Annotated in this window: 55 protein-coding genes (1 of these 55 only partly in view); 25 read left to right on the forward strand and 30 right to left on the reverse strand. The window is 44.2% G+C overall.

Annotated features, from left to right (window positions below):
• The 3 genes from D0T92_RS07475 to dld all read right to left on the reverse strand — a co-directional run.
• Positions 1 to 158, reverse strand: the 5' end (the start) of a protein-coding gene (locus D0T92_RS07475) for an IS3 family transposase (protein ID WP_151050639.1). Its footprint begins 703 nt before the window's first position; the window shows 158 of its 861 coding nt (coding positions 1-158); the start codon lies at positions 156 to 158; its stop codon lies beyond the left edge, outside the window.
• Positions 98 to 445, reverse strand: a complete 348-nt coding sequence (locus tag D0T92_RS07480; RefSeq protein ID WP_151049971.1) for a helix-turn-helix domain-containing protein — start codon at positions 443 to 445, stop codon at positions 98 to 100. The genes D0T92_RS07475 and D0T92_RS07480 overlap by 61 nt, the downstream gene beginning before the upstream one ends.
• A 92-nt stretch (positions 446 to 537) precedes the next feature.
• Positions 538 to 2,226, reverse strand: coding sequence for a D-lactate dehydrogenase (gene dld / locus D0T92_RS07485; RefSeq protein WP_151051640.1), 1,689 nt, complete (start codon positions 2,224 to 2,226; stop codon positions 538 to 540).
• Positions 2,227 to 2,649: 423 nt separating this feature from the next.
• On the opposite strand from dld, the gene pnp reads away from it, so the two are divergent.
• The 3 genes from pnp to D0T92_RS07500 all read left to right on the forward strand — a co-directional run bounded on the left by pnp (position 2,650) and on the right by D0T92_RS07500 (position 6,565).
• On the forward strand, positions 2,650 to 4,785 hold the full coding sequence (pnp, locus tag D0T92_RS07490) for a polyribonucleotide nucleotidyltransferase (RefSeq protein WP_151051642.1): 2,136 nt from the start codon (positions 2,650 to 2,652) through the stop codon (positions 4,783 to 4,785).
• A 121-nt stretch (positions 4,786 to 4,906) separates the two neighbouring features.
• Positions 4,907 to 5,824 carry an oxygen-dependent coproporphyrinogen oxidase gene (hemF, locus tag D0T92_RS07495; RefSeq protein WP_151051644.1) on the forward strand — a complete coding sequence of 306 codons (918 nt, stop codon included), beginning with the start codon at positions 4,907 to 4,909 and terminating at the stop codon, positions 5,822 to 5,824.
• 114 nt (positions 5,825 to 5,938) lie between these two features.
• Positions 5,939 to 6,565 carry a LysE/ArgO family amino acid transporter gene (locus tag D0T92_RS07500; RefSeq protein WP_151051646.1) on the forward strand — a complete coding sequence of 209 codons (627 nt, stop codon included), beginning with the start codon at positions 5,939 to 5,941 and terminating at the stop codon, positions 6,563 to 6,565.
• A gap of 33 nt (positions 6,566 to 6,598) precedes the next feature.
• Here D0T92_RS07500 and D0T92_RS07505 read toward each other — a convergent pair whose 3' ends face one another.
• Positions 6,599 to 7,159, reverse strand: a complete 561-nt coding sequence (locus D0T92_RS07505) for a pseudouridine synthase (protein ID WP_151051648.1) — start codon at positions 7,157 to 7,159, stop codon at positions 6,599 to 6,601.
• Positions 7,160 to 7,318: 159 nt separating this feature from the next.
• Here D0T92_RS07505 and D0T92_RS07510 point away from each other — a divergent pair, with 159 nt between their 5' ends.
• From D0T92_RS07510 to D0T92_RS07520, 3 genes are all read left to right on the forward strand, one after another.
• On the forward strand, positions 7,319 to 8,161 hold the full coding sequence (locus tag D0T92_RS07510; protein ID WP_151051650.1) for a 23S rRNA (adenine(2030)-N(6))-methyltransferase RlmJ: 843 nt from the start codon (positions 7,319 to 7,321) through the stop codon (positions 8,159 to 8,161).
• 105 nt (positions 8,162 to 8,266) lie between these two features.
• The gene (locus D0T92_RS07515) at positions 8,267 to 9,415 is read left to right on the forward strand and encodes a UbiH/UbiF family hydroxylase (RefSeq protein ID WP_151051652.1); all 1,149 of its coding nucleotides are present in this window, start codon (positions 8,267 to 8,269) and stop codon (positions 9,413 to 9,415) included.
• 373 nt (positions 9,416 to 9,788) lie between these two features.
• Positions 9,789 to 10,202, forward strand: coding sequence for an organic hydroperoxide resistance protein (locus D0T92_RS07520; protein ID WP_151051654.1), 414 nt, complete (start codon positions 9,789 to 9,791; stop codon positions 10,200 to 10,202).
• 87 nt (positions 10,203 to 10,289) lie between these two features.
• Here D0T92_RS07520 and D0T92_RS07525 read toward each other — a convergent pair whose 3' ends face one another.
• Positions 10,290 to 11,918 carry an ABC-F family ATPase gene (locus tag D0T92_RS07525; protein WP_151051656.1) on the reverse strand — a complete coding sequence of 543 codons (1,629 nt, stop codon included), beginning with the start codon at positions 11,916 to 11,918 and terminating at the stop codon, positions 10,290 to 10,292.
• Between the two features lie 153 nt (positions 11,919 to 12,071).
• Complete coding sequence (locus D0T92_RS07530; protein ID WP_151051658.1) at positions 12,072 to 12,647, reverse strand: adenine phosphoribosyltransferase; 576 nt, start codon at positions 12,645 to 12,647, stop codon at positions 12,072 to 12,074.
• 129 nt (positions 12,648 to 12,776) lie between these two features.
• Here D0T92_RS07530 and gmk point away from each other — a divergent pair, with 129 nt between their 5' ends.
• The 3 genes from gmk (at position 12,777) to D0T92_RS07545 (ending at position 15,870) form a co-directional block, all read left to right on the forward strand.
• Positions 12,777 to 13,394: a guanylate kinase gene (gene gmk / locus D0T92_RS07535; RefSeq protein ID WP_151051660.1), complete on the forward strand. Its 618-nt coding sequence runs from the start codon at positions 12,777 to 12,779 to the stop codon at positions 13,392 to 13,394.
• Positions 13,395 to 13,492: 98 nt separating this feature from the next.
• Positions 13,493 to 13,699 carry a DNA-directed RNA polymerase subunit omega gene (gene rpoZ, locus D0T92_RS07540; RefSeq protein ID WP_151051662.1) on the forward strand — a complete coding sequence of 69 codons (207 nt, stop codon included), beginning with the start codon at positions 13,493 to 13,495 and terminating at the stop codon, positions 13,697 to 13,699.
• 17 nt (positions 13,700 to 13,716) lie between these two features.
• A complete protein-coding gene (locus D0T92_RS07545) occupies positions 13,717 to 15,870 on the forward strand; it encodes a RelA/SpoT family protein (RefSeq protein WP_151051664.1) in 2,154 nt (717 codons plus the stop codon).
• 188 nt (positions 15,871 to 16,058) lie between these two features.
• On the opposite strand, the gene D0T92_RS07550 is transcribed toward D0T92_RS07545, so the two are convergent.
• A complete protein-coding gene (locus D0T92_RS07550) occupies positions 16,059 to 16,934 on the reverse strand; it encodes a YicC/YloC family endoribonuclease (RefSeq protein WP_191963619.1) in 876 nt (291 codons plus the stop codon).
• A 100-nt stretch (positions 16,935 to 17,034) separates the two neighbouring features.
• Here D0T92_RS07550 and rph point away from each other — a divergent pair, with 100 nt between their 5' ends.
• Both rph and coaBC read left to right on the forward strand, forming a co-directional pair.
• Positions 17,035 to 17,778 (forward strand): ribonuclease PH, encoded by a 744-nt coding sequence (gene rph, locus D0T92_RS07555; RefSeq protein ID WP_151051666.1) that lies wholly within the window; start codon positions 17,035 to 17,037, stop codon positions 17,776 to 17,778.
• A 108-nt stretch (positions 17,779 to 17,886) separates the two neighbouring features.
• Positions 17,887 to 19,071 carry a bifunctional phosphopantothenoylcysteine decarboxylase/phosphopantothenate--cysteine ligase CoaBC gene (gene coaBC / locus D0T92_RS07560; protein ID WP_151051668.1) on the forward strand — a complete coding sequence of 395 codons (1,185 nt, stop codon included), beginning with the start codon at positions 17,887 to 17,889 and terminating at the stop codon, positions 19,069 to 19,071.
• Positions 19,072 to 19,140: 69 nt separating this feature from the next.
• Here the strand turns inward: coaBC and D0T92_RS07565 are convergent, their stop codons facing one another.
• Together D0T92_RS07565 and D0T92_RS07570 are read right to left on the reverse strand one after the other, a co-directional pair.
• Positions 19,141 to 20,439, reverse strand: a complete 1,299-nt coding sequence (locus tag D0T92_RS07565) for a hypothetical protein (RefSeq protein ID WP_225315092.1) — start codon at positions 20,437 to 20,439, stop codon at positions 19,141 to 19,143.
• 143 nt (positions 20,440 to 20,582) lie between these two features.
• Positions 20,583 to 20,816, reverse strand: coding sequence for a DUF896 domain-containing protein (locus D0T92_RS07570; RefSeq protein ID WP_151051670.1), 234 nt, complete (start codon positions 20,814 to 20,816; stop codon positions 20,583 to 20,585).
• 179 nt (positions 20,817 to 20,995) lie between these two features.
• Between D0T92_RS07570 and D0T92_RS07575 the strand changes: the two genes are divergently transcribed.
• Positions 20,996 to 21,370: a winged helix-turn-helix transcriptional regulator gene (locus tag D0T92_RS07575; protein ID WP_151051673.1), complete on the forward strand. Its 375-nt coding sequence runs from the start codon at positions 20,996 to 20,998 to the stop codon at positions 21,368 to 21,370.
• 53 nt (positions 21,371 to 21,423) lie between these two features.
• On the opposite strand, the gene D0T92_RS11395 is transcribed toward D0T92_RS07575, so the two are convergent.
• Positions 21,424 to 21,597 carry a protein MIGRI gene (locus D0T92_RS11395; protein WP_191963620.1) on the reverse strand — a complete coding sequence of 58 codons (174 nt, stop codon included), beginning with the start codon at positions 21,595 to 21,597 and terminating at the stop codon, positions 21,424 to 21,426.
• 169 nt (positions 21,598 to 21,766) lie between these two features.
• Between D0T92_RS11395 and metX the strand changes: the two genes are divergently transcribed.
• On the forward strand, positions 21,767 to 22,909 hold the full coding sequence (gene metX, locus D0T92_RS07580) for a homoserine O-succinyltransferase MetX (protein WP_151051675.1): 1,143 nt from the start codon (positions 21,767 to 21,769) through the stop codon (positions 22,907 to 22,909).
• Positions 22,906 to 23,490, forward strand: a complete 585-nt coding sequence (gene metW, locus D0T92_RS07585) for a methionine biosynthesis protein MetW (RefSeq protein ID WP_151051677.1) — start codon at positions 22,906 to 22,908, stop codon at positions 23,488 to 23,490. Before metX ends, metW begins: the two co-directional genes overlap by 4 nt.
• Before the next feature lie 66 nt (positions 23,491 to 23,556).
• Here metW and D0T92_RS07590 read toward each other — a convergent pair whose 3' ends face one another.
• Both D0T92_RS07590 and D0T92_RS07595 read right to left on the reverse strand, forming a co-directional pair.
• Positions 23,557 to 24,744, reverse strand: a complete 1,188-nt coding sequence (locus D0T92_RS07590; protein WP_151051679.1) for an acetylornithine/succinyldiaminopimelate transaminase — start codon at positions 24,742 to 24,744, stop codon at positions 23,557 to 23,559.
• A 62-nt stretch (positions 24,745 to 24,806) separates the two neighbouring features.
• The gene (locus D0T92_RS07595) at positions 24,807 to 25,331 is read right to left on the reverse strand and encodes a hypothetical protein (RefSeq protein WP_151051681.1); all 525 of its coding nucleotides are present in this window, start codon (positions 25,329 to 25,331) and stop codon (positions 24,807 to 24,809) included.
• 584 nt (positions 25,332 to 25,915) lie between these two features.
• On the opposite strand from D0T92_RS07595, the gene D0T92_RS07600 reads away from it, so the two are divergent.
• Entirely contained in the window at positions 25,916 to 26,185 is a 270-nt protein-coding gene (locus tag D0T92_RS07600) for a DUF2789 domain-containing protein (protein WP_151051683.1), read from the forward strand.
• Between the two features lie 170 nt (positions 26,186 to 26,355).
• Here D0T92_RS07600 and D0T92_RS07605 read toward each other — a convergent pair whose 3' ends face one another.
• The 3 genes from D0T92_RS07605 to D0T92_RS07615 all read right to left on the reverse strand — a co-directional run bounded on the left by D0T92_RS07605 (position 26,356) and on the right by D0T92_RS07615 (position 28,143).
• Positions 26,356 to 27,249 (reverse strand): hypothetical protein, encoded by an 894-nt coding sequence (locus D0T92_RS07605; RefSeq protein WP_151051685.1) that lies wholly within the window; start codon positions 27,247 to 27,249, stop codon positions 26,356 to 26,358.
• Between the two features lie 39 nt (positions 27,250 to 27,288).
• A complete protein-coding gene (locus tag D0T92_RS07610; RefSeq protein ID WP_151051687.1) occupies positions 27,289 to 27,648 on the reverse strand; it encodes a hypothetical protein in 360 nt (119 codons plus the stop codon).
• A gap of 105 nt (positions 27,649 to 27,753) precedes the next feature.
• Entirely contained in the window at positions 27,754 to 28,143 is a 390-nt protein-coding gene (locus D0T92_RS07615) for a hypothetical protein (protein WP_151051689.1), read from the reverse strand.
• Between the two features lie 998 nt (positions 28,144 to 29,141).
• Between D0T92_RS07615 and D0T92_RS07620 the strand changes: the two genes are divergently transcribed.
• From D0T92_RS07620 to crcB, 6 genes are all read left to right on the forward strand, one after another.
• Complete coding sequence (locus tag D0T92_RS07620; protein ID WP_151051691.1) at positions 29,142 to 30,134, forward strand: asparaginase; 993 nt, start codon at positions 29,142 to 29,144, stop codon at positions 30,132 to 30,134.
• Between the two features lie 120 nt (positions 30,135 to 30,254).
• On the forward strand, positions 30,255 to 30,440 hold the full coding sequence (locus D0T92_RS07625; protein WP_151051693.1) for a DUF3460 family protein: 186 nt from the start codon (positions 30,255 to 30,257) through the stop codon (positions 30,438 to 30,440).
• 27 nt (positions 30,441 to 30,467) lie between these two features.
• Positions 30,468 to 31,136, forward strand: a complete 669-nt coding sequence (locus tag D0T92_RS07630; RefSeq protein ID WP_151051695.1) for a class I SAM-dependent methyltransferase — start codon at positions 30,468 to 30,470, stop codon at positions 31,134 to 31,136.
• A gap of 14 nt (positions 31,137 to 31,150) precedes the next feature.
• Complete coding sequence (locus tag D0T92_RS07635) at positions 31,151 to 31,846, forward strand: tetratricopeptide repeat protein (RefSeq protein WP_151051697.1); 696 nt, start codon at positions 31,151 to 31,153, stop codon at positions 31,844 to 31,846.
• Positions 31,847 to 32,078: 232 nt separating this feature from the next.
• Complete coding sequence (gene purE / locus D0T92_RS07640) at positions 32,079 to 32,567, forward strand: 5-(carboxyamino)imidazole ribonucleotide mutase (protein ID WP_151051699.1); 489 nt, start codon at positions 32,079 to 32,081, stop codon at positions 32,565 to 32,567.
• Between the two features lie 56 nt (positions 32,568 to 32,623).
• A complete protein-coding gene (crcB, locus tag D0T92_RS07645) occupies positions 32,624 to 33,001 on the forward strand; it encodes a fluoride efflux transporter CrcB (protein ID WP_151051701.1) in 378 nt (125 codons plus the stop codon).
• 23 nt (positions 33,002 to 33,024) lie between these two features.
• Here the strand turns inward: crcB and rluD are convergent, their stop codons facing one another.
• On the reverse strand, positions 33,025 to 34,143 hold the full coding sequence (gene rluD / locus D0T92_RS07650) for a 23S rRNA pseudouridine(1911/1915/1917) synthase RluD (protein ID WP_151051703.1): 1,119 nt from the start codon (positions 34,141 to 34,143) through the stop codon (positions 33,025 to 33,027).
• On the opposite strand from rluD, the gene D0T92_RS07655 reads away from it, so the two are divergent.
• Together D0T92_RS07655 and D0T92_RS11770 are read left to right on the forward strand one after the other, a co-directional pair.
• The gene (locus D0T92_RS07655) at positions 34,142 to 34,951 is read left to right on the forward strand and encodes an outer membrane protein assembly factor BamD (protein WP_151051705.1); all 810 of its coding nucleotides are present in this window, start codon (positions 34,142 to 34,144) and stop codon (positions 34,949 to 34,951) included. The genes rluD and D0T92_RS07655 overlap by 2 nt on opposite strands.
• Before the next feature lie 546 nt (positions 34,952 to 35,497).
• The gene (locus D0T92_RS11770; RefSeq protein ID WP_151051707.1) at positions 35,498 to 36,955 is read left to right on the forward strand and encodes a YadA-like family protein; all 1,458 of its coding nucleotides are present in this window, start codon (positions 35,498 to 35,500) and stop codon (positions 36,953 to 36,955) included.
• 155 nt (positions 36,956 to 37,110) lie between these two features.
• Here the strand turns inward: D0T92_RS11770 and D0T92_RS07665 are convergent, their stop codons facing one another.
• Positions 37,111 to 39,183 (reverse strand): DUF262 domain-containing protein, encoded by a 2,073-nt coding sequence (locus tag D0T92_RS07665; protein ID WP_151051709.1) that lies wholly within the window; start codon positions 39,181 to 39,183, stop codon positions 37,111 to 37,113.
• A gap of 39 nt (positions 39,184 to 39,222) precedes the next feature.
• On the reverse strand, positions 39,223 to 40,584 hold the full coding sequence (locus D0T92_RS07670; RefSeq protein WP_151051711.1) for a DUF262 domain-containing protein: 1,362 nt from the start codon (positions 40,582 to 40,584) through the stop codon (positions 39,223 to 39,225).
• Positions 40,585 to 40,836: 252 nt separating this feature from the next.
• On the opposite strand from D0T92_RS07670, the gene D0T92_RS07675 reads away from it, so the two are divergent.
• Positions 40,837 to 42,234, forward strand: coding sequence for a calcium-binding protein (locus tag D0T92_RS07675; RefSeq protein WP_151051712.1), 1,398 nt, complete (start codon positions 40,837 to 40,839; stop codon positions 42,232 to 42,234).
• Positions 42,235 to 42,357: 123 nt separating this feature from the next.
• Here the strand turns inward: D0T92_RS07675 and D0T92_RS07680 are convergent, their stop codons facing one another.
• The 3 genes from D0T92_RS07680 to D0T92_RS07690 form a co-directional block, all read right to left on the reverse strand.
• On the reverse strand, positions 42,358 to 43,152 hold the full coding sequence (locus tag D0T92_RS07680) for an ABC transporter ATP-binding protein (RefSeq protein ID WP_151051714.1): 795 nt from the start codon (positions 43,150 to 43,152) through the stop codon (positions 42,358 to 42,360).
• A complete protein-coding gene (locus tag D0T92_RS07685) occupies positions 43,149 to 44,054 on the reverse strand; it encodes an ABC transporter permease (RefSeq protein WP_151051716.1) in 906 nt (301 codons plus the stop codon). Before D0T92_RS07685 ends, D0T92_RS07680 begins: the two co-directional genes overlap by 4 nt.
• A gap of 139 nt (positions 44,055 to 44,193) precedes the next feature.
• The gene (locus D0T92_RS07690) at positions 44,194 to 45,195 is read right to left on the reverse strand and encodes an ABC transporter substrate-binding protein (RefSeq protein WP_151051718.1); all 1,002 of its coding nucleotides are present in this window, start codon (positions 45,193 to 45,195) and stop codon (positions 44,194 to 44,196) included.
• A gap of 293 nt (positions 45,196 to 45,488) precedes the next feature.
• Here D0T92_RS07690 and D0T92_RS07695 point away from each other — a divergent pair, with 293 nt between their 5' ends.
• Positions 45,489 to 46,121: a 7-carboxy-7-deazaguanine synthase QueE gene (locus D0T92_RS07695; protein ID WP_151051720.1), complete on the forward strand. Its 633-nt coding sequence runs from the start codon at positions 45,489 to 45,491 to the stop codon at positions 46,119 to 46,121.
• 39 nt (positions 46,122 to 46,160) lie between these two features.
• Here the strand turns inward: D0T92_RS07695 and yfaE are convergent, their stop codons facing one another.
• The 9 genes from yfaE to D0T92_RS07740 all read right to left on the reverse strand — a co-directional run bounded on the left by yfaE (position 46,161) and on the right by D0T92_RS07740 (position 57,497).
• Complete coding sequence (gene yfaE / locus D0T92_RS07700; protein ID WP_151051722.1) at positions 46,161 to 46,472, reverse strand: class I ribonucleotide reductase maintenance protein YfaE; 312 nt, start codon at positions 46,470 to 46,472, stop codon at positions 46,161 to 46,163.
• Between the two features lie 191 nt (positions 46,473 to 46,663).
• Positions 46,664 to 47,797 (reverse strand): class Ia ribonucleoside-diphosphate reductase subunit beta, encoded by a 1,134-nt coding sequence (gene nrdB / locus D0T92_RS07705; RefSeq protein ID WP_151053024.1) that lies wholly within the window; start codon positions 47,795 to 47,797, stop codon positions 46,664 to 46,666.
• 45 nt (positions 47,798 to 47,842) lie between these two features.
• On the reverse strand, positions 47,843 to 48,070 hold the full coding sequence (locus D0T92_RS07710; RefSeq protein WP_151051723.1) for a DUF2188 domain-containing protein: 228 nt from the start codon (positions 48,068 to 48,070) through the stop codon (positions 47,843 to 47,845).
• Between the two features lie 18 nt (positions 48,071 to 48,088).
• The gene (nrdA, locus tag D0T92_RS07715) at positions 48,089 to 50,368 is read right to left on the reverse strand and encodes a class 1a ribonucleoside-diphosphate reductase subunit alpha (protein ID WP_151051724.1); all 2,280 of its coding nucleotides are present in this window, start codon (positions 50,366 to 50,368) and stop codon (positions 48,089 to 48,091) included.
• A 445-nt stretch (positions 50,369 to 50,813) separates the two neighbouring features.
• Positions 50,814 to 52,301 (reverse strand): cardiolipin synthase, encoded by a 1,488-nt coding sequence (gene cls / locus D0T92_RS07720; RefSeq protein WP_151051729.1) that lies wholly within the window; start codon positions 52,299 to 52,301, stop codon positions 50,814 to 50,816.
• A gap of 304 nt (positions 52,302 to 52,605) precedes the next feature.
• A complete protein-coding gene (gene ilvE / locus D0T92_RS07725) occupies positions 52,606 to 53,607 on the reverse strand; it encodes a branched-chain-amino-acid transaminase (protein ID WP_151051731.1) in 1,002 nt (333 codons plus the stop codon).
• A 179-nt stretch (positions 53,608 to 53,786) separates the two neighbouring features.
• Positions 53,787 to 54,854, reverse strand: coding sequence for a uroporphyrinogen decarboxylase (gene hemE, locus D0T92_RS07730; RefSeq protein ID WP_151051733.1), 1,068 nt, complete (start codon positions 54,852 to 54,854; stop codon positions 53,787 to 53,789).
• Positions 54,855 to 54,945: 91 nt separating this feature from the next.
• Positions 54,946 to 56,172 (reverse strand): heme biosynthesis HemY N-terminal domain-containing protein, encoded by a 1,227-nt coding sequence (locus D0T92_RS07735; RefSeq protein ID WP_151051735.1) that lies wholly within the window; start codon positions 56,170 to 56,172, stop codon positions 54,946 to 54,948.
• Positions 56,169 to 57,497 (reverse strand): uroporphyrinogen-III C-methyltransferase, encoded by a 1,329-nt coding sequence (locus tag D0T92_RS07740; protein WP_225315175.1) that lies wholly within the window; start codon positions 57,495 to 57,497, stop codon positions 56,169 to 56,171. The genes D0T92_RS07735 and D0T92_RS07740 overlap by 4 nt, the downstream gene beginning before the upstream one ends.
• Between the last annotated feature and the right edge of the window lie 174 nt (positions 57,498 to 57,671).

Raw genomic sequence — 57,671 nt, forward strand, 5'->3', positions numbered from 1 at the left:
TCCTGTTCGTCCGGGTCGGGACGGCCGTGGTGGTAATAAAAGCTGCTTTTGGGCAGTGCAGCACTGTGCAGCAGGTATTTAAGCGGATGTTTTGCCCTCAGTGCTTGGACGGCTTCGCTTTTTTGGCGACCGCTTCTTTCTGCCTGAGGGCTTTTAATTCCTTTAGATAGTCGTTCTCCGCCCGCATATAGCGCAACTCTTCGATTAGTTCCGCCTGTGTTTTTTCGTGGTCGGGTTTATCGACGATAAAGGGGTTTTTGCGTTTGATGATCATAATGGCCTGCGGATGCTCAAGTGCGCGGATGCCGCCTTGGTTGTATGCGGCTATCCAACGGCGTAAATGGGTACGGGAAATATTAAAGTGATCGGCAGTACGCTGTTGGCTGCGTACGCGCTGATAATATTGCACGGCTTGGTATTTAAAGTCTAATGTATATTTGCTCATAAGAAAACTGCACCTTAATGGGTTGGAGGAGTGTCCAACTTTTGGGGTGCAGTTCAATTATTCAGACGGCCTTATATTATGGGCGGATTGATTCAAGCCCAATATTTTTTCTTAGAAGTTTTACCGATGCCCGGATTAAAGCTGTTGGTCGGATCCAATTTCCTGTAAAACGATTTCAGCGCAGGCTTGGCTTCATACAAATGGCCGACATTATGCTCGGCAGGATATTGCGCGCCGCGTTTTTCTAATAATTCTAGCATTTCATGTTCCAAAGCCACACAATCGCGGCCTTTTTTCACCAGATAATCGTGATGGAAAACATAGCATAAGAAATGGCCGCAATACACTTTCATGCCGATTTGATCGTCGATTTCAGACGGCAGCTTTTCAAACCAATCATGATCATTGCGACGCAGCGCCACATCAAGGGCAACAATATCTTCCACATCTTCAGTATGCACGGCACGATAGCGCACCGATGCGCCGCCGACGGCAAAACGATGCAATAAAGCCGCCTGCGCCTCTTCGGGATTACATTCAAAATAACTACCTGTTTTATCGACAAAATAATCTTTTAAGAAAGCACGCGCTTCTTCTACGCCCGCACCACCCATTTTCAAAATCAAATGGTGTTCGTAGCGGTCGCGGAAATCATATAAAGAAGCAGGCAAATGCTCGGGCAGACAGCCGGCAATAAATTGCAAAGCTTTATCGGTAAAATGCTTGGGCAGGAAAGTTACTTTTTTACTGAAGCGTTCCACTTTGGCTTTAAAGTCAAATAAAGCGGGCAGACGGTGTGTACCGAATTTTTTAATAATCCAAAACGTATCTTTACCGTATTTGGCCGCCACATCAAACGCGCCGCGGTGTAGGTATTCGCCTAAAATCGGCAGGTTTTGAAAATTGGTTAAAATATGGCGGCGGATGCCGTTTAATTCCGCCGTATCGTTGGTACCGATATAAAAAACGGCGGTCTTTTCTTCCAGCGGGAAAGTATCCACGCGCACGGCAAAAACCATCAGCTTACCGGCGCAACCCGATGCTTCATAATGACGGGAAGGATCGGCATTAAAACGCGCGGCGCTGGGTTCGTCTACTTGGCGGACATGTTGGCAATAGGTATGGTCGTGCCCTTTCCCGGCATCAACGGTAATATCTTTTTTCTGATAATGATGACCTTGTAGGTTGGTTAGTATTTCTTCGGGGGTGTCACCCAAATCAATCCCCAAATGATTCACCAACTCCAGCTCGCCCTGCTCGTTGATTTGGGCAAACAATGCCATTTCCGTATAAGCAGGCCCGCGCTGCACCAATGCACCACCGGAATTATTACACACACCGCCCAACACCGATGCGCCGATACAAGACGATCCCAATACGGAATGTGGCTCTCTGCCCAACGGTTTTAATAAAACTTCGAGCTGGTTTAAAGTCGAACCAGGCAGGCAGACAACTTGTTCGTTATTGTTAATCGGCTGCACGATATTCATGCGCATGGTGTTCACAATCACAATATCGCGGTCGTAATCGTTGCCATCGGGGGTCGAACCGCCGGTCAGCCCGGTATTGGCCGCTTGTGTAATCACAATCACATCGGCTTCTACACAGGCCTGTAAAATTTTCCATTGCTCCAGTATCGTTCCCGGCCGAACAACGGCCAACGCTTTGCCCTCGCCGAAACGGTAGCCCTGCCGATAGGGTTCGGTTTTACTCGGATCGGTTATCACATAAGGTGCACCGACAATATCGGTAAGTTTTTGGAGCAATTGCGTGGTAGTCATTTCTTTTTCCTGGAATTAATGGTGACCTGAATAAGTTTAAGTGTACGTTTTTTCTCATGAGACGGTCAAATACCGCCCTTTAATATACGATATATTTTTAGGCCGTCTGAAAACCTTTCAGACGGCCTTTGTGAAACAATGTATTTCAATGAGTCTAATCTCCAAACTCACCTGCCGTTATAAACCGCTTGGCCGTTTTAAAATCCGATACTGTATGCCAAAAACATTTCAAAGCGTTTTCTTATTTGGATTCCAACCCGTTTTAACGCTATAATCTATAGTTGCGGTCTGCAATAAAGATAGGCCGTCTGAAAACCCAAATCCCGCCGATGTCTGCCTGAAGCTCTAACCATGCACATAGTTTGATTATTTGTGTGCATCATTAGTGTTTTAGCGGCAACGGCACCAACCGAAAGGAACAAAATGTTCAACAAGCACGTTAAATCTTTCCAATACGGCGAACACACCGTTACCTTGGAAACCGGTGAAATTGCCCGTCAGGCCGATGCTGCCGTTAAAGTTTCTATGGGCGACACCGTGGTTCTGGTTGCCATCACCGCCAATAAAGATGTGAAAGAAGGCCAAGACTTCTTCCCGCTAACTGTTGATTATCTTGAGCGTACTTATGCTGCCGGTAAAATCCCCGGCGGCTTTTTCAAGCGCGAAGGCAAACAAAGTGAAAAAGAAATTCTCACCAGCCGCTTAATCGACCGCCCTATCCGCCCCTTATTCCCCGAAGGTTTCTACCACGACATTCAAATCGTGGCGATGGTGGTTTCTATCGACCCTGAAATTGATTCCGATATTCCTGCGATGATCGGCGCTTCCGCCGCATTGGTATTAACCGGCGTGCCGTTCAACGGCCCTATCGGTGCCGCCCGTGTCGGTTTTATTAACGATGCTTATGTATTGAATCCGACCAAAGCGCAATTGACTAAATCGAAAATGGATTTAGTGGTTGCCGGTACCCAAAAAGCAGTATTGATGGTGGAATCCGAAGCCAGCGAACTGCCTGAAGACGTAATGTTAGGCGCGGTAGTTTACGGCCACGAACAAATGCAAACCGTGATTAACGCCATCAACGAATTTGCCGATGAAGTGAATCCTGCGGTATGGGAATGGCAACCGGCCGAAAAAGATGCCGCCCTGTTGGAAAAAATCCGTGAACTTGCCGGTAATTCTATCAGCGAAGCCTTTAAAATCCGTGAAAAACAAGCCCGTTCGGCTAAGCTCGACGAAGCATGGAATGCAGTTAAAGACGCTTTGATTACCGAAGAAACCGATACGTTGGCTGCCAACCAAATCAAAGGCATGTTCAAACAATTGGAAGCCGACGTGGTTCGCGGTCAGATTTTGGACGGCCATCCCCGTATCGACGGCCGCGACACCCGCACCGTACGCCCGATTAATATCCAAACCGGCGTTTTACCGCGCACCCACGGCTCCGCCCTGTTTACCCGTGGCGAAACCCAAGCTCTGGCCGTTGCCACTTTGGGCACCGCCCGCGACGAACAAATTATCGATGCTTTAAGCGGCGAATATACCGACCGCTTTATGCTGCACTATAATTTCCCGCCGTACTCTACCGGTGAAGTCGGCCGTATGGGCCCGCCGAAACGCCGTGAAATCGGTCATGGTCGTTTGGCTAAACGTGCTTTGGTTGCCGTTTTGCCGTCTCCCGAAGAATTCAGCTACACCATGCGCGTGGTTTCCGAAATCACCGAGTCTAACGGCTCTTCTTCTATGGCTTCCGTATGCGGCGGCTGTTTGAGCCTGCTCTCTGCCGGTGTGCCGTTAAAAGCACACGTTGCCGGTATCGCCATGGGTTTGATTTTGGAAAACAACAAATTCGCGGTATTAACCGATATTCTGGGTGACGAAGACCACTTAGGCGATATGGACTTTAAAGTAGCCGGTACCGCCGACGGTGTCACCGCTTTGCAAATGGATATTAAAATCCAAGGCATCACCAAAGAAATTATGCAAATCGCGTTGGCACAAGCCAAAGAAGCGCGTATGCACATCTTGGCGCAAATGAAAGAAGCCGTTGAAGGCCCGCAAGAGTTATCCGCCCACGCGCCGCGCCTGTTCACCGTGAAAATCCCGCAAGATAAAATCCGCGACGTTATCGGTAAAGGCGGCGAAACCATCCGCGGCCTGACTGCCGAAACCGGCACCGAAATCAATATTGCCGAAGACGGTACGGTAACCATTGCCGCCACTACTCAAGAAGCCGGTGAAGCTGCGAAAAAACGCATTGAAGAAATCACTGCCGAAGTGGAAGTGGGCAAAGTGTATGACGGTACGGTTTTGAAAATTCTCGACAACAATGTCGGCGCCATCGTTTCCGTGATTCCGGGTAAAGACGGTTTGGTACACATCAGCCAAATCGCCCACGAACGCGTGAAAAACGTTAGCGATTACTTACAAGTAGGCCAAAACGTACAAGTGAAAGCGCTTGAAGTAGACGACCGCGGTCGTGTGCGTTTATCCATGAAAGCCTTGTTGGAAGCGCCTGAACGCGAACCGCGCCAAGTGCCGAAAACCGATAGCGAATAAGCGATAGGCTGTATTGACAAAGGCCGTCTGAAAATAGGTTTCAGACGGCCTTTTATAAAATAAGTATTCAGAATGGTTTATCTCAAAGGCCGTCTGAAAACTTTCTTTTGAAGGAAATAATATGCATACAGAGTCCGTTTTAAGCGTATTGAAAACATTGCAAGACCAAATTTGCAGCGCTTTGGAAAACCAAGACGGCGGTGCAAAATTTATCGCCGACCAATGGCAAAGCAAATTGGGCATTGGCGAAAGCCGCGTTTTAAAAAATGGTGCCGTTTTCGAACAGGCCGGTGTGAATTTTTCGCATGTTAAAGGCGATACCATGCCCGCTTCGGCAACGGCACACCGCCCCGAATTGGCCGGCGCACCCTTTGAAGCGATGGGTGTTTCATTGGTTATCCATCCGAAAAACCCCTATATTCCCACCAGCCATGCCAATGTACGTTTTTTCATTGCCTATCCCGAAGGCGGTGAAGCGGTGTGGTGGTTTGGCGGTGGTTTCGACCTCACCCCATTTTATCCTTTTGAAGAAGATATTCTGCATTGGCATCAAACCGCTGCCAACTTATGCCAACCTTTCGGCGATGATGTTTATCCGCAATACAAACAATGGTGCGACGACTATTTCTATTTGAAGCACCGTGGCGAAACCCGCGGCGTCGGCGGCTTGTTTTTTGATGATTTAAACCGTTGGAATTTCGATACCTGCCTGAACTTTATCAAGGCCGTCGGCGAGGGCTATATACAGGCTTATATCCCCATTGTTGCCAAGCGCAAAAACATTATTTTCGGCGAACGCCAGCGCCAATTCCAGCTCTACCGCCGTGGGCGTTATGTCGAATTCAACTTGGTTTGGGACAGGGGCACTTTATTCGGCCTGCAAAGCGGTGGGCGCACGGAAAGTATTTTGATGTCGATGCCGCCGTTGGTACGGTTTGAATACAGTTATCAGCCCGAACCCGATTCGCCAGAAGCGCGTTTAAACGACTTTTTAAAACCACGCAACTGGCTGGCCGAACAAGCCGGGCAAAGTCACTAAACCTTATTAAAGGCCGTCTGAAACGTTTAAAACGGGTATGCACCAGCTATCAAAGCAGGCTGCATACCCGCATTCGACTGCAATCGATTTTATTTACAGACAAAGCATATTGATATGAACCCTTTTTTCAACGGACTGATGATTTCCAGCGGCCTGATTATTGCCATCGGCGCGCAGAATGCGTTTGTCTTGAAAAAAGGCTTGTTAAAACAACATATCGGCGCCATTGTCTTAACTTGCTGGTTGTGTGATGTTTTTCTAATCAGTTGCGGCGTATTCGGCGTTTCCGCCCTACTTTCCGACAGCCCCAAAATATCCGCTTTATTGGCCTTGGCCGGCGGCATTTTTCTGTTGGTTTACGGCCTCATGAACCTAAAACGGGCATGGCAGGGCGGCGGGCATATGTCGATTCAGGCGGGGCAAAGCCAACCCTCATCCATCATAAAAAGCATAGCCGCTACATTGGCCATCACCCTGCTCAACCCTCATGTTTATATCGATACCGTCGTGCTTATCGGCGGTTATGCGAATCATTTAAATCAACACGATAAATTTCTATTTCTTATCGGCGCATTGCTGGCTTCCGGCGTATGGTTTTTCAGCCTCGGCTACGGTGCGCGCCTATTATTGCCATTGTTTCAACGCGAACGCGTTTGGCAGATACTCGATACCGCCATTGCGGTGATGATGTTTTATCTGGCATTCGGCTTATTCAAACAGGTATTGACCCTATTCGGCTAAACTGTTTTTATGGTCGAAACCGCGCTTATTTTATTAAGGCAAATCATCTGAAAACCGCCATTCGCCCGACGCCAGCTCCAAATCAAAAATATTCAGACGGCCTACCGCTACCCGCACCAAACGCAAACAGGGATAGCCGGCTTTCGCCGTCATTTTGCGTACTTGGCGGTTTTTCCCCTCGCTAATAATGATTTCCACCCAAAAATCAGGCACGGTTTTACGCACTCGGATAGGCGTGCGCCGCGGCCATAAGCGATCCGTTTCGGCAGCATCTAAAACCCTCACCTTAGCCGCTTGGGTCACAAAATCCCCCAAGTCCATACGGGAACGCAGCAAATTAAGTTTCGCTTCGTCCGCCACACCCTCCACCTGCGCCCAATAGGTTTTTTTCTTACCATGCTTCGGATGCGCAATCCTCGCCTGTAAACGGCCGTCGTCGGTCAGCAGCAGCAAACCTTCGCTATCGGTATCCAAGCGGCCGGCCGGATAAAAATCCGCAACATCAATATAATCTTTTAAACTTTCGTATTTCTCATGCGGTGAAAACTGGCATATCACACCGTCCGGCTTATTCAATACAATCAAATGACTCATCGGTTTTATCTTCTATCTGAAACCGAAACATTATACGGAACACGGTATGGTTTTCACACCATATAGGCCGTCTGAAAGCTTATTGCCGCCATGCCCTACCGCCGCAACCGCTCTTGGCTTAAAATAAACAGTTTTTATCGTTTCAGACGGCCTTTATTTATGCTCAGCTACCGCCACGCCTTTCATGCCGGCAACCATGCCGATATGCTCAAACACTTTGTGCTTTACCTCACTCTCGATTATTTCAACCGCAAAGACAAACCCTATTGGTATATCGATACCCACAGCGGCGCCGGTTTATATGATTTAAGCGGCGGCGAAGCGCAAAAAGTCGGCGAATACAAACACGGGTTTTCACTATTGATGCAGGCCGAATCTCTGCCCGAACCGCTCAATAGTTTCAAAGGCCGTCTGAAAAACATATTGCCGCAACCGCATCTTTATTGCGGTTCACCGTGGTTGGCGCAAGCCATGACCCGCCCTAGCGACAAACTGCGCCTATTCGAACTACACCCGACCGACTACCAACATTTACAACACAATATGCAGGAAGCCCGTTTAGGGAAGCGCGGGCTGATTAGCCAATCCGACGGCTATCAGGGTTTAATCGCGCTACTGCCGCCGCCGACCCGCCGCGCCGTGGTGTTAATCGACCCGCCTTATGAAGAAAAACAAGACTACGCCAGAGTCATCAACACCCTAAAAGCCGCCCAAAAACGCTTTGCTTCAGGCTGTTATCTGTTGTGGTACCCGTGCCTAAGCCGCGAAGAAAGCCGGAAACTGCCCGAACAACTGAAAAAACTGTCGCCCGAACATTATCTGCACACCGAACTACATGTATACGCCCCCCGTTCAGACGGCTTCGGCATGTACGGCAGCGGCATGTTTATATTGAATCCGCCTTATATACTGGCGCAACAATTGCAAGACACCCTACCCGCATTAACCAAACTGCTCGCCCAAGACGATCAGGCACATTTTGTTTTGGATTATCGCGAATAAAACAAAGCGGTTAAGGCCGTCTGAATACGGTTTATACCTAGGCTTTTGCCATCGCAGGCAACCGTTTGCGTTATAATCCGAAGCGAACCCACGGGAATACCTTATATGACACATGAAATCCTGATTATCGGCGGCGGATTGGTCGGCGTGGCTGCCGCTGTTGCCCTGAAAAAACAAGGCCGCGATGTGGCTCTGATAGAAATACGCCCGCCACAAACCGACCCCGACTTTCTCAATCAAGATTGGGATGCCCGTATTTACGCCATCAGCCCGGCCAACCGCGCCTTATTGCAATCGCTAGACGCATGGCCGTCTGAAAGCCGCATACAGGGCGTATCGCGTATGGACGTTCGCGGCGACAACGGTGGACAAATTGAATTTAGCGCCGCCGAAACCAATACGCCGTTTCTCACCTATATCGCCGAAAACCGTTGGCTGCTTGCCGCCTTATGGCAACAAATCCGCGCCCTTGATATCCCCGTGATTCAGGAAGCCGCCGTTGCCCTGCAAACCGATATTCAGACGGCCTCCCTAACGCTACAAAACGGCGAAACCCTAAACGCCCGTTTGATTATCGGCGCCGACGGTGCCAACTCTTGGGTACGCAAACAAAGCGGCATTCAAGTCAACGAAACGCCCTACGGCCAACACGGCGTAGTTGCCAACTTTCATACTGAAAAAGACCACAACGGCACCGCCTTCCAATGGTTTGAAGACGGTGAAATATTGGCCTGCCTGCCGCTGCCCGATCATAAAATTTCTATGGTTTGGAGCACGTTTACGCCGGAAAAACTCACTTCGTTATCGCCTGAAGCGCTGGCAGCGGAAGTCACCCGAAAAAGCAAAAACGTATTGGGTAACCTGCAACCGCTATCGCCCGCTTTTGCCTTTAATCTGATTCTGCGCCGCCCCGAATCCACATCGGCACAACGCATTATTCTGATGGGGGATGCCGCCCACACGATTCACCCGCTAGCCGGACAGGGTGTCAATCTCGGTTTCGGCGATGTTGCCGCCTTTGCCGACCTCAGCCGCGATGCCGCCGATATCGGCGCCTACCAATTATTGCGCCAATATACCCTCAGCCGTTTGGCGCCCGTACGCACCATGCAAACCGGTTGCGACGGTTTATTCCGTTTGTTCAACGAAAAAAAACTGCCTGCGCTACCGCTCATCCGCAATACTGGCCTAAACCTAGTCAATGCTGCGCCGTGGATGAAAAACCGCCTCATCCGGCATGCTATGGGGCTTTAAGCGGGCTATCCGGCTTTATAAAATTATCTGACAAGATCAAAATCAGACGGCCTGTATTCATCAGGCCGTCTGAAAAGATAACTATTTATTTTATATACATACTCACAACAGAAGCATATTTAATGCCAATCCCAAACGAATCGGTTGACCGCCCACCTTTTAAAATTCATTAGCAAATAATTACAACATTTGAATATCAAATACTTCTTTATTAACAAACCGATTTGCTAGAATGAAAAAATCTTATTTTTCGCTACATTCCTTTAATAAGATAAAAATCTACAATCTACAATTTAACATTTGAAATAACACTGAAACCTGATGATTCAATCCGATTGATTATCATCGATTAGGTTTATTTAAGGATACTTTGATGAAAAAATTATATTCTACAAAAGCAACCGTGGTTGGCGGCCGCGCCGGAACAGCCAAACTAAGCGATAGCGACTTGGTGATTAATATGGCCATGCCCGGCTCCGGCAAAGAAGGCAACAACCCCGAACAGCTTTTCGCCATGGGCTACGGCGCATGTTTTGACGGTGCATTAGGCGTAGTCAAACAAATGCAAAACCTGCAATTTGATTCTACTATTGAAATCGAAGTGGACTTATTGCAAGATGATAATCACGGCTACAATATCGCTGCCAAATTACACGTTATCGCCAGCAACACCAGTTTAAGCGCCGAAGAAGTGAAAAAAGCAGTAGATGCCGCACACCAAATCTGCCCTTATTCAAAAGCCACCCGCGGCAATATTGATGTGGAAATCTCTTCGGAAGTGAAATAATAAAAGATTGCGACGGTATAAAATACTGTCACAATATACAAAAAACCGACATGCTCAAACATGTCGGTTTTTAATCGGGATGATGCTTTACACCAAACCTTTTTTCTCCAAATAGCTTTCATAATCGCCAAGATAATGTTCATAACCGCCATTGCCGTCTAACTCGATAATCTGAGTAGCCAGAGAGGATACAAATTGGCGGTCGTGCGATACGAAAATCAAAGTGCCTTTGTATTTTTCCAGAGCCATATTCAGTGATTCGATACTTTCCATATCCATATGGTTGGTCGGTTCGTCCATCACCAATACATTAGGCTTCAACAAAATCAATTTGCCATAAAGCATACGGCCTTTTTCACCTCCGCTCAGCACCTGAACTTGTTTCACCACATCATTACTGCCGAACAACAAACGACCGAGCGTGCCGCGGATAGTTTGCTCGTCGTCACCTTCCTGTCCCCATTGGCGCATCCATTCGGTCAGATTCGCATGAACATCAAAATCGTTTTCATGATCTTGCGGATAATAGCCGACATTGGCTTTTTCCGCCCATTTGATGGTGCCGCTGTCCGGCTCGATACCGTCGCTGTATTCCGGATTGAACGCACCTGCCAATAATTTTAATAAAGTGGATTTACCCGCCCCGTTCGGGCCGATAATAGCCAAACGCTCGCCCGCTTCCAACATAAAATTCATATTTTTGAACAATTGTTTTTCAAAACGCTTGCTCAAGCCTGCTACTTCCACCGCCTGGCGGTGCAGCTTGGCTTTTTCATCGGTTTCAAAACGGATATAAGGGTTTTGACGGGTAGAAGGTTTCACTTCCACCATTTCCGATTTAATCTTATCGGCTTGTTTCAGACGGCTGGTTGCCTGACGGGCTTTGGATTTATTGGCCGAGAAGCGGGCGACAAATTCTTGCAGCTCCTGCAATTTCTCTTTGGCTTTGGCATTGTCTTTCAATGCGCGTTCGCGCGATTGCGCCGAAGCCAGCATATAATCATCGTAGTTGCCGGGATAGATGGTGATGCTGTTGTAATCCACATCGGCCATGTGGGTGCAGACCTCATTTAAAAAGTGGCGGTCGTGCGAAATAATAATCATGGTCGAATCATATTGGTTCAATACACCTTCCAACCAGCGGATGGTATTGATATCCAAGTTATTGGTCGGTTCGTCAAGCAACAATACATCGGGTTTGGAAAACAAAGCCTGCGCCAACAATACGCGCAATTTAAAACCGGGCGCCACTTCGCTCATTTGTGCGTTGTGCAACGATTCGTCAATGCCGACACCGCTCAATAACTCACCGGCACGGGCTTCTGCGGTATAGCCGTCGTATTCGGCAAACTTGGCTTCCAACTCGGCCGCGTGCATATAGTCATCTTCCGTGGCTTCCAAATTGGCATAGATGGCATCGCGTTCGGTCATGGCCGCCCACATTTCAGTATGCCCCATCATCACCACATCCAACACGCGCATATCTTCATAGGCAAACTGGTCTTGGCGCAATTTACCGAGGCGGACACCGTTTTCAATCGCCACTTCGCCGCTGGTCGGCTCTAAATCGCCGCCCAAAATTTTCATAAATGTAGACTTGCCCGAACCATTGGCACCAATCAGGCCGTAGCGGTTACCTTCGCCGAATTTGACAGATACATTTTCAAACAGCGGCTTGGCGCCGAACTGCATGGTAATGCCGTTGGTAGAAATCATTTCAATAAACCCTTTACGGAATAAATATTTAAAGCGCAAAATTATACCATATTTTCCGCTAATCAACGAAAACATAGAGGCCGTCTGAAAATAGGTTTGCCTATCACAAAACCATTTTCAGACGGCCTTAAAAGCTTATATAAAAACAATAAACTATTTATCGGTTTCAGGCATAGAGCCATCATTTTGATACAGCGTAAACAATGGCACACCCTGCGCGCGGATACTTTCCCCGCCGGATAAATCGGTAAATTCCAAAATGGCAGCCGCTTCGATAATTTCACCGCCCAATTTTCGCACCAATTCGATACCGGCTTTCATCGTACCGCCCGTCGCCACCAAGTCGTCAACCAGTAAAACGCGCGCACCTTTTGTAATCGCATCGGTATGGATTTCTACCGTCGCCTCGCCATATTCCAATTCATAGCTTTGCGATAAGGTATTAAAAGGCAGTTTGCCTTTTTTGCGGATGGGCACAAACCCGACATTCAGCTGGTAAGCCAAAGCAGCTCCGATAATAAAACCGCGTGCGTCCAAACCCGCCACTACATCGATTTTCTGCCCCATATAGCGGTAAACCAGCAAATCGACTAATAATCTGAAATATTCGGGGCTTTGTAAAACAGGGGTAATATCATGAAACAAAATACCTTTTTTAGGCCAATCCGGTATTTTACGGATTTTTTCAGCCAGCGCGGCCACACCCATAACATCAGGATGGATAAACATAAGCGATACCTTGGAATTATTTTTTCAAATACAAATATTAAATTGTAGCAAAAGTTGGCGCACGTTGTCGCCCCATCAGGCTATATGGCATAATAAACCATAAAATTTCTTTTATTTGGAATCATTTTTATGTCGTCCCCTACCAAAGGTAATATTTTTATTATTTCAGCCGCATCGGGTACGGGCAAAACCACTTTGGTTTCGCGCTTACTCCAATCCCGCAGCGACATACGCGTTTCCGTATCCCATACCACCCGCGCACCGCGCACCGGTGAAGAACACGGCCGTCATTACTATTTTGTCGATGCCGCCAGATTCGAAGCGCTTATCCGAGAACAGGCCTTTCTCGAACATGCCAAAGTTTTCGACAACTATTACGGCACCAGTTTCGAAAGTATCAACAGCCTCCGCGATCAAGGTTATGATGTGATTCTCGAAATCGACATACAGGGTGCAGAACAAGTACGCCGCGTATTGCCCGACGCATGCAGTATTTTTATACTGCCCCCCTCTTTCCAAGTGCTGGCCGACAGGCTGACCGGACGCGGTACCGATAGCCCGGAAGTGATTAATAAGCGCCTGAGCAAAGCGCGTAGCGAAATCGAACAGGCTTTTTCATTTGACTATATTGTTGTCAACAATGATTTACTTGAAGCCGAAGCCGATTTATTGGCGATTATTAAAGCCCAACGCCTGAAACAATCGGCACAACATGCCTTTATTGAAAATCTATTGGCACAACCTTAGAAAACTATTGGAAAATTCTTGTAAAAACAGCGACAATATAGCCTGACTTTATAATTCATCAAAATACTGATTATTTTTTTATTTAAGGAACCATCAACATGGCACGAATTACCGTTGAAGATTGTGTAAGCAAAATCCCGAACCACTTCGATTTAACTCTGACCGCCGCCCGCCGCGCACGCCAACTTGAAAACGGCACTACACCGCTGGTTGACGATATCCGCAACAACAAACCTACCGTTACCGCCCTTCGTGAAATCGCCGCCGGTGAAATCGGTGCCGAATTCCTCAAACGCGGCAAATAATTTTTAAGGCCGTCTGAATGCATACGCCAGCCCCCACCGCGCCGTATGACCCTCTTACGGCGCAAGCCCGCGATTTACTGTTCCGTACTGCTTCTTACCTTACCCCGCAGGATCAGGAGCTGCTCGAAAAGGCCTGTGCCTATGCTTTTCATGCGCACGACGGACAAACACGCAAAAGCGGCGAACCTTATATCACCCATCCTTTAGCCGTTGCCGCCCAACTGGCCATCTGGCATATGGATATACAAGGCTTGTGCGCAGGCATTATGCACGATGTACTGGAAGATACGGGTGTGACCAAAGCCGAAATGGCCGAAGAATTCGGAGAAACCATTGCCGAAATGGTAGACGGCCTTTCCAAATTGGAAAAACTCGAATACAACAATCAAGCCGAACATCAGGCCGAGAGCTTTCGCAAACTGATTTTGGCGATGACCAAAGACGTGCGTGTTATTGTCGTCAAGCTGGCCGACCGCCTACACAATATGCGTACATTGGGTGCCATGCGCCCGGACAAACGCCGCCGAATTGCACAAGAAACACTGGAAATCTACGCCCAAATTGCCAACCGTATCGGTCTGAACAACGCCTATCAGGAATTACAAGACTTATCATTCAAAAATCTTCACCCACGCCGCTACGAAACCCTGCAAAAAGCCATGAAAGCCAGCCGCCGCAATCGTCGTGATGTGGTGGGGAAAGTATTGCGGGCATTTGGTCTACGTTTGGTCGAAGCCAATATAGAGGCTAAAATCAAAGGCCGTGAGAAAAACCTATACAGCATTCATCAAAAAATGCACACCAAAAACCTGCGTTTTGCCGATGTGATGGATATTTACGGTTTTCGCGTGATTGTGAACAGTATTCCTGCCTGTTATGCAGCACTTGGCGCACTTCACGGCTTATACCAACCCAAGCCGGGCCGCTTTAAAGACTATATCGCCATTCCTAAAAGCAATGGCTATCAAAGCCTGCACACCACCTTGGTAGGCCCCTACGGACTGCCGATTGAAGTTCAAATACGCACTCACGAAATGGATGCCGTTGCCGAGGGTGGCGTTGCCGGGCATTGGATTTACAAATCCGGCGAAAGCACAGTGGATCAGGCAACACTGCACACCAACCGCTGGTTGAAAAATATCCTTGATCTACAAGCCGGCAGTGCCAATGCCATGGAGTTTTTCGAAGCTGTTAAAGTTGATTTATTCCCCAATGAAGTCTATATCCTAACGCCAAAAGGCAAAATTTTAACATTGCCCAAAGGCTCTACCCCGATTGACTTCGCTTACGCCATCCATACCGATATCGGCCACCATACTATTTCCGCACGCATCAACAATACTATGATGCCGCTGAGGACTAAATTAAAAACAGGCGATACTGTTGAAGTAATTACTTCCGAACACGCCAAGCCAAACCCGGCATGGTTGGATTTTGTCGTATCCAGTCGAGCCAGAAGCGCCATCCGAAACTATATTAAAAATATGAACCGCAAAGATGCGGTTACATTGGGTGAAAATCTACTGCAAAAAGCCCTCTCCAGCTTATTGCCGAAAAATATTTTGCTGTCTGAAACATTGAAAGAGAAATACCTCAATGATTTGAACAATCAGCAAAAAACATTTGAAGATGTGCTATACAGCGTCGGCATGGGGCACACCCTGCCGATTACCGTTGCCATGCACATTGCCGAGTTAGCCGGTGAACACTTCGGTGATGAAGTCCGCCTGAGCCCGATTAAAATTAACGGCCAAACGATGGGACGAGTACATCTTGCCCCATGCTGCCAACCTTTACCGGGAGATGCAGTACGCGCGGTGCTGATTAAAGATCAGGGATTGGTTATCCACCGTGATAACTGCCCGAACCTGTTGAAAGCTGATCCTGAACAACAACTGGATGCCGATTGGGAAAGCATCCCCGATCAAACATTCAGAAGCACTTTAATTGTCAGCTCACTTGATGCGCATGGTTTATTGGCGCTAATGGCACAGGCGATTTCTTCGGCAGGTGCCGATATCGAATCGGTGGAAACACCTCAGAAAAAATCGGGTACGGAAGGATTTATTCAATTTAAGTTCTTCATTACAGTTAAGAATACCGACCAACTCAATAATATTATCAAAGCCCTAAATGCAATTACAAATGTTCAAAGCGTGATTAGGGTATAACCATTGCAATATTGAAATCAAGCCGTCTGAAAAAAGTTTTCAGACGGCTTCACTATTTTATTATTTTATTTTCATTCAATTCTATTAATAAATTTAGAATAAATTAAATGTTCTCTCTATAAGCCAATCTCAAAATAAAGGCGGATATTCTATCCGCCTTTATACCTTAATTAAGCCGTCTGAAAACATTATTCGATATTCTGCACCTGTTCACGCATTTGCTCGATTAATACTTTCAAATCCACCGAAGCCTGAGTACATTCCGCCGCAATCGCCTTGCTGCCTAATGTGTTAGCCTCACGATTCAGCTCCTGCATCAAAAAATCCAAACGCTTGCCGACACTACGGCCTTTTGATGTCATGATTGTGCGGCGCACTTCTTCAATATGAGTACGCAAACGGCTGAACTCTTCATCCACATCCGATTTTTGGATAAATAAAGCGAACTCCTGCTGCAAACGGTCATTATCAATATTGGATACCGCTTCTTTTAAACGGGTACGGACTTTTTCCATATGTGCTTCCAATAAGCTTGGAAAAATGCCACTTAAATTATTGATAATTCTTTCCATTTCCTGCAAACGCCAAAATAAATGCTGCGAAAGCTTTTCCCCTTCGCGGGCACGTGCGGCGGTAAAGTCAACTAAAGCCTGTTCCAATAATTTTTTCACCGCTTCGGCAAATACTTCCGCATCTTCATTCTGGCTGACTAATACACCGGGGAATTTCAAAATATCGGCCACAGTTAACTTGCCTAATTCTTTGTATTCCTTACGCCATTGCCCATTAAGTGCAGCTAATTGCGATACCAAATCCTGATTGACATCCAAACCTTGTGCGCTGCCGGCAATATCCTGAATTTGGATACGGCATTCGAGTTTACCGCGTGTGGCATGCATGGCAATATTTTCCCGCAATACGCTTTCAAGATGGCGCAAGTCATCAGGCATACGGAACTGTACATCAAGATAACGGTGGTTTACAGCGCGAATTTCCAAATTAATACGCTTGCCGCCGCATTCTCCGGCAGCATTGGCGAAGCCTGTCATGCTTCGAATAGTCATGGGGTTTTACTCCGTTTTAAAATTTATCGAGTGAAAGCTCGGAAAATATACCACAATTTTGCGTGTTATAATCCGCCGCATCAGAGATTAAGGAATCATTATGACCGTTTATACCCGTACCTCACGCCCTGCCGATGCACTGCGCGAAATTAAAATCACCCCCAACTTCCTGCCTCATACCGACGGCTCCTGCCTGATTGAAGCGGGCAATACCAAGGTTATCTGCACGGCCTCCATCGACGAAAGCCTGCCGCCGTTTTTGCGCGGCAAAGATCAGGGTTGGGTCACAGCGGAATACGGCATGTTGCCGGCTTCCACTGCTTCGCGTATGCGGCGGGAAGCATCGGCAGGCAAACAAAGCGGCCGCACGCAGGAAATCCAACGTTTAATCGGCCGCTCGTTACGCGCAGTGGTTGAGCTTGATAAATTGGGCGAACGTCAGATTCTGATAGATTGCGATGTGATTCAGGCCGACGGCGGTACCCGTACCGCATCGATTACCGGTGCTTTTGTGGCCTTGCAAATGGCGATTAACAAACTGGTTGAGGCCGGTATGTTGGTGCACAACCCTATTCGCGAAGCCGTTGCCGCCGTATCCGTGGGTGTTGTCGGCGGTGTGCCGTTATTGGATTTGGATTATCCCGAAGATTCCGGCTGCGACAGTGATATTAATATTGTGATGACGGCTTCCGGTAAAATCATTGAAATTCAAGGCACGGCCGAAGGTGCGCCTTTCAGCATTGAAGAACTTAACAAGCTGATTGAGTTGGGCAGCAAAGGGATAAGCGAATTGATGGAACATCAACAAAAAGCACTGGCGCAAACTACCGTTCAGACGGCCTGATCATATCCCTGCTATATAAACCAATCGTTCTATATTGATTAGATACTGACAGGCCGTCTGAAAATTTTCAGACGGCCTGTATATAAAACATTTCGAATATTACACACCATGAGCAAACATATTCTTCTCGGCATCAGCGGCGGTATTGCCGCCTATAAATCATGCGAACTGGTGCGCCTATTGAAAAAACAGGGCCATCAGGTGAGCGTTGCCATGAGCCGCGCCGCCACCGAATTCGTATCGCCGCTGACTTTCCAAGCCCTCAGTGGCAATCCTGTTTTATCGGAAACGCATCACGGCGCAGACGGCAACGGTATGGCCCATATCAATCTGACCCGCCAAGCCAATATTTTTCTTATTGCCCCCGCCAGTGCCAACACCTTAGCCAAAATCGCCAATGGTATTGCCGACAACCTACTCACCAACCTAGCCGCCGCCCGCACCTGCCCCTTGGCAGTTGCCCCTGCCATGAATGTGGAAATGTGGCACAACCCGGCCAATCTGCGCAATATTGCCCGGCTTCGCGACGACGGCATCACCGTTTTCACGCCCGCATCGGGCGAACAGGCTTGCGGCGAAATCGGCATCGGCCGTATGCCCGAAGCGGCGGAGCTGGCCGAACTGCTGCCCGACTTATGGGCGCCGAAACGCTTGCAGGGCAAAAAAATATTGATAACCGCCGGTGCGACATTCGAAGCGATTGATCCGGTGCGCGGCATTACCAATATTTCCAGCGGCCAAATGGGCATGGCGCTTGCCCGTGCCTGCCGTGCCGCCGGTGCCGAAGTTTCATTGATTTACGGACAGATTCAAACCACACTGTCGACAGGTTTGACTTCAACCACCCAAGCCGTAAGCGCCGAGGAAATGTATCGCGCCGTTATGGCCGAGATTACGGGGAAAGACGTATTTATTTCGGTTGCCGCCGTCGCAGACTATAAAGTGAAAAACAGTAGCAGCCAAAAATTGAAAAAAGACGGCTCCGGCACGCCGCCCGTTATCGAGCTTACGGAAAACCCCGATATACTCGCTTCGGTCGCCAAACTTGAACACGCGCCTTTTTGCGTCGGTTTTGCTGCCGAAAGTGAAAAAGTATTGGAACATGCCCGCGCCAAGCGGCTGAAAAAAGGCATTCCGATGTTGGTGGCCAACGATGTGGCATTAGCCATGGGCAAACCCGTTAACCGGATTACCATTATTGACGAACAGGGTGAAACCGAATTCCCCGAAACCGATAAAAATCAGGCGGCAACGGCGATTGTTGAACGTTTATCCGTTTTATTGGCTCGGTAAAAACAAAATAAAAAAGGCGGATAATCATCCGCCTTTCTTTTTCGATAATAAAACCGTATCCGTTAAACCTTATTGAACATTTGCCGGCACTTCGGCACCTTCTTCAATCACTAACCGTTGGCTACCCTTGCCTTTAGCAACAATCTCGCCGCCAACCTGCATGGCTTGAATTTTACCGCCTTTTTTCACGTCCAACGCGCTCACGCCGTCGCCCAAGGTTTCTAAATTACCGCCGATATGGATTTGTTCGGCTTCACCGCCGCTTTGAATCGACAAGGCCAACGGTTTCAAACGTAGAACCACGCCTTTCACCAATGAATCGCCTTCGCTACCATAGGTTTTTACATCACCGTGTACGGTTAATTTACCGATTTTACGGCTCAATTGAATACCGATAGAACCGTCGCCGTAAGTGGAAATGCTGCCGAATTCAATATTATCGACCGTGCCGTCATATTGGTTATAACCGCGTGCGCCCATGCCATAGGTCGCCACTTCGCCTTTCACCACAAAATTACCGACCGTGCCGAAGTTGACAAAGCCGATACCGCTGGGGCCGTATGACAAAACATTTTTTTCAGACAGCCAATTATCAACATGACCCCAAGTATCCAAGACCATATCGTTTACGCCGTATGTTACGATATTTTCATGGTGAACCAGCTCTTTCACTTTGGCACCATAAACGATAAAGACCGCAGCGGTAATAATATCCGGCACGCCGAAAGGCAGACGGCCGTCTGAATAAACCGCTTGCGTGGTAATGCGGTCTGCCACCACTTGACCGCCCTCGTCGCCGAAACCGGAAACAAACAAACCCGAACCCAATACCGGCGCATGCTCGCGACCGATACGGATATTGTCGATGGTTAAATCGATTCGGCTGTCTTTTTGGCTGTTGAAGTTATATACCGTTAATGCGCCCTGATATACGTTGACACCGTATTTTTGCGGCTGTTCGGGATGATGGCGCGCATCGCAGGCAACAATATCCAAGTTATTAATATTCAGTTTTGCAGATTGGGTGCCCGCACGGGTAATAAAAGAAAACTGGCCGACCAAAGTCAGATTATTGAAATCAAACTTACCTAAATCTTTTTCTTGCAAGACATTATAAACAGCACGATGTTTCACATCGGTTTGAATATTTAAGTCGGCAATGCGGTTGTTTTTAGTAATGGCAATGCCGTCGCTATTGGAGAAAGTGAGCGTCGGCAATTCGCCGTTTTCTTGTGCTTTTCCGCGCAATACCATATCAGGAGCCAACATAATCGAACCCAACGCCCGAATATTACGGCTAATGACAATCTCTTTATCACCGCGCATTACAGCGGTCAATAACTCCTGATAATTACTTACTGTATTCATCTGCAAAACTCCTATACAAGAACAAAAGAGCAGGCCGGTTTGTAACCAAAGCAAACCGGCCTACATGTTTTTCCATTCTACTCGGATTAATGAATACCGCCAAACTTACAAACTTACTGCCTAAAAATAAAATTCAGTTATCTTTAATGCACCTGCATACCGGCAGCCTGTGCCTGACGCAATTTATCAGGTGTGACATCATTGCCTTCCACATCGACAACGGTTACCACCGATAAAATATTGGTCAGTTGTCCGCACACTTTTCCGATATAAGCTTGGCGCAAAGCCGCACGCTCCGATAACTCGGCCTCGCTCAAACCTGAAGTTTTGGCTTTTCGAGCCAATTCGTTAATACGGTCTAATTCTGCAATACGCATAGCGCACTCCTTTCGTGTGTATGTCCGCCAAACCATTTCAGACGGCCTTATTTAAGATTTAATGGTTTTTTATTTCAATTACTATGCTTTTTTTGGTTTTATGTATTATACTACATACAAACTTTTTAACAAGTACATACATTTTTTATACTATTAATTAAACAGAAAGAAACATCACAATGAAAACCACAATCCCTCCGAACGACCCCTGCTGCCCTGTTGTTTCCACACTAGATATTATCGGCGGCAAATGGAAAGTATTGATTCTCTACCACCTCAGCGTTGAAACCCGCCGTTTTAACGAACTGCAACGCCTGATGCCGCCCGTTACCCAACGGATGCTGACCTTGCAACTGCGCGAACTCGAAAAAGACGGCATTGTGCATCGTGAAGTCTATCCGCAAGTGCCGCCGAAAGTAGAATATTCGCTTACCGAACTCGGCCTCACCCTGATGCCCGTAATCCGAACCATATACAAATGGGGGGAAGAATATGCTGCCGAATGTATTCAACACCGACAGGCAAACACTCAATCGGAATTCGAACATAAATAAATAAAGCCGTCTGAAACATTTCAGACGGCTTTATTATTGAAATATTTTAAAACTCAAAAACCGATAAACCAATGCCACAATATCGCCAACACCGCTGCGGCCACACACACCCACGCGCTGATTTGAATCACCTCGTGCAAAGCCCGTTTTTGAGAACGGCTGAACAAATGGTGAACAATCAAGCCGATTAAAGCCAGAAAAAAAACAATCCGTATAATACGGCCCATAATATCAGCCCTCCGGCCGTCTGAAACCTATCATCCACATCAAGCCGATACCGAACTTCACGCGCCAATATATTTTATTAAAAAATAGCCGCAGCCGCTTAAAAACGGTTAGCACAAGCTTCGGCCAAGCCGCTATAATAACTTTTTTCCGACATTTCCGCCCATAGAAATGACAACACACACTACCGACACATGGATTGTAACCCCGCAAAAAATCCCGTTTGAGCAACCGTTCGCGTTGCAAAACGGGCAAACACTGCCGCGTTTTGATTTAATGATTGAAACCTATGGCACGCTCAATCCGGAAAAATCCAATGCCGTTTTAATCTGCCATGCGCTATCCGGCAATCATCATGTTGCCGGCAAACATTCGCCAGACGACAAATACCCCGGCTGGTGGGACAATATGGTCGGCCCCGGCAAACCGATTGATACCAAACGTTTTTTCGTGGTCGGCCTCAATAATCTCGGCGGGTGCCACGGCAGCACCGGGCCGTTGAGCCACAACCCCGAAACCGGCGAAGAATACGGCGCCGATTTTCCGATTGTTACCGTGAAAGACTGGGTAAAAAGCCAAACACTATTGGCCGACTATTTCGGCATCCGCCAATGGGCGGCTGTTGTCGGCGGCAGCTTGGGCGGTATGCAGGCTTTGCAATGGACCATTGATTTTCCCGATCGCGTACGGCATGCGCTGGTTATCGCATCGGCCACCCGTTTATCGGCACAAAACATCGCATTCAACGATGTCGCCCGCCAAGCCATTATTACCGACCCCGATTTCCACGACGGGCACTACCGCCGTTATCAAACCATTCCCCGCCGCGGGCTACGCATTGCCCGCATGATGGGCCACATCACTTATCTGGCCGAACAGGGTTTAAGCAGAAAATTCGGCAGAAGCATGCAGAGTGAAGGGTATCAATACGGCTATGACGTTGAATTCGAAGTAGAATCCTACCTACGTTATCAGGGCGATAAATTTGCCAACCGCTTTGATGCCAACACTTATCTGCGTATGACCAAAGCTTTAGACTATTTCGCCCCCGCCGCCGAGTTTAACAATGATTTGAACGCCGCCTTAAAAACCGTACAGGCGAAATTCTTTATTGCCAGCTTCAGCACCGACTGGCGCTTTGCCCCCGCCCGCTCGCGCGCCCTAGTAAAACATTTGGTTCGAGCCGGAAAACACGTTCAATATATCGAAGTGGAATCCACCCACGGCCACGATGCTTTCCTCATGACCGACGAGCCTTATATCCGTGCCGTGCGCGCCTATATGAATAATGTAGCGAAGGAATGCAGCCAATGACTCAATTACGCGACGACTTGCAACTGATTTACGATTGGATTCCATCCGGCAGCCGTGTTTTAGACTTAGGCTGCGGCGATGGCGAATTGCTTTCCGCATTAATCAAGCGCAAAAATTGCAGCGGCTACGGTATCGAAATCGATACCGATAGTGTCATTGCCGCAATCGAACGCGGTGTTAACGTGATTCAATCCGATTTAGAACAGGGCTTGCAGGATTTTGACGACAACAGTTTCGATATTTTGGTATTAAGCCAAACCATACAGGCCATGCAAAATACCGAAACTATTCTGCGCGACCTCACCCGCGTTGCCAAACAAGCCATTGTTTCGTTTCCGAATTTCGGCTATTGGCGCAACCGTTTGCAAATCGCCCTACTCGGCCATATGCCCGTATCCGAACGTATGCCCTATCAGTGGTATAACACGCCCAATATCCACTGGTGTACCCTGCAAGATTTCGACCGTTTGTGTGAAAACAACCAAATCCGCGTTTTGGAACGCACCGTGATGACGGCAGGCAAACAGGTTAACCTACTACCGAATATCTTAGGCAGCTTGGCTTTTTACCGTATCGGATAAGCTATTTTAATCATAAACATATATCAAACCAGAAGGCCGTCTGAAAGATTTCAGACGGCCTTGAGTTTATGCTTGTGTGCGCCAACTTAATAAGGCTTCACGTAACCGCTTCATACCTTCTTCCAAGTCTTCATCATCAATCAGCAAACTGGGGGCAAACCGAATCACATTGCTTCCGGCCACTAAAATCATCAAACCATGATTTAAGGCCGTCTGAATCAATTCGCCGGCACGATCCCGATATGGCTCGGCCAATACGCAGCCGATAAGCAAGCCCATACCGCGCACTTCTTGGAAAACACCGGTTTCCTCGCCCAATGCCGTTAGCGCAGCCTGCAATTTACGTCCCTGTTGCTCGGCATGTTGCAAGGTTTCCGGGCTATTAATAATATCGAATGCACGGTTAGCAACCGCACAAGCCAATGGGTTGCCGCCGAAAGTGGTGCCATGTGTTCCCGGGCCTAAGCTGGAGGCTATTTTATCGGTTGTCAGCATGGCGCCGATAGGGAACCCGCCACCTAAAGCTTTCGCACTGGTCATAATATCGGGGGTTACGCCGTAATGTTCGTGTGCAAACAGTTTGGCCGTCCGCCCCATACCGGTTTGTACTTCATCAAAAATCAATAGGGTCTGATGTTGGTCGCACAAACGGCGTGCCGCTTCTAAAAACGCACTATCCGCCGGTAACACACCGCTCTCACCTTGTATCGGCTCGATAATCACCGCACAGGTTTTTTCAGAGATAGCCGCTGCCAATGCCTCGGCATCATTAAACGGAACATGGGTAATCGCGGGCGGCAGCGGTGCAAAATCGCGGCTGTATTTAGCTTGCCCGCCTACCGATACGGTAAATAAGGTACGCCCGTGAAAAGCATTCACACAAGCAATGATTTCGTTTTTCTCTTCACCGAAATGATCACGGGCATATTTTCGCGCCAATTTTAAAGCCGCTTCATTGGCCTCCGCCCCTGAATTACAAAAGAAAACCTTATCGGCAAAAGTATGTTCGGTCAGTTTGGCCGCCAATGTTTGAGCGGGCTCGGTAGTGTAGATATTGGAAACATGCCAAAGCTTACCGGCTTGTTCGGTTAGCGCTTCGATCAATGCGGGATGGCAATGCCCCAACGCATTCACGGCAATGCCACCGGCTAAGTCGATATACTCCCGCCCTTCTCTATCCCAAACACGGCTACCCTTGCCATGATCGGGAATCATTGGGGAAAACACAAAATTAGGCGTGATGTGGTTTTGCATGATTTTCCTTTGTCTATTCGGTTTCAGACGGCCTTTTCCGATAAGGTTTCAAAAAACCTGCTTTATTGCTCAATATAATAAATTATAGGCTTATCCGAACGATAAATCTCTCCTTCCAAGCGCGGATAGCTACCCAATCCGGTGGAATCAATATTGCCATATTGTCCAATCATCGGTAGTGATTTTTTTAATACTTTTTCGCGTTCGGTAGAACTCAATTTATCCAAATCTTTAAAAGGTGGATTTTCCTGCACCTTGTTTCTATAAGCACGCTCGGAAGCTTTTGCCTTATCTTTAGCCGTCGCCGGATTTGGCGCTGCTGGTTTCGATTTTACTTGCTTTGAAGCGTTTTTATTATATCTTGATATTTTATTCACAGATGCGGGTTGCTTTGAGGGTGGCACAAGACGATTAGGATCATCCGGTTTTTTTTCAAATTGATTATTCACTTGTGAAGCTGCATTCTCTATTAATTCATTGTTTTGCAACCCTCGCCCATCTGCATGGGCATACGCTATAAATGCAGTTAAAAATAAACAAATACCAAAATGACTACCCATTTTTAACCCTTTTATTATTAAAGTCATAAGGCCTCCTTTTATCCCAATATTCAGTCTATTAACTTTTAATATTAAATAAACCACTATAATATCTATTTAAAATATCAACACATAAAAAGCAGTATTCAAAGATCTTGAACAACAGCTTTTAAATATAAAAATAAATATCAGATGCCTAAATAGAAAATATCTAAATAATTATTTACAAATTAACTAGATGCTACATTTTATTTAATCATTTTAAGTTAAATTATTACAAAAGAAAAGATAAATACTACTAAAAACAAACTGTTTTAATCATAATGTAACTTGATAAATTTATTTGATAATAATAAAACTGTGCAGATATTACGGAGCCGTACTAAAAAAATATACAAAAGATAAAAAGCTTTACATATATAGCTGGGATTAGCTATATTATTTAGAATGCAGTTAACAGAAAAAATAATTTTCTCGTTGCTCCATAATTCATATTTATTAAAAATATTTATAAAAATTGACCATCCGGACAATTACATCATTAACTTATAAAAATATGTATTAATTAACAAATTTATATTGCTTTCCCCGTCTTAACAGTGTAATACACAATTTTAGAAAGGAATTTTAATATGCTAGGTCAAACAGATTATGTAATGGCAGATTTATTTGCCCAATTAGGCTTGGATAATGATGAAGCTTCAATTGAGAAGTTTATCAAAGAGCACCAACTCGACCACTCTCAAAGATTAATTGATGCAGATTTTTGGACAGATAAACAACGTGCATTTTTACAAGAAGAATGGGAGCGTGATGCTGTTTGGGTTGAAATTATTGATGAATTAAACGCATTATTGCATACTTCCTCTAATACTGATAACAAATCAAACCTCCATAAATAATAGTATCCAACAAACCAGCTTCTTTAATATTATCATTTTGATAATACAAAAACATTTAAATATACCATCTAAATTATTTTAAATACCCGTGCATTATTTACAATCTTTAAAACAGCGAAGGGCAGATACTTATCTGCCCTTTATATATATAACGATAACTTACCGGCACTTTAAGAAATTTGACTACGGTAACATTTTTTATTCAATTGCAACTCAGGATAAGCCAAATCAGCAATCCATAAGCTAGCCGCATCAAGTAATACTTGCTGTGCACTTTGAACGCTTTCTATCTCGCCAGAGGAAAATGAATAACCGGCGCCGGGTTCCGTACCCGTCAACTGCAAGCTGAATTGCTTACGACTGGCAGAATATTTTAAATCGAAAGAAGTTGCGTAGGCGATAGTATTGGTAGATGGATCAGACACATTCACTGCCAGGCTAATCACTTTAGAAGAGCTACTGGTTCCATAATCCAAGTTACCCCTAATTCTTGCTTTGCTTTGAGAAGCATTATACCCTTGGCCGCCGCTGAAAAAATCATCTTGGTCGTTGCGTGTAAATGCTGCTTCAATGGGTACCAGTTGTAAATAAGCAGCCGAGGGGAGCCCTGCTTGCTTACGGCCAAAATTAATAGATGACAAGTTACCCTGTTGATATGCTTGAAGATAGTCGGTATTAACCAAACCAAATGCATTAATACCTACAGGTCCGTTTACAGCTTGTAAAATCAGCGGTTCTTCTTTAATAACCCTAGCTAGTGTAGAAGGGAAAAGCGCATGAATACGCGTGCGGAGATGGAATACACCTGAATCGGATAAAGGGCTATGCAAAGCCTGTTGTCGAACCGTTCCATCGGTAACATTTGAAACAATAAATAAAGAAACTCTCGGAGAATCGGGTGAAAATTGCTCAAGTGCTTGCCCAACACAGTCCAAAGATTGATCTAAAGAAGATTGGGTATAGCCGGGCGTAGCTCGTGTAGATATATAATCTACGGTACTAGAAGAACAACCGCCAAGCAGTAAAGTTAAGCCCAACATCTTTAAAACAAAAGGTTTCATCATTATTTTTCCTAAGAAAGCTGTTCTTTAGCAAATTCGAAACTAAAAACAACCTTTAATATTTACTTGGTCTATATAGGCTTTGGTAGTAATATTTATTTTTCCGCTTCCTATAAGATTACCACCATTATTATCTAGATTGATATAATTGCCATAAAACACACATTTTGGTTTTACAATATTATCAACATAAAAAGATTCACCATACTGATCGGTTACATGATAACCATTTGTTCTGGGTTCCTGCATCTTGGCACGTGCAGAATAAATCATAGTCGTCGGCGTAGTTTTAGAACGGGTATAAGGTATTTCGGGAACACCCGGGTGCTCGGCTTGTGCAACTAATGGAAATGCAACAGCCAATACAGACAACAAAGTGCTCAATCTGGAAATATTTTTCATCACAAGCCCCTGTTTCTCATATTATATGTCATATACAATATTAAAAATCGGAGCAGCAGCCGAAATATAAAAGCTGCCGGCTCCGATAAACTTAATCAATAATGATTATTTGCTCAAGTTAACGATGTTTACGCCTTGAGTGTTGTAGTGACCTTTATCAACAGACAAATCAACTTTGTTGAAGAAAGCTGTTTGACGAACAGTGTTAGTACGTTCGTTACCAATCACTACGTTGGCACCTTGAGTGTTGTAAGAAGCACCAGACAGTTTCAATTCTAAGTTTCTGTTGCTTACAACTTCTTGCAATGCATCTTCGATTTTAACGCTTGAGCCGTTAACAACGTTCAAGCCTTGAGTGTTTCGAGTACCATCAACAACGCTCAATTTAGTATCGCTGTTAACAGAAACACCTTGTCTGAATGAACCGGCAGCAAAAACAGAAGTAGTCAAACCTAAACCAGCCAATACCAATGCAGCAGTAGTAATTTTTTTCATAATACATTCCTTAAAAAGAAAATTGAAATATGCCATTAAATAACAGATTCATTTACAAAACTGACAATAAGACATAATCCCAAAAAAATAAAAATCTACAATTAATTCATGAATCTACATTAAAGAATTATTAAAATAAATGAATAATAAATACTCATTTAAACTATAATGCTTTTTTGTAAACCCGAATTGATTATAGCTGCCACAACAAAATAATCCATTAACTATGTAAATATTTCAAATGAAACTTATTTATATGTAAATTTATATTTACATATAAATAAACTATAAAAATATAAAAAAATATATTCAAATCAAGTATGTTATATAACTATATATTTAATTATATACGCATTTTAATTATGACAAAACTCTAAACAATTATTTCACAAAATACAATAAATACAAAATTTAACTTATTTTAATTATTTTTATTAAAATTTATTTAAAATAAATAAAAAATTATCATGCTTAGTAGTAATATTAATTACTCAATTAATATTAAAATAGATTTTAATTAATAAATGTTATCAAATTTTGAAATATTGATATATATATGAATTTACAAAAATAATTTTTATAATTCACACCAATAAATTATAAAAAACTAATTTATTAAAGTTCCTGAAACAAAAAAACACAAAATCAAAATAAATTTAATTTTATGTTAAAATAAATGCAAAATTAGTTATAAAATAACAACCATTCCCATTTGGATATTATCCGTAAGCGCTAACATAGTTGAATGTATAAAAAACCGGCTGATTCTTCAGTCGGCTTTTTATATTCCAAATAAGGAAAATATAAATATAGTAGCAACCCATACTTCACTTTATCATGTAACAGATATAATTACTGAACTGTCTAAATGGCCGTCTGAAACATCCATAAACCTTGACTCAAGCAAAGTAAGATACATTAGCATACAATCGTTGATTATCCAGTTTTTCATAACCACGATCAGAAATCATTGATTTAACCCATTCACAGAATATTTCATGAATAAAGCAAAAAAAATTTTTGTCCTCTATACAGGCGGAACCATCGGCATGATCGATGGCGGCCAAGGCTTAATTCCCGATACGGCCATTACCCGTAAAATTTTAGTAAACCATTCAGACAGCCTCTCTTTCGACTGGCACGTCTGCGACCCGCTGATTGATTCTTCTGCCGTTACTCCAGAAAATTGGCAGAATTGGTTGACATTGTTGCAAAAAAATATACCCAACTACGATGGCATATTGATTTTGCACGGTACCGACACCCTCGCTTACACCGCCAATATTTTAGCCTTGACGCTGCGTGATTTAGCAAAACCCATCATACTAACCGGCGCACAACTGCCTTATGATGCACCCGATAGTGATGCACCTTTCAATCTCGCCACCGCCGTTGCAGCCTTAGACCTCGCTCTACCGCAAGTTTCCATTGCCTTTAACGGCAAATTGTTTCCTGCTGTTGGCAGCACCAAAATCAGCACCGAAGATTCTGAAGGGTTTGACAACCCCCACTTCGGGATATCGGGTAGTTGGTCGCCGGAAAATGGTTGGCGACATCTCCGCCACAGGCCGTCTGAAAAACAGCGGCACAGTTTGCCGACATACAGGCTAAATCCGAACGTCCGCATTACGTGCTGTACCTTTATCCCCGGGCTTTCCAAACAAATATTTTCAGACGGCCTAAACCCTAATCTCACCGATGCCGCTATCTTACAAAGCTATGGTCACGGCAACACACCATCATCCCCTGAATTAATACAAGCCGTTGAGCAATTTACCGCATCAGGCAGGCCGGTATTGAATATCAGCCAAGTCAGTAAAGGCAATGCCGCCCGAGTTTATGCCCAAAGTAACGCATTATTACAGGCAGGTGCACTTAATGGCGGCAGAATGAACTTGGAAACTGCCACCGCCCTCTTGATACTGGCTGTTAGCAATCATTGGACAACCGAACAACTGCAAACCGAAATTGCCGCCTTACAACCATTTTAAAACAACGTACCATATCATTTATCAACAGCAGCAAAACCACATCATTTCATAGAAGCATTCGGTTTTTTTGCTATATAATATAAAGTATTCCACATCCTAAAGAAAAATAAGGACACAATCATGTACAACTACAAATCCGACGCCACTCAATTTCTCGAAGATTATTTAGAAAAACATCCCGAAGAAGCCAAACAACGCTTAAAAAACCGAGGTATTTTATGGGATGTCGAACTCAACCCCGAAGAAGAAGCAGGATATCAGGCGGCCAAACTGCCGAAAAAACCTTATGCCTATCAGCCCGACTGATCGATTCAGACGGCCTAAACTTAAGCCATGGCAACACATAAACACAATATTCCGCCACAGTTAGCCGATTATCTCAACAGCATCGGCGAGCCCGAACATCCGGTACTACACGCACTGCGCAACCGTACGGCAAACCATCGTTTGGGCAAGATGGCCATCGCACCGGCACAAGCGGCAATGTTGACATGGCTGGCACGCCTTATCCGAGCCGAGCGCTATCTTGAAGTCGGCGTATTCACCGGATATAGCAGCACCGCCATGGCCTTGGCTTTACCACCGCAAGGCAGCGTAACTGCCTGCGACATCAATGTAACCTTTACCGACATTGCACGGGAAACATGGCAGGCCGCGGGGGTCGCAGATAAAATCACCCTGCATTTACAGCCCGCCCTACTCACACTAGACGACTTGATTCATAACGGACAAGCGGAAACATACGACATCGCACTTATAGATGCCGATAAACCGCCTACACCGCAATATTATGAACGCTGCCTACAATTGGTGCGCAGCGGCGGCATTATCGCCATTGATAATATTTTACTCGGCGGCCGTGTGATGCAGCCCCCGGGCTCAGACAGCCCGCCCGCCCATGCTGTATTACAAACATTTAACCGCAGCCTGCCGAATGATGACCGAATCATTCCGATCACCCTGCCTTTAGGCGACGGACTGACACTCCTGTTAAAAAAATAACTGCGAGGACAATCATGAATATCCGTATTCCCGCTCTGCTTACCGGTATATTGATCTTAAATGCCTGTGCCAATATCACACCCAATACCGCGTCTCGTCCTATTGAAGATGCACCTGCCAATAATGCCATACCCTACCCTGAACCGGATATGCAATCGCAAATCCATCAATTAAGTGTTGAAGTCACCCGCCTGGAAAAACACATTGAAACACTGGAAACCCGTATCCGCCAACTTGAGCGACGTCCTGTATCAAGCCGCAACACGCGCTCGCAGCAAACACTTGCCACTGCTTCTGATATGACTGTCGACAGGCCTGCCATACAGGAAGAATCAACATCAAACAATAATGCATATAATGAGGCTTTAAAAAAATACCGTAGCGGTAATTACGCCGCAGCCGCCGAGCTCCTCAAAGGTGCCGATAGCGGTGGTAGCGGTAGTGCTATCGACCGTAAAAGTATGTATTTATTAATACAAAGTCATCGACGCTTGGGAAATTGCGAATCGGTGATTAATATCGGCAGGCGCTTTGCCGTCCGTTTCCGCAGCACCAACCAAGCCGCCGAAGCACTATTCAGCGTCGGCTCCTGCCAATACCAAATGCAACAACAAGATATTGCCCGCGACACTTGGCGCAAACTGATTCACAGCTATCCCGACAGCCCTGCAGCCAAACGTGCATATACCCAATTACAAAAACGGCGTTAACGGCTTCGGTCAAGTAAGTTATTTTCAGACGGCCTTCATATTGAAAACAGGCCGTCTGAAAATATAAAGATAACCATACTGCTTAAAATATGGCAAAATCCATTTTAAACCATTATGGTTAGAAAAATTTAAGGCTAATTTCGGGATATTGAAAAGTACACGGTATCATTTCCGCCCATTTCATTACCCCACTTAGCAAACCGTTTATTGACCCTGCAAAGAAAGAAAACACATGATACAAGTAGGCATTATTATGGGCAGCAACAGCGATTGGCCGGTGATGCGCCATGCCGCACAATTTTTAAAAGAATTCGGCGTTTCGTTTGAAACCCGCGTTGTTTCCGCCCACCGCACGCCGAACCTGATGTTTGAATATGCCGAAACTGCCCACGAGCGCGGTTTGAAAGCCATTATTGCCGGTGCCGGCGGTGCCGCCCATCTGCCCGGTATGGTTGCGGCTAAAACCACCGTTCCGGTATTAGGTGTACCTGTTCCCAGTAAATATCTGAGCGGTGAAGACTCCCTGCTATCCATAGTTCAAATGCCCAAAGGCGTACCTGTGGCCACTTTTGCCATCGGTGAAGCCGGTGCCGCCAATGCCGCTTTATTTGCCATTTCTATGCTGGCTGTTGAAAATAATGAACTGGCAAGAAAATTAGTAGAATTCCGACTGAAGCAGGAACAAGTTGTTTTAGCTATGGATCTGCCTGAAATTGAATAACCTATACCTGCCGAATGCCTGCTATTTTCAGACGGCCTCAATTTAAGGATAGATTCATGCCAGCCAACTTTTTCGCTATTATTGTCGGCGCCGCATTCGGCGCCTTGTTCCGGCATGCTTTCAGCGTATGGTTTGCCGGTACATCGGCATGGTTGGCATTCGGCACTTTAATAGCAAACTGGACAGGTGCTTACCTTATCGGGCTGATAGCATCAGTGCTGGAATATTTTCCGCATTTCAGTCCGAATTGGCGCCTGCTGTTGATTACCGGTTTTCTCGGCAGCCTGACCACCTTTTCCGGTTTTTCTTTAGAAATTATCGGTATGTTGCAGGAACAACGTTGGGCAGCAGCAGTTACCACCGCCTCATTGCACCTATTTGGTTCATTGTTTTTAACGGTTCTCGGCATAGAAACCGTTCAACTTTTTCGTTAAAAAAGGTTAAACACAACGCCCTACTAATTGCGTACATAAATCACTTCTACATCGTAATCATCATCGTCCCAGTCGTCGTCATCATGTTGATTTTTTTCATGCCATTCATCTTCATGGCTTAGAGAAGAATCCAAACCGGCTTCAAGACGCAATAACGATAAAAGGTGATACATATCGGCCGGGATAGGTGCTTCGAATGATACGGTTTCTTGAGTAGCCGGATGGATAAAGCTCAAACGATAAGCATGAAGTGCTTGCCGGTTTAAATGGCGAACGGCTTCTTTGATATTATCCGCACAAGGATGGCGTGGATTGCCATAAACCGGATCGCCGGCCAAAGGATGATTGGCTTCACGCATGTGAACACGGATTTGATGGGTACGGCCTGTTTCCAAAGCGCATTCGATATAGCTGTGTGCCGCATAACGCTCTAGCACTTTCACATGCGTAACTGCCGGTTTGCCGCCGAATTTAACCACCGCCATTTTCAAGCGGTTATGCGGATCACGGCCGATAAGGGTTTCGATTTTACCGTCGAAAGGTACAATCCCGTCGGCGACCGCACGATAAATACGCTTAACCGTACGTTCTTGAAGTTGTTGTACTAAAGAGTTTTGTGCGGGTAATGTTTTAGCCACCACCATTAAGCCGCTGGTATCTTTATCCAAACGGTGCACAATACCGGCTCGCGGAATCTGGCTTAATTCCGGCGCATGAGCCAATAAGCCGTTGAGTAAGGTTCCGGTCCAATTGCCGGCAGCCGGATGAACCACCAAGCCGGCAGGTTTGTTTAAAACAATAACGGTATCGTCTTCATAAACGATATCCAAATCCATAGCTTCCGGCGTGAAAGCTAAGTTTTCTTCACTTGGACGCACCGTTACCGCAAGATATTCACCGCCTATCAGTTTATCTTTCGGTTGAGCGGTTTTTTCATTTACCGTAACCGCGCCTTCTTTTATCCAAGCGGTTAAACGGCTGCGCGAATAATCGGGCAGCAATTTGGCCAGCGCCGCATCCAAACGCATACCCGCCAAATCAAGGGGAACAGTTAAATTAATGCAAGTTTCTGCATTTGGGGCTGCCGCAAATGGCAAATCATCGTTATAATCGGTTTCGTTGTCAAAGGAAATGTTCTGCATGAAAAAAATTCTTTTAGTAATCTCATTAGGTTTGGCTTTGGCCGGCTGCGCCGGAACCACTGGCACGATTGATAAAGACGCGCAAATCACTCAGGAATGGACAGTCGAAAGACTGTATGCCGAGGCGCACGACGAGCTCAATAGCAGTAATTATACGCGAGCCATCAAGTTATACGAAATTTTGGAATCCCGCTTCCCCAACGGTCGCTATGCCCAACAAGCACAGCTTGATACAGCTTACGCCTATTATAAAGACGACGAGCCGGAAAAAGCACTTGCAGCTGTTGAGCGTTTCCAACGTATCCATCCGCGCCATCCGAATATGGATTATGCCCTATATCTTAAAGGTTTGATTTTATTTAACGAAGATCAATCTTTTTTAAATAGATTAGCCTCTCAAGACTGGTCAGACCGCGATCCTAAAGCCAACCGTGATGCCTATCAGGCATTTTCACAGCTGATCGAACTCTATCCAAACAGCCGATATGCCCCGGATGCTGCCGAAAGAATGACAAAACTGGTGGACGCTTTGGGTGGCAATGAAATGGCTGTTGCTCGTTACTATATGAAACGCGGTGCTTATCTCGCTGCTGCCAATCGCGCACAAAAAATAGTTGAGCGTTATCAAAATACCCGCTTTGTAGAAGAATCACTTGCCATTATGGAAGCTTCTTACCGCAAGCTGAACAAACCACAGTTAGCCGATGATACCCGCCGAATTTTGGCACAAAACTTCCCCAATAGCCCCTATCTACAAAAAAGCTGGCAGGAAAATAGTAGTATTCCGTGGTGGCGTTATTGGAAGTAATGACCAAATATCTATTTTTTATAGCAGCCTCTTACCTTATTAAAAAGCTGTAATTAGGAAGATAAGTTTAAATAACACCAAGTACGTAGCAATTTTAGCTGCTTACTTGGTGTTATTTTAATATGAAAACAAGCCTTACCTATTTTTTAAAATCATAAGGGATATTAGCTTTTTCAATTTTTCCTTATATTCTAGCTACTTATGCTTAGTTTTTAAAAATTCTAATCTTAGTTGAAATCAAAAGCGCCAAAAAAGGCCGTCTGAAACTTCAGACGGCCTTGCTATTTTTTACATGGGAAAATTATTTTTATTGTTTATTCTTCATTGATTCAAATCATTTTTAAACATAAAAAAATGATGAATCAATAACTTAGAATAAATGCTCAAAAAACAGATAAAAATACTGTAAGTTTTCCGCTCCTTTATACGTAAATGTCATGCAAGCGCATTCAATGCAGTGTTTTGTAGCCTGCTGATTGCCCCTCATGCAACCGGATCTATTGTCCGAAGTATGTTTTTACTTGAATTAATCTTAAGGAGTGTATTATGCAAACCAAATCTTTTAATTCCATACTTTCTTTAACTGCTGCTGCCGTACTCAGCATTTTCACCGGGCAGGTTTATGCAGCTGATAATAATGATTTGGCAACCCAAGTTGGAAACAACAGGAAATCTATTGAAAATATTAATAAACAACTTAGTACTCATACTGGTTCTATTGCAAACAATCTTGCTGCGATTCAAGATAATAAGTTTGACATTCAACAAAATAAAGATCAAATAGAAGGTTATCGCAATTCGTTAAATGCATTAAAAGGAAGCTTGGTTGATCAACAAGATCAAAATACCAAAAATATCAAAAAAAACGAAGAAACATTAACCCGTCATGAAACTGTATTAAATACCTTTGGCCAAGTAAGCAAAGCATTCGGTCAGGTAAAAGAAGAGCATGCTAAAAAAATTGCTGAAAATGCCAATAACATTAGCAAAATAGAAAAAGACGCCCAAGCCAACACTGCGCAATTAAATAAACACGAATCAACCCTTACCAAACAATCAGCCGATATTGCAAAACATGAAAAGCAACTCAATGATCATGATGCTGCTTTAAAAACTTTTAGCCAAGTAAGCCAAGCTTTTGGTCAGGTAAGAGAAGAACACGCTAAAAAAATTGCTGAAAACAATACGCTTACTAAAAAGAATGCCGATTTAATTACCCAAAATAAAGAAGCTATTGAGCGTATTTCTTTAGGGAAAGGTGTAGATCCTAAGAAAGTTGCTCAAATTGACACCAACACCAACGCGATTACTAATCTACAAAATACTGTGAAAACAGCTACCGAAACCAATAAAGCTGATATCGCAGCCAACAAAGCAGCTACCGAAACTAATAAAGCCGGTATCGCAGCCAACAAAGCAGCTACCGAAACTAACAAAGCCGGTATCGCAGCCAACAAAGCAGCTACCGAAACTAACAAAGCCGGTATCGCAGCCAACAAAGCAGCTACCGAAACCAATAAAGCCGGTATCGCAGCCAACAAAGCAGCTACCGAAACCAATAAAGCCGGTATTGCTGCCAACAAAACGGCTACTGAAACCAATAAAACAGATATCGCAACGAATAAAGCAGGTATTGCAGCAAACCTTGCAGCAATCAACCGTTTAAATCAAACTGCTATCAACCCACAACGATTGGAGAGCGTCGAAGCCAAAACCGCGCGCAATACAGCTGACATCAACCAGCTTAAAAATAAAGTCAAAGACTTAGATAAAGAAGTAAGTCGTGGTTTGGCCTCACAAGCAGCACTGGGCGGCCTGTTCCAACCTTACAACGTAGGCAAACTTAATGTGTCTGCAGCTGTAGGTGGCTACCGCTCAGAAACCGCCGTTGCCGTCGGCACCGGCTACCGCTTTAACGAACACTTTGCAACAAAAGCAGGCGTTTCGTGGAATACCAAAGGCGGTAACGCAGCCTATAATGTCGGTGTCAACTTCGAATGGTAAGCTAAACTGATACTTTACAGGCTTATGCCGGATGGAAACATCCGGCATTTTTATATAGACCTCTATAACTATTATCGCATTGATTTGCTTTAATCATAAGCTATAACAATTGGCGTAAATAAGACGGTTTGAATATTTCAGATGGCCTTAAATATTTATGATGATGAAGTGGCTAATCCTTTTTTTAATATCTCTATCATTTCTTTATAATGTTTCTGAATTTGCTCTGCCTCCCACTTATCTTCCTCTTTCATCATCAAATATTGCTTAATGCTGTCTATATGTTCTTTACCCTGATAATGTTCTTTTTTGGCATTCGGTGAATAATTACTAAGTTTTGAATTTTGACTATGACTAATTAAGCAAAGATTTCCAAAAGAATGGATATCTTCCTCAGTCAGCCTATTTTCCCCGCTAGAATCATTATTTATCGGATGTTGGGGATAATAATGCTCGACCGAACTACGGAAAGTAAATTCATAATCCCTTATCTTTTTATCAATTTGATATTTTTCATCTTTCCAAAGCAAATAGTCTAAATAATTGAATACAAAATTATTTTCAATATGCCCATACGATAGTGGTTCTTCTATACCCTCTTCCATATTATTCGATAAAAGCCCAATGTTCTGAGGCTTGCTTTGGTATTTATAAATAATGTCAAAATAATCTTGTTTTTTAACATCAGAATCTTGTTTAACCAAAAACCTATCCAACATAAATGAACGGGCTACTGATTCGAGATGTTCTTTATATGCCTTATTCGTTACGGCATCCTGATTAAAAAGATAATAAAGAGCGGCATTTAACCAATATTTATAAGGCATGCCCGGCATAGAAACATGAAAGGCCGTTTGCAACATAATAATTTGTTTGCCATCATTATCTTCATCGTCTCTTTTATCGAAAGTATTTTTATATACATTCCCTTTAGACTTACCACCTTCTTTTATAAAACGTTTCAAAGCCCATTTGCTTTTTGTATCTTGTGCATAACGCTTAATAATATATTGGTCATAAAGCCACCGACAACGCAGCAAATTCACCATAAATTTTTTTACTTTCTGCTTGGCATCGGCAGGTTTTAAAATCTGCTCTTCAAAAACATCTAAGAGTTTTTTATCATCAAGTGAAATGCCTTCAACCTTATCCATATCAGATTCATGGCCGATCTGAATACACAAAACCTGTAATAAAAAATTGGGGAAATCAATCACCGATTGAAATTGTTCATTTTGCTCCTGACTAGAATTATTTTTATCATCAGCTATAGGCGCTGTATTTTTAATCAGTTCATCTAATGATTCGCCTAATGACTCTATACTTTCTTTTGTCGCATCTGCACTTTCTTCTGATTGTTTAATAATTTTTGCTTTAATGGAAACAAAATCTTTTTGAAAAGTATTCCAATCTTCACCAAATATCTGGTCTCGTTGCTCAACGGTAAATCCCATTTGTACATATTTGCCCATATTGGCACAGGCTTCCCAAATGATATTCAAACATTCTTGACCTTGTATATCGTTTTCTAATTTTTCCAACATACGAGCTTTTAGAATTTCATGTTTTTCCAGCTGTTCGCCACGGCTATTCATTATTTCAAAGTAATGATTCAAATCAGTATCTTCTGGAACTTCAACCCGCATGATTTTAACTTTTTCCAATAAAAATGAAACGAATTTACTCCATTTCATTTCCTTATCTTTTAATTGATTGGGCAAAATGCTGCGAATCAATTCATAGCCGTGTTTCATTTCAATATTGAGCTGTTCATCTGTAAGCTCACTCCAATTAACACCCTTCAAATTAGCACTCTTTAAAATCACCTCAAGTGTTTTTTCAGAATTTGTGCGACTTTCAAAACGCAATTTGTCTTGTTCAAGTTTCAAATCCTCCAGCTTATTCTTCTTATTCTCCTTATGCTCATTTTTTAAATACGCCGCCAATAAAAACAATGTTGTTAGGCGTTGTTGTCCATCAATGATTTCAAAAGTTTCATTAGTTTCATTTTCTAATTTCCGTTTAAACACCACCAGAGTGCCAATATAATAAGGCTGTTGTTCTTGTTCTTGTTCTTGTTTGAGGATATAGTCAATAATATCTTGAATTAATTGTTTTATTTCTTTTTCACCCCAAGCATAATTGCGTTGATAAATCGGAATAAGATAATGGCTGTTATCACTCAATAGTTCCTCAATGGAAAATTGCTGTATCTGTTCTTCACTCATTTTGTTTTGCTTTAAAAAAATTTTTTAAATCACATGCGTTTAATTACTATCTGTTTTTAAAAGATATTTCCTATCTTTAAATAAACTTTCGATATCCCCCATTTTTGTTGCTTCAACTTTTTTTATAATTGGCAACGGATAGCCCAGAAAATCAGCCGGCTCTACGGCCTCTTTCAGTCGTTTAAACATATTATTTTCCAAAACATATTTATTAATACTATCCCAAGAAACGGCATATCGTTTCAAACGCAAGCTGTATGCCCAAATAAAAGCTTTCTCAATGGCACGAGAAATATCGGCAAGGCCGAATTTATCTATATAATAAACCATCAAACACTCAAATAAATTACGCACATATTGGTCTCCAGTCCGACCACGCCCTTCATAATTTTTGAGTGTATTCAAAATTATCGTTGCCGAATTATCAAGCTTATTGATCATATTGGATTTAAGAGTTTCTACTTTATATTTTTTTTCTACATCAAAATAATGCCCAATCATCTTAAAAAAATACCTGCCATTAATCACTGGCTGATCCAATTGAAAGGGGAAATTTATATTCTCATTTTGTTTCTGATCCGATTCAAAAAAATCATACACAATCTCTAATTGCCTGATATAAGGATAGCGCCTTTTATCTTGAGCAAGATTGACACCTTTAAATAAATCAATATTTTCTTTTTTAAAAGAATAAGCAGTATAGCCATTTAACCAACGGCGAATAGGATATAAATAGTTAGAAAATAACTTTGCTAAATCCTTCGAACTACACTTTTCCCATTTTTGCACTGCGAGCTTTTTCTGTTCTTCATCATTAGAACCGAATGCCCGCAGATGATAGGCTTTTAATAAATCATGTGGTTGAAGATCAAGCCCGCGCGCATTTTGAGAGTCAAAAAATTGAAATGCTTCGGAAATATTGGTTAGCGTAAATGTAACCACTTTGCATTTATCAAGTAAAAAATTAACATGATCTTGGGTAAAATCCGGGCGTGAAATCAAACGTTTGATTTCAAGATAATTATTAATAATGTGTTTTTTAGAAATATCGCTTTTAAATTTAAAATTCTTTGCTACCTCGGCCCGCTTTTTAAGCTTTTCACAATCTTTAAACTTTTCATTTTCAGCTAGTGCTTTAATGATTAGTAATAAGGTAATAATCCTCTGCTGGCCGTCTACAATATCTTTCCGGCCTTCATTTTGATGGAAAACAATCGTACCCAATCGATATTCCGATTTATCTTTATGCGTGCTGATATCCGAAAACAATTGGTGAATGTTTTTTTCAGTCCATTTATATGGGCGTTGATATGATGGAATACTTAAAACTTGGCTACCATCAAATAGCTTTTCTACAAAACAAATGTTTGTCTCAAGCTCTTTTGAGGTGTTAGCAGTCATATTTTTTATCCTATTTATTGTTATTTTTTCAAAATGATTATAATTTATATGTAATATTCACATATATTATCACATTACCATTCGGCTTAAAATAATCCCACTTAAATAAAAACAATCGCTCTTGAATTTATATGGATTAGAATAAAAACACCAATTCCATCAGATACTTATGCTATTTTCATTTTATGAATAATGGTTAATTACGATGGCATGGTAATTTACAATAAATCTTACTTTTGGGAGTGTCAAATTATGACTTACGGTTATTATTCTCATGGAAAATCACATGGCTATACTCATCATAGCCATTCAGGAAAAGGAGGCTATGGCGGCCACAATCATTATGGCTATGGCAGCCATAATGGCCATCACTCTAACCATTATGGTTGGGGAGGTCACTCACACAATAGCGGCCATAGCGGAAAGGGAACATGGGTTATCTATTGCGGAGTGAAGGTTTTTATTCCTTACTGCCCACCGGCAAAACCTTATCCGAAGCCTGATCCTAAACCCGATCCTAGACCGGATCCCAAACCTGATCCTATTCCTGATCCAAAACCAGACCCAAAACCCGATCCTAAGCCCGATCCCAAACCTGATCCGAAACCAGACCCAAAACCTGATCCTAAGCCCGATGATAAAGATGAAGACTGCCATGATTGCAAAGATTCAGATAAAAATCCCGACAATCATTTCGGTGGAAAAGATCATAATCCGGGCAATATAATTAAAGGACAGCCCGACGAAGACAACACGATTCACGGAACGGATAAAAAAGACACTATCCGCGGCACTGAAAAAGATGATGTTATCCATGCCAAAGATGGCCCTGATGTAATCTACGGTGGTGATGGTGACGACATTATCTATGGCGATAACCGTGGCGATACTTTATACGGGCAAAATGGTAACGATAAATTATACGGCGGCAATGGCAATGACTATCTGAACGGCGGCGCCGGTGATGACATTATGGTCGGCAACGCTGGTAATGATGTTTATTATGTTCAACAAGCCGGTGACAAGGTCATTGAAAAAGCCGGTGAAGGCATTGATACCGTACGTAGTGAAATCGACTACACCCTGACAGATAATGTTGAAAACCTGATTCTGATGGGTTTGAACAATCTTAACGGTACAGGCAACAGCCTTGACAATATTATTACTGGCAATGCAGGCGATAACCATCTAAAAGGATTAGATGGTGATGATACGCTGTACGGCAAAGGCGGTAATGATATCCTTGACGGCGGTGAAGGTGATGATTATCTGGACGGCGGCACCGGTTGCGATACTTATGTCTTTGATCTTTGCTATGGTCACGATACGATTTGCGACTATGATCAAGATACCGGTAATACCGATGTGTTGCAATTCGGCGAAGGTATTAAAGCCAGTGATCTGACTTTCTCCCGTGTGGGCACCGATTTGCAAATCCATGCCAATGATGAGGACAGCATTACTGTAACCAATTGGTTTAAAGATAATGCTTACCGCATCGAAGAGTTTGTATTCACCGAAAGCAATACCACTTGGGACAGCGCTGCTATCGATAAAGCTATCGGTAGCTACGGTGTGGACAGCACTGCTTATGCTGCGACAGCACAAGACCAAATTCAGCAACAAACCCAAACACAAGGTATTTTATAATCACTTGATTGCTAGGGTTTAAAAACAAGCCGTCTGAAACTTTCAGACGGCTTGTTTATTATATTGGCCGGATACACCGATAAGGCTATTAAACAATGCTTTTATTTCAACAGCAAAAACCTATCAATCCAACAACAAAGCATCATCGGTAACCTTTTCACCGCGTGTTTGCTCAAACAAATCAAGTAAGTCCGGCACATCCATACCGGCACGTTGTTCACCGGAAACATCCAACACCACTTTGCCCTGATGCAGCATAACGGTACGGCTGCCATGATCAAGCGCTTGGCGCATGGAATGTGTCACCATCATAGCCGTTAACTTATTTTCTTGAATAATTTTATCGGTAAGCTCCAAAACAAAAGCTGCAGTTTTCGGGTCGAGTGCCGCCGTATGTTCGTCAAGCAGTAGAATTTTACTGGGTTGCAAACTGGCCATCAATAAGCTGACCGCCTGCCGTTGCCCGCCCGAAAGCAAACCGATACGGTCGGATAAGCGGTTTTCCAAGCCGAGTTTTAAAACCGAAAGCTTTTCACGGAATAACTCCCGATTATCTTTATTTAATGCAAAGCCCAAACCCCGCTTATGGCCGCGAGAATAAGCCAATGCCATATTTTCTTCAATACTGAGTGCTTCGCAAGTTCCGGCCAGCGGATCTTGAAATACACGGGCAACCAAATGGGCACGCTTGTGCGCGGGCAATTTGGTGACATCTTTACCATCGATATGAACGCTGCCGCTATCCACCATCAAATCGCCGCTGATGGCATTAAGAAATGTAGATTTTCCCGCCCCGTTACTACCGATAACAGTCACGAACTCACCATCTTGAATATGCAGACTCATGCCACGCATAGCGGGATTTTCAATCGGCGTGCCCGCATTGAATGTTACCTTTAAATTATCTGCGCGCATCATGATGTTTGTTTCCTTTTTAAAGCACGTTTTATCATCGGCAAGCGTAAAGCAATCACCACCAATATGGCGGTAATCAGGTTTAGATCCGTCGGCCGCACGCCGATACTTTGTAAAAAGCTATTGCCCAATGCAAATGAAATCAGCAAGCGGTAGACGATTGCACCAATAATAGCCGATAAAGTAATCAAGACAATGCGTTTACTACTTAAAAGGTTTTCACCGATAATCACCGCCGCCAAACCAATCACAATAGTACCGATACCGCTGGCCAAATCGGCGCTGCCTGTCGTTTGCGCAAATAATGCGCCGCCCAAAGCAATCAGACCGTTTGAAATCGCCATGCCCAAAACAATCATTTTAGAGGTTGCCACGCCCTGTGATTTGGCCATACGCGCATTGACACCGGTGGCACGCATTGCCAAACCGGTTTTGGTATTAAAAAACCAATCTAACAATAATTTAGCCACAACCACAAAGCCTGCAATAATCAGAGGCTGCACCCAAAACTGATTACTGTAATCATCCGCTACAAAAGAAGAAAACACACTCGGCGCATTGATTAAAGGCAGATTGGGCGTTCCGCCGGTAATACGCAAATTCACCGAATACAAGGCCACCATCACCAGAATACTGGCCAATAGCGGCAGAATTTTAAGCGAAACATTCAGCCATGCCGTTACCACACCCGCACACGCACCGGCAGCCGCCCCAGCCAAGCAGGCCAACCAAGGATTCATACCCAACCCCACACACACGGCAAATACCACAGCACCTAAAGGAAAGCTGCCATCGGCCGTTAAATCGGGAAAATCGAGAATGCGGAAAGAAATCAACACGCCCAGCGCTACCAATGCATAAATCATGCCGGCTTCAATGCCGCCAAAAAAAGCGATTAAGCTCATACTAGCTTTCTATTTATTGATTTTATTGAAATAGTGATTGTAAACAAGCAAAGGCCGTCTGAAAAATCAAGGCCAAGCAATTGAAAAGCAATCAGCCAACCCGAAGGCCGGCCAATGCTGTTTATTCAGAAAAATTCGTTTATTCAAAAACTTCTTTGGCTTCTGCCACCAATGCATCTGGAAGCACGATGCCTTGTGCGGCCGCATTTTTCTTACTAAGCAATAAATCGAGATTTTCCATATGGGCAGACGGAATCTCACCGGCTTTCGCACCATTTAAAATTTGTACAGCCAGCTCGCCGGTTTTCTTACCCAAATCATGATAATTCACCCCTAAGGCGGCAACGGCACCACGTTTTACCGAATCCGTATCAGATGCAATCAGAGGAATTTTCATTTCACTGGCGGCTTTCGCCATAGATTCGTATGAAGACACGACATTGTTATCCAAGGAAGTATAAATCAAATCTACTTTACCATTTAAACTGCGGGCGGCTGTTAACACATCAGAAGAACGTTGCGCGGGCGCAGCCACCAGATTAATGCCTTGCGGCTCCAGTTGCGATTTCAGCTGCTCCAATACAATCGTAGAATTCACTTCACCGGGGCTGTAAACATAACCCACGTTTTTCAACGTCGGCACAATTTTTTTCATGAGTTCAATCTGCGGTGCTAATGGCAGTTCATCGGAAACGCCGGTAACGTTAGTATTCGATGCATCCATATTCGGCACCAGTTTGGCTTCTACCGGATCGGTTACCGCCGCATACACCACAGGAATAGTTTTAGTAGTCGCCACCACAGATTGGGCACTTGGCGTAGCAATAGCTACAATCACATCAGGATTATCGCCGGCAAACTTTTTGGCAATTTGAGCGGCATTGGCGGTACTACCTTGTGCACTTTGAAAATCAATAGTCAGGTTTTTACCTTCTTCGAAACCTTTCTCTTTTAATTCTTCAATCACGCCTTCACGTACCGAATCCAAAGCAGGATGTTCCACGATTGTAGTAATTGCTACCCGTTTGCTACCCTCTGCCGCAGCAGTGCTTTCCGATTGGTTTTCTGACGGAGAACAGGCAGCCAGAAGCAATGCTGCAATGGTTCCTAAAACATATTTGGCAGTGTTGGGGTATTTCATGAATACTTCCTTCTTAAAAAATGAGCATGTTAAAATATAGCAATTGTGCAATATTATTTTAATTTGTTTAAAAAATCATTGTTCTGACTAAAAGATTGCGCTGCCTTGCCCGCTTAATATCAGTATAAAATTTTAGTTTTTTTATAAAAACTGGTTTTTAAAATCTTATTTAAATTTATTTTTATAATTAAAATTTAAATCAATTATAATATTACAAAAAAAGTGGTTATCTTAACCGCCACCCTATTTGCCGCCAAATGCGGCTGCCCTATTACTATTTCACACCACACACCATGACCGAAATCTTCCCCCACAATCCCCAATACCGTATCGTTGAAATTTTCGAGAGCCTACAAGGCGAAGGCTATAACACCGGCATGCCCGCTATTTTTATCCGCTTGGGCAAATGCAACCTTGCCTGCCCTTGGTGCGATACCGATTATCTGACTTTTACCATGATGAGCCTAAGCGATATTTTAGGCCGTCTGAAATCATATACCGCCCGCAATATTATTATTACCGGCGGCGAACCGACCATACAGCCTCATCTCGATACTTTGCTGAATGCACTAAAAGCCGAAGGCTACACACTCTGGATGGAAACCAACGGCTTAAACCCCGCTCCGGCGCAAATCGATTTTGTCGCCACCAGCCCTAAAGCCCGCTATGCCGACAAATATCAGAAACAATGTATTGAAAAGGCCGATGAAGTGCGTATTGTCGTTGATGGCGATATCTTGGCGTTTTGCGAACAAATGGAAAAGAAAATTGCCGCCAAACATTATTTTCTTTCACCATGCGAAGAAAACGGCATCATGAATATTCATGAAACCATCCGTCAGCTCGGTATTTTGAACAGCCGCCCCCATGCGCCGGTACATTGGCAATTAAGCATACAAACACACAAATGGGCAGGTATTGAATAAGATTCGAATCAACAATAGAACAATCGGAATCGTTTAGATTTATCCGTTGTCTGCCGGCTCGTCAAATAAATCCACATCAAACAGATCAGGTTCTGCCATGCGGACAATGCTGTCGACTTCAATTGGTTCGGTTACCGTGCAGCAACAAGGCAGAATTTCATTTGGGCCGATAAACGCCAAAGGAAACTCTTGATACGAAACCTTGCCCGATAAAAGCTTGACCCGGCACGAACCGCAATAACCGCTGCGGCATTGATATTCCACCTCGTGCCCGGTGCGCTCCAACCCCTCCAAAAGGGTTTCATTTTCTTGGAGTTCGAAGGTTTTATGACGGGTTGTAATCAAAGGCATAACCGGTTTCCCATACCGCTTCACACGGCAAATCTTTCAACTATTTTGCTTTTGCTAATTATTAGCCCAATAACTTTCAGACGGCCTATTCAGTCAAAATCATCATGGTTAAAAAAATCAGAAATAAACAGGCCGTCTGAAACGGGTATCAATGATTTCAGACGGCCTGTTATACACTCAATCCCGTATGTTTACAGTTCGAAGTCACCCAAATCATCAGCGCTGACTTCTGCATCAATCTGGCCGATAAGATAAGAACTGATTTCCACTTCCTGCGGTGCAACTTGAACATTATCGGAGGACAGCCAAGCATTAATCCATGGAATCGGATTCTGCCCCGCGCCTTCAAAAGCAGGCTTCAAGCCAACAGCGATCATACGAAGATTGGTAATATATTCAACGTATTGACTAAGTATTTCTTTATTCAGACCAATCATTGAACCATCTTTAAATAAATAAGCCGCCCATTCTTTTTCCTGCATAGCCGCTTTTTTAAACAAATCGAAACATTCCTGCTCCAATTCGGTAGCGATTTCCGCCATTTCCGGATCATCCACGCCACTACGCATCAGGTTCAACATGTGTTGGGTACCGGTGAGATGCAAGGCTTCGTCGCGGGCAATCAGTTTGATAATTTTGGCATTACCTTCCATTAATTCACGCTCGGCAAAAGCAAACGAACAGGCAAAAGAAACATAGAAACGAATCGCTTCCAATACATTCACGCACATCAGGCATAAATAGAGTTTCTTTTTCAACTCGCGTTTGCTGACCACCACGGTTTTATCGCCGACCTGATGTTTACCCTCGCCCAATAAATTATAGTATTGGGTATATTCGATTAAATCATCGTAATAACAGGCAATATCTTCAGCACGCGCAGTAATATAAGCATTATCGACAATATCATCGAACACGACCGAGGGATCATTCACAATATTGCGGATAATATGGGTATAACTGCGCGAATGGATGGTTTCGGAAAAAGACCATGTCTCAATCCAAGTTTCCAACTCGGGAATCGACACCAATGGCAGCAAAGCCACATTCGGGCTACGCCCTTGGATAGAATCCAGTAAGGTTTGGTATTTCAAATTACTGATGAAAATATGCTTTTCATGCTCGGGCAGGTTTTGGTAGTCGATACGATCGCGCGAAACATCAATTTCTTCCGGACGCCAGAAGAATGACAGTTGTTTTTCAATCAGTTTTTCAAAAATCTCATATTTTTGCTGATCATAACGCGCCACATTCACAGGCTGACCGAAAAACATCGGTTCGGTCAGCGCATTGTTTTTTTCTTTGCTGAATGTGCTGTAAGACATGACTAAGTGTTCGCAGGACATATTTTAATCCAATAAATTCTAAAATTATTTTGTATCTTTGGGCGGGTAAGGGTCATTACCATAGCTATTTCCTGCTCGAATACGACCATCAATACCATGAATTTTTGTATCTGATCGTTGATTACGTGCAATATCTTCGGCAAATGTAATAGCTTCTTTTTGGGTACTAAAAACTTTTGTTACTTTCTCATTCCCTGCACCCCTTACAGCCCAACCGTCTTTATAAGGTACCACATGTTGATTTTTTCCCACACAACCTCCTAACAAACTTTAAATCTTACAAGCCCCACCGGCGCAGCTATCATCTTGAAAATCTGTTTGGGTGTCATCCGCACCATCACGGGTATTGTGGTAATACAAGGTTTTCAGGCCGAATTTATAAGCGGTGAGCAAATCTTTTAAAAGCTGTTTCATCGGCACTTTGCCGCCCTCGAAACGTTGCGGGTCGTAGCTGGTATTGGCGGAAATGGCCTGATCGACAAATTTCTGCATAATGCCGACCAATTTTAAATAGCCGTCGTTAGAAGGCATCTGCCACAATAATTCGTATTGGTCTTTCAAGCGTTCGAATTCGGGCACCACCTGTCTCAAAATACCATCTTTAGACGCTTTAACCGATACCAAGCCGCGCGGTGGTTCAATGCCGTTGGTGGCATTAGCAATCTGTGAGCTGGTTTCAGACGGCATCAGGGCGGTTAAAGTGGAATTGCGCAAGCCGTATTTCACAATGTCGGCACGCAGGCTTTCCCAATCCAGATGCAATGGTTCTTTACAAATAGCATCCAAATCTTTTTTATAGGTATCAATCGGCAGTTTGCCTTGTGAATAAGTGGTTTCGTTAAACAATGGACAGGCACCAAATTCTTTGGCTAATTCTACCGATGCTTTCAGCAAGTAATATTGAATGGCCTCAAACGTGCGATGAGTTAAAGGAATAGCGGAATCATCGCTATACTTCACACCGTTTTTGGCCAGATAGTAGGCATAGTTAATCACCCCGATGCCGAGGGTACGGCGGTTCATGGTGGCAACTTTGGCGGCTTTCACCGGATAATCCTGATAATCCAATAAGGCATCCAGTGCGCGAACGGCCAAATCGGCCAAACCTTCTAGTTCGTCTAAACTTTCCAAGGCGCCTAAGTTAAAGGCCGATAAGGTACATAATGCAATTTCACCGTTTTCGTCATGAATATGGGTTAACGGCTTGGTCGGCAGTGCAATTTCCAAGCATAGGTTGGATTGGCGGACAGGGGCGACTTTGGGGTCGAACGGGCTGTGCGTATTGGAATGGTCGACATTCTGAATATAAATACGTCCGGTACCGGCGCGCTCTTGCATCAGCAGAGAAAATAATTCTGTGGCCGGTACGCTGCGTTTGCGGATATTCGGGTCTTGTTCGTATTGGGTATACAAACGCTCGAATTCGTCTTGGTCGGCAAAAAATGCATCATAAAGGCCTGGCACTTCATGCGGTGAGAATAAGGAAATATTGCCGCCTTTAATCAAACGGGTATACAGAAGGCGGTTGATTTGTACGCCATAATCCAAATGGCGGACACGGTTGTCTTCTACACCGCGGTTGTTTTTCAATACCAACAGGCTTTCCACTTCGATATGCCAAAGCGGATAAAACAGCGTGGCCGCTCCCCCGCGTACACCACCTTGCGAACAAGACTTAACAGCCGCCTGAAACATTTTGAAAAAGGGAATACAGCCGGTATGTTGGGCTTCGCCGCCACGGATTTCACTACCCAGCCCACGGATACGGCCAGCATTAATGCCGATACCTGCACGTTGTGAAACGTATTTCACGATGGCGCTGGTGGTGGCATTAATAGAATCCAAACTATCGTCGCACTCTATCAATACACAGCTTGAAAATTGGCGGGTCGGGGTACGCACACCGCTCATAATCGGGGTCGGTAATGAAATTTTGAAAGTAGAAACGGCATCGTAAAAGCGTTTTACATAATCCAAGCGAGTCTCTTTGGGATATTTGGCAAACAGACACATGGCCACCAAAATATACAGAAACTGTGGGGTTTCATAAATTTGGCGGGTAACACGGTTTTGAACCAGATATTTACCTTCCAACTGTTTCACTGCACCATAAGAAAACGTCATATCACGACTATGGTCGATATAATCGTTTAATTCGTCGAATTCTTCACGGCTGTAATCAGCCAAAATATGGCGGTCGTATTTGCCTGATTCGGTTAATTTAGAAACATGGTCAAACAGGTGCGGCGGTTCGAATTCGCCGTAGGCGATTTTGCGCAAATGGAAAATAGCCAAACGGGCAGCCAGATATTGATAGTCGGGTGTTTCTTGGGAAATTAAATCGGCGGCCGCTTTAATAATAGTTTCATGAATATCTTCGGTACGGATGCCGTTATAGAATTGAATATGTGATTTCAATTCGACTTGAGAAACGGAAACATTATTCAAACCTTCGGCTGCCCAAGTGATGACTCGGTGGATTTTATCAAGATTTATCGGTTCCAAACGGCCATCGCGCTTGGTGACTTGCAAGTTGCTTGAAGCGTTCATCTATTTCTTCCCAAAAGTTTCATAAAACACAAGATACGGTAGTACCCCGACCAACGGAACACAATATACTGTATTTTTTATCGCGCTTCCAGTCTTGACAAAACCGCTAAAAAGTAATCTTTTCCACCCGATAACCGCCCAAACTGAGAACTCATACGTTTATCTTTATCTGCTTTTTCTCATCTGGAAAAAAGTTTGCAAACATAAAACAAGACTTTGCATAAATATCAAAGCCGCACACCATCAAAAATAGCAGTATCAAACAGCCTATATCGAAAGCAGCATAAAGCATCCCCTACTATCAAAAATTATCTTTCACTTTTAATGTAAATTAACGTTAAAGAAAGGTGTATTTGATACAGTTTTATCTATTTAATTTGAGGCCGTCTGAAATATTTCAGACGGCCTCAAATGGATTGATTCATTAAGTTTCTCTAAACGATATTTATAACAACGGGCTCATCAGGCGGACTGTGTTTTCTACCAATCCCCACCATTTTGCCCGCTTTTGCCATTTTTTAATGCTGATATATCGAGATTGGGCAAGGTATTGTTGTTGCAGCGTACTCACTTCGGCAGTCATATTCTGATCATAAATAGCCAAACTGATTTCCAAGTTTAAGAAAAAGCTGCGCATATCCATGTTTACCGTACCGAACAATGTATAGCCGTCATCTACTGTCATGGTTTTAGCATGCAGTAACCCCCCTTCAAATAAGGCAATTTTTACGCCGGCGCGCAATAAAACCGGATAATAGGCCTGAGAAGCATAACGTACCATTAGCGAATCAACTTTTGCCGGCACTATCAATGTCACATCCACCCCACGTTTGGCGGCCGTTGTTAAAGCCATTAATAACGGTTCGTCGGGTACAAAATAAGGCGAAGTAATCACCAGTTTTTCAGTAGCCGCATAAATAGCGCTGATAATGGTTTCATAAATAATACGTTCGGTCTGGCTGGGTGCAGACGGAATCACCTGCGCCACAATATCCTGCGCTTGCGATGGCTCCGGTATAATTTCATGAATATCTTCGATATAACGTTTGAGATAATGTTGTACCTCGGTTAGGTTTTGATCATTCTCTACCGCCACATCAGCATAAAATACCGCCGCCATTTCCAAAACCATAGGGCCGGTACAGCGCATCATCACATCCACCCACTGCCCCACACCTGAATTTTGTTTAAAAAACTTTGGATCAACCAAATTATAGCTGCCGGTATAGCCTATTTTTTCATCAACAATCAACAATTTGCGGTGATTCCTCAAATCACTTCGGGTAAACAGCGTTCTCAACGGCCCTACCGGCAACGCGGCATGTACTTCCACACCTTCGGCACGCAGCCGGGCAATCCATTCGCTTTTGAAAAAAGCATGGCTGCCGACGGCATCGGCCAAAATAATACAATCCACTCCCCGCTTGGCCGCTTCGATAACCGCATTTAAAACCTCTTTAATTTTCCCTTGCGGGTCAATAATATAAAAAGCCAGTAAACACGATTTTCGGGCGGCTTCAATATCTGCCAACATCGCCGATACAATTTCGTCGGTAGTGGAAAGCAGCTTCATATGATTATTTTGGGTGACATCCAAGCCCACTGAGTCGGTCGCTACTTTAGCGATACCAAGATAATGAGGGGAAATTTTATCCGTTCCATCCCAACCCATATCACTTAAATATTGGTCTGCAAAATCACTATAAAAGCGGTTCATTTCATCCGAGCGTTTGGCGCGTGCACTGCCTAAACGCGGTTCGCCCAATAAGAGGTAAGCGAAAACACCCAATAATGGAAATGCAAACAAAATAACCAGCCAAGCAAAAGCAGAGCCTGTATTACGCTGTTGATACAGTACCCGTACTGTAAAAGCCAATACCACAGCCGTATACAAATAAATCAAAATCTGAGTCCAAGAAATTTCTATATTCATAATTTTTTATACTTGTTAAAAAATATCAAAAACAGCTGTCGACTTTTACACACCTACAATCCAACCATATGATGTAAGCACAATAAAATGAAACCCTGTATTGTTACAATATAGGCCGTCTGAAAAAACTTTTTACAATTCAAAGTTAAGTGTACCTTAAATCAATATCAATATAATAAAAAAGTAAAAAATTTCGGTCACAACAAAATGATATACTTTAAAAAATTCAATATTCCAAAATAAAAGGCCGTCTGAAAACATGCTTTCAAACAGCCTTTCCAAAAACTTGATTCAAACAAGGCAATCAAACATCAATTTTTACCAACCATCCATAGCGGTCTTCTGCCAAACCATATTGAATATCAGTAATCGCTTTACGTATTGCATAACCTTTTTCTTGACTTTGAACCTCAATTTCCTGACCGTCAATAACAAAAGCCGTTACCGGAGAAATCACCGCTGCCGTACCGGTGAGAATCGCTTCGGCACCGTTTTCAATAGCAGCGCGCAGTTCATCAACCGTGAAGTTGCGTTCGCTAATTTGATAACCCATATCAGCAGCAATTTTCAACATTGAATCACGGGTAACACCGTGTAAAAATTCGTCTGTTAGCGGTTTGGTGATAATCTCATTACCATTAATCAACGCAAAATTAGAAGCACCAGTTTCCTGAACATCACCATTCGGACAGAACAACACCTGATGCGCGCCATAATCTTTGCGGGCTTTAACCGTCCAGGGCAGAGCTGATGCATAATTTCCTCCGCATTTCACACGCCCCATATGCGGCGCACAACGCATATGTTCGGTTTCCACTAATAATTTCATCGGAGCGCCCGGTTTAAAATAATCACCAACCGGAGAGGCCAGAATATACAACATAGCATTATCTGAACCTACCCCTGCTTTACCGATAACCGGATCCGTACCGATAAGCGTCGGACGCAAATATAATGAAGCAGGTGCTTCAGGAATTTCATCGGCCGCACGCGCCACCAACTCGAACAATGCACGATGGAAAGCATCGGTATCCGGAACAGGTAAACTCAACAAACGGGCACTTTGCTGCATACGGGTAATATTTGCATCCGGACGGAACAATACAATACTGTCATCATTTTGTCTGAATGCTTTCAATCCTTCAAAACACTCGCTGCCGTAATGCAGAGAATGCGCACCCGGGCTCAACTGAAATGCTTCCGAACTCTGCCAACGTATATCCTGCCATGCGCCATTTTCAAAAGCTAATACCGGCATATCTTTATGAAAAACACTGCCAAAAACAGTGGGAACTTTTCTTACCATAACGACAATCCCAAGATGAATAAAAAATATCAAAATACTCTCAGCCCGAAAAGTTTGCAAGTCTTTCTATACACTAATAGCAAAACAACCCAAATAATATAACCATTAAAAGCCCAAAGCCGTCTGAAAATATTCAGACGGCCTTTTTTCAATAGACTTATTTTGATGATTAAATAATGTTATTTAGAAGAATGATATTGACGGGATAATTCGTGTACGCTATCAACCAGCAATTTGGCATGCTCCGGATTAGTGTGTTGGTTGATACCATGACCCAAGTTAAACACATGGCCGCTGCCCTCACCAAAAGCTGCCAGGATGCGCGCCGCTTCATTGCGTATACTTTCGGGTGTGCCAAATAAGGCAAAAGGATCAAAATTGCCTTGCAATGCCACTTTATCCCCGACCCTGCGGCGCGCTTCGCCAATATTGCACGACCAATCCAAACCCAATGCATCCGCACCCGTTTGCGCCATTTTTTCCAGCCATAAACCGCCGCCCTTGGTAAACAGAATAACCGGCACACGGCGGCCTTCGTGTTCGCGCTTGAGGCCGTCTGTAATCTGCTTCATATAACGCAAGCTGAATTCTTCAAAAGCCGCATCACTCAACACGCCGCCCCAAGTATCAAAAATCTGAACCGCTTGGGCACCGGCTTCAATTTGGGCATTTAAATAAGCGGTTACCGCCTGCGCATTGGTGTCTAAAATTTTATACAACAGATCAGGGCGCGCATACATCATACTTTTAATAGTGCGGAATTCTTTACTGCTGCCGCCCTCCACCATATAACAGGCTAAGGTAAACGGGCTGCCGGAAAAGCCGATAAGCGGTACCCGTCCGTTTAAAGCGCGGCGGATAGAAGAAACGGCATCGAAAACATATTGCAATTTTGCCATATCGGGCACGGTCAGCTTGGCGATATCCGCCTCATGTTGCAACGCCCGCTCGAATTTAGGACCTTCACCTTCAGAAAAATACAAACCCAAACCCATCGCATCGGGCACGGTCAGAATATCGGAAAATAAAATCGCCGCATCCAAATCAAAACGATCCAGCGGCTGTATGGTCACTTCGGTTGCCAAATCCGTATTTTTACATAATTCCAAAAAGCTGCCGGCTTGTGCTCGGGTTGCTTTATATTCAGGCAGATAACGGCCGGCCTGCCGCATCATCCAAATTGGCGTGTATTCGACAGGTTGTTTCAATAATGCCCGCAAAAAAGTATCGTTTTGTAGTGAATTCATTTTAAGCTTTCGGTTTTAATCCGTTTATCAATATAAGGCCGTCTGAAACGGTTTCAGACGGCCTTCCGATTAAAATTTACTGATTTTGAAATTATTTGTTTTCCAACAATGGCAATGAATCTTCATCATCTTCAACCACATTTTCCAACACCAGCTTACGCTGTTCGGCGGCTTTATCCTGCTGGCCGGATTCGTCAAACACTTTAGCCAATGCCAAACGTGCCGATATTTCAGGCTGTAACGCAATGCTGGCTTCCAAATAACCTTGGGCTTTACCCCATAATTGTTTGTCGTAGGCCAATTGTCCTAAATGCATCAGCAAACTTGCATCTTTCGGATTGAGTTTCAACCAGCCGTCTGCCATATCAATGGCTTTACGTTGTTCGCGGTCGCCTAAGAAACGTACACTTTCAACAAACGGTTGCAATAATTCGACTTGATGGGTTTTGGGATAATAATTGGCTACCCATTTGACTGCCTGACTATACAAACCCAAACGTTCGTATTTTTTGGCAATAGCAGCACACAATTCACCTGTTTTCAGATTATCGGGAATCTTTTTCAAACAGGTTTTCAAACCGTTTTGATCGGTCGCCAAATCCAATAAGCGGCGGTAAGCCCAGTTTTGATATTGTTCGGCTTCATAATCGTTAATCGCACCGGCTTTTACCAATTTGTTAGATTTATCCAAAACTTCAAGGGCATTGCCTTTATCGAAAGCATAACGCAATTGCAGACGAACCAAACGGGTGAGGCTGGCGTTAATCTGTGCGGCAGCATTGAGATGGTTTTCCGCAACCGGATAATCGCGGCGGCTGAGTGCCGATTCGGCCAATAACAAATGACGAGAAAGCTGCTGCTTGGCCGGCAATGATTCGATATCTTTTAAATAACGGTCGCGCAGTTCGATATCATCCATTTGGTCGGCTGCATGGGCACCCAGCATCAGTGCCAAGGTGCGGTTATCGCCGGCTTCTTTATTGGCCAATACTTTCGCTGCTTCTTGTTCGGCTTTTTGAAATTTACCTTCAAAGAAAGCCAATCCGGCACTGTTTAAAGCGTGAGTGGCTTTGCGGCCTTTGCGGGCGGTACCGAAGCGTTGCATGCGACCGGGAATATTTAAGATACCGGCAATCAGACGCACCAACAAATACAGCAACACCACCAACACAATCAAACCGACCACAAAAGCATGCAGGTTGATACGCAACATCATTTGTTCGGCAACCACATACACATTACCACTATAAGAGCCGGCGGCAATGGCCAACCCGACTGCGGCGGCAAATAAAACAATAATCCAAATCAAAGCTTTCATGCACGCTCTCCTTTCACTGCTGCGGCAGGAGAAGAAGCCGGTTTGCTTTCACGGGGTACGGTTGTCGGCTTGGCAGTATTTGATTCTTCTTCGGTTTTCGGTTTCAAAGTTGAAGGCGAAGTCGGTGCCACAGGAGTTGATTCGGATGCGGCAGCGGGTGCACCGTCAGGTGCAGAAGCTTGTACTGCCGGAGCAGATGCCGCTGCATCGGAAGCTGTAGCAGCCGGCTCGGAAGCGGCTTCAGGCAAAGCGACAGCATGATTCGGGCGAATACTTTCCTGATAATGGCGTACGGCATTCAAGCTGTTTTTCAAAACATCATCGGAAACGGCCTGTAAATCCAATGCTTTCAATGTGGCTAACTCTTGAAGCCAAGACTGTGTAGCGGGCGATGCGGTATCAAAATACTGTTTAGCGGCCGTCTCAATCATATTTAAATCATTAAGATAAATTTCACCGTTGTTTTTCAATAAGGCTGTACGGGCATCAAGTAAGCGCAGACGCAGATTTTCACGCATAAAATACACTTGATCGGGCGCAATCAGCATGGCATCGTTGCTTTCCAAACGGCGCACTTCAACCATGCCTTTTAATGTTGCCAACGTTTTCTCCCACGCATCCTGCCACCACGGCAGATTGGCTGCAGGGGCTGCGGCAGGAGCTACGGTGTTATTACTCGGTTGCAAGGTGCCGTCCACCATTAACGGTAAGCCGGATAAAGCAGTTTCCAAACGGTCCAAACGCAGGGCCACACCGGAAACATCGACATACTCACGGGTTTTCAAGGCACTCAAATCGTTGCTGACAGCCTGCTTAATCGGCAACAGTTCCGGTTGATTGAAACGGCTCAAACGGGTTTCGATATTTTCCAGCACATTGATGGCAACCGGTACGTTTCCTGTGAGAATCAATTGTTGCTCCGCCAAATTCAACATGGTTTCAACTTCGTCTACCAACCAGTCGGCACGGCCTTTCAACAATTCCTGATACCCGCGGTTAGCCGCTGCAAGCCCTTCGGCATTTTGTTTTTGTGCCGCCGCCAACTGCTCTAAAACCGCCTGCGTTTGTGCCTGTTTGGTGAGGTTTTCTTGCAGCAACGAAGCATTTTGCGATTCGCCCAATGCAGCTTTATCTATTTTATTATTGAAATCCAGCTCTTGTGATTTCAACAGATTTTGTCCTTGTACAAACACAAAGCCGCCTGCACCCAGTGCCACTAAAGATAAAACCAAAGCTATAACCGAAATAGCTCGGCCGGAAGATTGTTTGATGACAACGGGTGCAACGGGGGTAACGAGAGATTGGGGATTTTTTGATTCTGACATAAGATTTCCTGTCGGTTCCGGATTATTCGGGGCAGCGGCGGCAAAGCCTGTTTTTTCTTCGGGCGGGGTCTTTTTGCCCTTATCGGCGTTAGCATTATTATTTTTCAAGCTGTTTTTTTCACCGGATTGGCTATCAGGGGTTTCAGACGGCCTAACCGTTCCGTCTTGGGAAAC

This window comes from Neisseria zalophi (assembly GCF_008807015.1).
Lineage (GTDB): Bacteria > Pseudomonadota > Gammaproteobacteria > Burkholderiales > Neisseriaceae > Neisseria > Neisseria zalophi.

Bases quoted from the DNA above. Each gene is read 5' to 3' on its own strand.
- purE (WP_151051699.1), top strand. From the start codon at position 32,079: ATGATACAAGTAGGCATTATTATGGGCAGCAACAGCGATTGGCCGGTG.
- metW (WP_151051677.1), top strand. From the start codon at position 22,906: ATGACTCAATTACGCGACGACTTGCAACTGATTTACGATTGGATTCCA.
- nrdB (WP_151053024.1), bottom strand. From the start codon at position 47,797: ATGTCTTACAGCACATTCAGCAAAGAAAAAAACAATGCGCTGACCGAA.
- D0T92_RS07525 (WP_151051656.1), bottom strand. From the start codon at position 11,918: ATGATTTCTACCAACGGCATTACCATGCAGTTCGGCGCCAAGCCGCTG.
- D0T92_RS07530 (WP_151051658.1), bottom strand. From the start codon at position 12,647: ATGTTTATCCATCCTGATGTTATGGGTGTGGCCGCGCTGGCTGAAAAA.
- D0T92_RS07625 (WP_151051693.1), top strand. From the start codon at position 30,255: ATGTACAACTACAAATCCGACGCCACTCAATTTCTCGAAGATTATTTA.
- ilvE (WP_151051731.1), bottom strand. From the start codon at position 53,607: ATGGTAAGAAAAGTTCCCACTGTTTTTGGCAGTGTTTTTCATAAAGAT.
- dld (WP_151051640.1), bottom strand. From the start codon at position 2,226: ATGACTACCACGCAATTGCTCCAAAAACTTACCGATATTGTCGGTGCA.
- D0T92_RS07670 (WP_151051711.1), bottom strand. From the start codon at position 40,584: ATGACTGCTAACACCTCAAAAGAGCTTGAGACAAACATTTGTTTTGTA.
- rpoZ (WP_151051662.1), top strand. From the start codon at position 13,493: ATGGCACGAATTACCGTTGAAGATTGTGTAAGCAAAATCCCGAACCAC.
- D0T92_RS07595 (WP_151051681.1), bottom strand. From the start codon at position 25,331: ATGACTTTAATAATAAAAGGGTTAAAAATGGGTAGTCATTTTGGTATT.
- metX (WP_151051675.1), top strand. From the start codon at position 21,767: ATGACAACACACACTACCGACACATGGATTGTAACCCCGCAAAAAATC.
- D0T92_RS07545 (WP_151051664.1), top strand. From the start codon at position 13,717: ATGCATACGCCAGCCCCCACCGCGCCGTATGACCCTCTTACGGCGCAA.
- D0T92_RS11395 (WP_191963620.1), bottom strand. From the start codon at position 21,597: ATGGGCCGTATTATACGGATTGTTTTTTTTCTGGCTTTAATCGGCTTG.
- D0T92_RS07570 (WP_151051670.1), bottom strand. From the start codon at position 20,816: ATGCGTATTGCAGAATTAGACCGTATTAACGAATTGGCTCGAAAAGCC.
- cls (WP_151051729.1), bottom strand. From the start codon at position 52,301: ATGAATATAGAAATTTCTTGGACTCAGATTTTGATTTATTTGTATACG.
- D0T92_RS07565 (WP_225315092.1), bottom strand. From the start codon at position 20,439: ATGAATACAGTAAGTAATTATCAGGAGTTATTGACCGCTGTAATGCGC.
- D0T92_RS07600 (WP_151051683.1), top strand. From the start codon at position 25,916: ATGCTAGGTCAAACAGATTATGTAATGGCAGATTTATTTGCCCAATTA.
- hemF (WP_151051644.1), top strand. From the start codon at position 4,907: ATGCATACAGAGTCCGTTTTAAGCGTATTGAAAACATTGCAAGACCAA.
- D0T92_RS07505 (WP_151051648.1), bottom strand. From the start codon at position 7,159: ATGAGTCATTTGATTGTATTGAATAAGCCGGACGGTGTGATATGCCAG.
- D0T92_RS07680 (WP_151051714.1), bottom strand. From the start codon at position 43,152: ATGATGCGCGCAGATAATTTAAAGGTAACATTCAATGCGGGCACGCCG.
- D0T92_RS07635 (WP_151051697.1), top strand. From the start codon at position 31,151: ATGAATATCCGTATTCCCGCTCTGCTTACCGGTATATTGATCTTAAAT.
- D0T92_RS07690 (WP_151051718.1), bottom strand. From the start codon at position 45,195: ATGAAATACCCCAACACTGCCAAATATGTTTTAGGAACCATTGCAGCA.
- D0T92_RS07590 (WP_151051679.1), bottom strand. From the start codon at position 24,744: ATGCAAAACCACATCACGCCTAATTTTGTGTTTTCCCCAATGATTCCC.
- crcB (WP_151051701.1), top strand. From the start codon at position 32,624: ATGCCAGCCAACTTTTTCGCTATTATTGTCGGCGCCGCATTCGGCGCC.
- D0T92_RS07685 (WP_151051716.1), bottom strand. From the start codon at position 44,054: ATGAGCTTAATCGCTTTTTTTGGCGGCATTGAAGCCGGCATGATTTAT.
- D0T92_RS07695 (WP_151051720.1), top strand. From the start codon at position 45,489: ATGACCGAAATCTTCCCCCACAATCCCCAATACCGTATCGTTGAAATT.
- D0T92_RS07735 (WP_151051735.1), bottom strand. From the start codon at position 56,172: ATGAAAGCTTTGATTTGGATTATTGTTTTATTTGCCGCCGCAGTCGGG.
- gmk (WP_151051660.1), top strand. From the start codon at position 12,777: ATGTCGTCCCCTACCAAAGGTAATATTTTTATTATTTCAGCCGCATCG.
- pnp (WP_151051642.1), top strand. From the start codon at position 2,650: ATGTTCAACAAGCACGTTAAATCTTTCCAATACGGCGAACACACCGTT.
- D0T92_RS07630 (WP_151051695.1), top strand. From the start codon at position 30,468: ATGGCAACACATAAACACAATATTCCGCCACAGTTAGCCGATTATCTC.
- D0T92_RS07740 (WP_225315175.1), bottom strand. From the start codon at position 57,497: ATGTCAGAATCAAAAAATCCCCAATCTCTCGTTACCCCCGTTGCACCC.
- coaBC (WP_151051668.1), top strand. From the start codon at position 17,887: ATGAGCAAACATATTCTTCTCGGCATCAGCGGCGGTATTGCCGCCTAT.
- D0T92_RS07500 (WP_151051646.1), top strand. From the start codon at position 5,939: ATGAACCCTTTTTTCAACGGACTGATGATTTCCAGCGGCCTGATTATT.
- D0T92_RS07620 (WP_151051691.1), top strand. From the start codon at position 29,142: ATGAATAAAGCAAAAAAAATTTTTGTCCTCTATACAGGCGGAACCATC.
- rluD (WP_151051703.1), bottom strand. From the start codon at position 34,143: ATGCAGAACATTTCCTTTGACAACGAAACCGATTATAACGATGATTTG.
- D0T92_RS07605 (WP_151051685.1), bottom strand. From the start codon at position 27,249: ATGATGAAACCTTTTGTTTTAAAGATGTTGGGCTTAACTTTACTGCTT.
- yfaE (WP_151051722.1), bottom strand. From the start codon at position 46,472: ATGCCTTTGATTACAACCCGTCATAAAACCTTCGAACTCCAAGAAAAT.
- hemE (WP_151051733.1), bottom strand. From the start codon at position 54,854: ATGAATTCACTACAAAACGATACTTTTTTGCGGGCATTATTGAAACAA.
- D0T92_RS07510 (WP_151051650.1), top strand. From the start codon at position 7,319: ATGCTCAGCTACCGCCACGCCTTTCATGCCGGCAACCATGCCGATATG.
- D0T92_RS07610 (WP_151051687.1), bottom strand. From the start codon at position 27,648: ATGAAAAATATTTCCAGATTGAGCACTTTGTTGTCTGTATTGGCTGTT.
- D0T92_RS07515 (WP_151051652.1), top strand. From the start codon at position 8,267: ATGACACATGAAATCCTGATTATCGGCGGCGGATTGGTCGGCGTGGCT.
- D0T92_RS07575 (WP_151051673.1), top strand. From the start codon at position 20,996: ATGAAAACCACAATCCCTCCGAACGACCCCTGCTGCCCTGTTGTTTCC.
- D0T92_RS07675 (WP_151051712.1), top strand. From the start codon at position 40,837: ATGACTTACGGTTATTATTCTCATGGAAAATCACATGGCTATACTCAT.
- D0T92_RS07615 (WP_151051689.1), bottom strand. From the start codon at position 28,143: ATGAAAAAAATTACTACTGCTGCATTGGTATTGGCTGGTTTAGGTTTG.
- D0T92_RS11770 (WP_151051707.1), top strand. From the start codon at position 35,498: ATGCAAACCAAATCTTTTAATTCCATACTTTCTTTAACTGCTGCTGCC.
- D0T92_RS07655 (WP_151051705.1), top strand. From the start codon at position 34,142: ATGAAAAAAATTCTTTTAGTAATCTCATTAGGTTTGGCTTTGGCCGGC.
- D0T92_RS07520 (WP_151051654.1), top strand. From the start codon at position 9,789: ATGAAAAAATTATATTCTACAAAAGCAACCGTGGTTGGCGGCCGCGCC.
- D0T92_RS07550 (WP_191963619.1), bottom strand. From the start codon at position 16,934: ATGACTATTCGAAGCATGACAGGCTTCGCCAATGCTGCCGGAGAATGC.
- rph (WP_151051666.1), top strand. From the start codon at position 17,035: ATGACCGTTTATACCCGTACCTCACGCCCTGCCGATGCACTGCGCGAA.
- D0T92_RS07665 (WP_151051709.1), bottom strand. From the start codon at position 39,183: ATGAGTGAAGAACAGATACAGCAATTTTCCATTGAGGAACTATTGAGT.
- nrdA (WP_151051724.1), bottom strand. From the start codon at position 50,368: ATGAACGCTTCAAGCAACTTGCAAGTCACCAAGCGCGATGGCCGTTTG.
- D0T92_RS07480 (WP_151049971.1), bottom strand. From the start codon at position 445: ATGAGCAAATATACATTAGACTTTAAATACCAAGCCGTGCAATATTAT.